This window comes from Salimicrobium album, from assembly GCF_900107115.1.
Classification (GTDB): domain Bacteria; phylum Bacillota; class Bacilli; order Bacillales; family Halobacillaceae; genus Salimicrobium; species Salimicrobium album.
Map to the genome: position 1 here is coordinate 115,343 of NZ_FNOS01000003.1, position 57,671 is coordinate 173,013.

Consider the following 57,671-nt stretch of genomic DNA (forward strand, 5'->3'; position numbering starts at 1 on the left):
CGGAGACGAAAGGAGTCGATATTCATGGCGGGTACGACGTTATGGTCGAATTCATCCGCTCTCTTATCGATGCCGACATCGATGTATATGAGATTTCCCGCTCCTACTGTCCGGGCGACTATGACTTGAGTATAGACGGGCGGAAGTTTGCAGGTATATCCCAGCGCCGTGTAAAAGGCGGATTCGCCGTACAGATCTACCTTGATGTGACAGGAAGCGGACAGCAGCGGGCAGAGCTGATCCGGAACTTTTACGACACAGCGAAAAAAGGGGAGGAGACAAAATTCTCTTTTCCCGATATCGATCCGTCCGTCATGGCTTCGCTCAACGAACTGCTGGAAGAAACGGTTACGATAGAATCGATCACGGAACGGATCAAAGACCGTCTCCGTCATTACAGTGACAGCGTCATTTCCTACCCGCTTACGGACCAAGAAGTAGAGTGGCTCAGTAAACGGACAGAACAGATGGTGTCCAGAAACAAAAGAGTGTAAAAAGACCAGAAATCCTGAGCTGCTAAAAAAGCGCGGTGCCCGCTATCGGCACCACGCTTTTTGTATATTACTCTACAGACTGGGCGGCTGTTATGATGGCAAGCTTGTACACATCATCCGCATTACAGCCTCTCGACAAATCGTTCACAGGCTGATTGAGTCCCTGAAGCACGGGTCCGACAGCATCAAAACCACCGAGACGCTGGGCTATTTTATAGCCGATATTTCCCGCTTCGAGGCTCGGGAAGATGAACGTGTTCGCTTTTCCTTCAAGTGGAGAATCCGGCGCTTTCTTTTCAGCGACGGAAGGAACGAAAGCAGCGTCAAACTGAAATTCCCCGTCAATCAGAAGGTCGCTCCGCTGCTCTTTCACAATCTCGAGAGCTTCTCCCACTTTTTCGGTTTCCGGAGAGACGGCCGAACCTTTCGTGGAGAAACTGAGCATAGCTACACGAGGGTCGATATCGAAAAGGGCGGCAGTGTCTGCGCTGGCCATCGCGATTTCGGCCAGATCCTGACTGTCCGGGGAGATATTGATGGCACAGTCCGCGAAAATGTATTTTTCCTCGTCCCGGACCATGACGAATACTCCGGACGTCTTGTTGATGCCTTCTTTCGTTTTTATAATCTGAAGAGCCGGGCGCACCGTATCTCCTGTGGAGTGTACTGCTCCGCTTACCAGTCCGTCCGCTTCGTTCATATACACGAGCATGGTACCGAAGTAGTTACCGTCTTTCAGAATGTCGCGGGCTTCCTCTTCGCTCGCCTTACCTTTTCGCCGATCCACAAAAAGCCGGACCATATCATCCATATTTCCATAAGTTTCCGGATCCACGATATCCACGCTGCTGAGATCGACTCCGTTCGTTTCCGCCTTCTGTTTCACTTCATCTTCATTTCCGACTAATACAGGACGGACATATCCTTCCGACCCGAGCCTCCCCGCAGCCGTCAGAATTCTTTCATCTCCGGCCTCCGGAAAGACGATTCGCTTTCCTTTGCCTTCTATTTTTCCTTTCAGTGTGTCAAAAAGATCACTCATGTGTACCCCTCCTGTTTTGATGTCTGTATCATATGATAAAACGTGCCAGCTTAAAAGAAAAGCGATACACGTAAACGGCCGTCAGTAACCGCTCTTTATTTTCACTGTTCCCTAATCTTCTTTCGAATATGTGACAGAAATCGGAAAAATCGTTTACAGGAAAGTACTTCACATGCCCCTCCGGCACTCGTATGTTATATTGAATAAGGACATAATTATATCAACCATAAAGGAGCGATTCGACTATGCCAGAACCGGTTATAACAATGGACGGGTGGTACGTCCTTCACGATTTCCGTACGATGGACTGGACTTCCTGGAAGTACGCGAGTGCCGAAGAGCGCCAGCAGGCGATTCAGGAATTTCAGGCGCTGATGGAGACTTTTGAGACGAAAGAAGACAACCGCGAAGGAAGTCACGCTATCTATACGATTGTCGGCCAGAAAGCTGATCTCATGATGATGATTCTGCGCCCGACTATGGAAGAACTCAACGAAATCGAGACGGCTTTCAATAAATCCAAACTGGCGGAATTCATGACGCCGGCCTACTCTTACGTGTCGGTCATCGAACTCTCCAACTACATGGGAGGCGACCAGAATCCGGAAGATCCGGAAATCGAAGGCCGTCTGAAGCCGAAACTTCCGAAATGGGAACACGTCTGCTTCTACCCTATGGATAAGCGTCGTCAGGGGAATGACAACTGGTACGTTCTCGAGAAGGACGAGCGGGCGAAACTGATGTACGAGCACGGCATGACCGGGCGTCAGTACGCCGGTAAAATCCGTCAGTTCATCAGCGGATCGATCGGTTTTGACGACTGGGAATGGGGCGTGACCCTGTTTGCGCACGACGTTCTTCAATTCAAAAAGCTCGTCTATGAGATGCGCTTTGACGAAGTGACTTCCCGTTATGGTGACTTCGGTTCCTTTTTCATCGGCAACCTCCTTACAAAAGAAAAAGCGGAGACGTTCTTCGAAGCATAAAACGTTTTTTTCCGCAAAACAAAACCCCGGCCTGACACTGTCAGTCCGGGATTTTCAATTGCAACATTTTCTGACTACAGAACTTTCATCGCTCCAATACCGAGCAGTACCCATCCGATAAGGAAAGCGACTCCACCGAACGGAGTGATCATGGCAAATGTTTTCACACCGCTTACGGCATATACATAAAGACTTCCGGAAAACAGAAGAATGCCGGCAAAAAACAGCCACCCGGCTCCTGTGAACATTCCGGATGCACCCTTACCGAGCAGCAGCGCCGTTATGAACAGCGCCATCGTGTGGAACATCTGATAGTTCACCGCTTTCTCCCACTGACCGAGGCCTTTTTCGGACACTTTTCCTTCCAGCCCGTGTGCCCCGAACGCTCCGAGTGCCACAGCAAGAAAGCCGTTAATGACTCCCAGCAATAAAAACAGTTTCATTATTCTTCCCCCTTATCAAAAATCAAAGATAGACGAACCGTTCGCTCCGTCGTGATCCAGTTTATCATTTGTGCTTTTCCGCTCCGGCGGGTCTTCCCCCATCATCTTCCTCATTTCTTCCGCCGTCGGCTGCATATCGTTCTTCTTCGCAGTTTCCGGTGCCCCGGCGGACTCCTGCCTTTCCTCTTCGAGCACCAGATCACACAGCAGCCGGACAGCCCGGGCATGTTCCCTGACCCGGACCGGGTCTTCGTGCCTGAGCATAGCTTCCTCTATTTCTTTATTCATTCGCTGCAGTAATTGTTGCATGGAGATGCTCATCAGCTACACATCCTTTCCATCTGTCAGTTTATCACGATTGCCACGGGATTACCTATGACAAAAATTCGATAATATTTTCAAAGGGAACAGGGGATAAAACCGGACAGGCAAAAAAGAACAACACGCAGATCTATCCGTGTTGTTCTTCCTGAAATCAATCATTGTTCATTTGATGAAGATCCGTTTCGCTCCGGACTCATAGGTTACAGAACACTGCTTATAAAAATAATGATGATCATAACGGGTAATAGATACTTCACAAGGCCATACCAGACGTTCCCGATGACATTATCACCGAAGTCCACGGCTTTCAGTGCTGTAGCCTTCGTAAAGTACCAGCCGACAAACAGCGCCATGGAAAGTCCTCCGAGCGGAAGCAGGATATTGGAGGCGATGTAGTCCATCGAGTCGAGGATGTTCCTCTCTCCGATCGGCGTTATCCCGGACCAGATTCCGAAACCGAGGGATACGGAGATGCCGAGAAAGAACATGATTACCCCGACAATGACGCTTGCCTTCGTTCTGCTCCAGCGGAAAAGGCGCATGAAGTAAGCTGTCGGCACTTCGAGTATGGAAATCGCCGAAGAGAGAGCTGCCAGCGACAGAGCGAAGAAAAACAGCAGCCCCGCTATCCCCCCAAGCGGCATCTGTTCAAAGATGGAAGGAAGCGTTATAAACACAAGCGGCGGTCCTGATGATGGATCGATATTAAAGGCGAACACCGCCGGAAAAATGACGATTCCTGAAATGACGGCGAAAAACGTGTCCATCAGACCGATTCCGACGGCAGCCCCCGGCAGCCGTTTATCGTCCGACAGGTAGCTGCCGTACGTAAGCAGCGCCCCCATACCAAGACTCAGGGAGAAAAAGGCCTGACCGAGGGCCTGCACGTAAATCGAAGGCTGGGTCAGCGCCGACCAGTCCGGTCGAAACAGGAAACTCAGTCCTTCCATGGACCCGTCCAGCGAAAGGCTGACCCCTGCAAGGGCCAGAAGCAGCAGGGCAAGCAGCGGCATGAATACTTTATTCGCCGTTTCTATCCCCTTCTTCACTCCACTGAATACGATCACGATGGTCATAGTCATAAATAGAGCGGACCAGAAAAGCGGCTGCCACTCCTGCGTAATGAACCCGCCGAAAGCCCCTTCGTATCCTCCCTCTGCAGGAGCCTGAAAGAAGTCACCTGTGATGTAATGAAACAGGTAGTAGAGCGACCAGCCAGCGACTACTGCATAAAAACTCAAAATCAGAAAAGCGCTGAAGACCCCGAAGAACCCGGTCAGAAACCACGGCGTCCCGGGCGCAAGCTTCTGATACGAGCCGATCACATCACTTTTCGCTTTCCTCCCGATACTGACTTCTGCCAACAGAAGCGGAATTCCGATTAAAAATACAAATACAAGATATAAAAGCAGAAACGCTCCGCCACCGTTGTTTCCGGCTACGAATGAAAAACGCCATATATTTCCGAGACCTACAGCCGAACCCATCGCTGCAAGCATAAACCCGAGTTTCGTCCCCCACTGTTCACGAGCCATAATAAACCTCCTCCACATTGAATATGCACCATCATACCACACATCCCCCCCGGTTACGACACGGGTTACCCCTTTTTCCAACTATTCGGTTTATTCATGTTGATGTATGAATATTATATAAGACAGTAAAAAAGCCGTCTCCCCTTTTTTCCCGGGAATACGGCTCTTCACAGTTTATATTTCTTAGTCATTCTCATTTTCGCGATGAAGCTTCTCCAGACGTTCCACCCGGGCTTCAAGTTTATAGTAGTCTTCTTCCGTAACAAAACCGATTTCCTTCAGCCGGTCTTTCATCATAGTCCGCGTCTGGTTCGTAAAGTCCATGTCGGCGTTCTGACCTTTTTCCATCCATTCATTCATCATCGCTTTCGCTTCTTTCGGGGTCATTTCCCCTTTGTCGACCATGTCCTGCACCATCTTCTCAAATCTTTCCTTGCCGCTTATAGCTGCTCCGACACCGAGGTAAAACCCGCGCTTCATCCATTTGTCCATCATTTTATCACTCCTCCTAGGAAATATTTTTGATCATACTTGCATGTTTCCATGAAAACAGAAAAGTTCCGGCAAAACTCACGCCTGATATTAGATATAACACCCAGATCGGGATCTCCTCCAAACTCGCTGGCAGAAAGAAGGAGGCGACCAGGGTGGTACTCCCGATTAAAAAAGTGACAGCAGCATAGAAAAAATAGAAATGATGCCACAACGTCTGCTGCTGCTTCGTCTGCTGCCATTCCCGCTCCTTATCCCCGTCTTCGAGAAACTCCACGAGTGCCCGGGGCAGGGAAAGGAGAGGCTGGCCCGTCTCTTTTACTATGTTTTTATAAAAACCGAATTTGGACTGATTGCCCGTCATCCATTCATTGATCACCGGCTTGCCCCACGATACGAGATCCATTTGCGGGTATACAGCCGTAAGCACTCCTAAAATCATGGACGCCGCCCTTCCGAGAAAAGCGTAGTCGGCCGGCAGCTGTATCGGCTGGTCTTTCACGAAATCCTGAAGATCTTCCAGAATATCGTTCATGACGGTTGCGTCCATCTTACTCATATCTTCACTCAAATACATCGACACCAGTCGACGCATCATCTTCTTCATCGCTTCCGTATCTGCATCATCGAGAAGAAAATTCATTTCTCTGAGCGACTCCACCACTCTGTCATAATCATCGATAATGAACCCTTCGATCATAGAGCGGATGTGGTCGACGTCTTCCCTTTTCACTTTTCCGACCATACCGAAATCGATAACGACTACGGTACCGTCCTCTTTAATCATTATATTTCCCGCATGCGGGTCCGCATGAAACATTCCGGCATTGACGAACTGTTCCACACAAAGATCGAATATAGTCCGGGCAAGCTTCTCGCGGTCCAGGTCATTTCTTTTGATGAAGGAAATATCCGTTACCCGCGTACCTTCCACCCACTCCATTACAAGCACACGACCGTTGGAAAGATCGGTGAAATATTCCGGTATGTACACGTTGGAATGCTCTTCGAACCTTTTCCGGAAGTAATTCCCGTTCTCAAGCTCCATCGTGAAATCCAGTTCATCGCTCATCACGGCTACGACTTCTTTATAGAGGGAAGGAAGATCCGCTTTCTTCCCGAAAATAGTAAAGCGGTTGAGTATCCCGAACACCACTCTCATCGCCTTGAAATCCGTCTGGAAAATTTCTCTTACGCGATATCGCTGAACTTTGACTGCAACAGGGGTGCCATCATGAAGATAAGCTTTATACACCTCCCCGATTGATGCGGAAGCGATGGGGTCTTCATCGATGGAGGCGATATATTTGTCCATGGACTCCTGCCAGTCCTCTTCTATAATCCCTTTCGAATACTCAAAAGGTACGGGCTGGACACGATCGACCAGACCTTCGAGTTCACGTATGAAAGAAGAAGGGAGTAAGTCACCGCGTGAACTTAAGAACTGGCCGAACTTAATGAGCAGTCCCCCCAGATAAACGGCGCGCTGCCTGTATTCGGTAGCCAGTTCTTTCAGTAGTTTTTCCCACTTTCTTTCCGTTTCCTGATCCCATATTCTGTTCAGTTTCTGGAACCAGAATATTTTCCACAAAAACTTTATGGACATCCAGATAATTATATACATTCTATAAATCCCTATGTACTTCTTCGACTCCAATGCCTTCCCCCCTCTTGCAAGTGTAATGACCCTTTCCCTTTCCAGCTTTCTTTCAACCATAAAAAAACATGAATTTGAGCTTAAAGACTCGTTTATTTACTTTTTTTACCTTTTGACACAACTAAAGAACTAACTTTTTACAATGAAATAATGAGCATACTTCTTCCAAAAGAACAAAAACTGTCACACCTGTACTTTTTTACTATTTTAATTATTTTGAAAATTTTATCATTTATGTGCATAATAGGTTTTGCAATCAAAATCGATACAGGGGGTCTGGAAATGAGGAAATTATCCACCTGGCTGACCGCCGGGGCACTGTCAATGGTACTCGCTGCTCCGACAGTAAGTGCCGAAACATCTTCCACCGAAGACTACACGAACTGGAACAAGGAACGCTACACGGACAAAATGCACATCGACAGCATGCTTAGGCAGAAATCCGAGCAGGAAGGTTTCGATGAGAAAGCTATCGAAACGATCAGAAAAAATGCAGAAAATGTTAATTTTAATGAACAGGAAGGTTCGGAAAACGGAAGTGGAGATTCCGGATTTACATATGATGGAGGAACGAAAAAGTTTCTTGACCGGGATCTCGGATTCCAGGATTTCACTCTCCGCAGTTCGGGCGAGCATGTGGAAATATGGGTAGCGAACGACCTCTCCTTCCCGGAAGGTGACCCGCGTGAAGCTCATAAAATCAATCAGGAACAGGTAGATAAACTTACGAAAGAGTTCGATACGAATATTTATCCGAAAGCTACCGAATTTTTCGGTAAGCAGGATCCGCTCGACGGGACGAATGCCCAGCTGGTGGATCTCGGCGTCGTCCCTGAAGGTTACTACGAGACCGAAGACGATGAGAAAATCACCATTCTCGTGAACAATATCAAAGACGACAACTACAACGACCCGGACTACCCGTTCTTCGTCGCAGGCTTTTTCTGGCAGACGATCGAACAGTATACGGACCGTAATATCGTAACGATCGATTCCCGGGACTGGGGCGAGCGTCTGGAAGAATCTTTTTTCTCGACCACCATCCACGAACTTCAGCACTTGATTCACGCTGATAATGACAGCGACGAAACGTCCTGGGTGAACGAAGGGATGTCCACGTTCTCCGAGTACCTGGGCGGCTACGGCGTAGATGCCGGCTCCATCAATTTCCTGCTCGATCATCCGGAGAACTCTCTTACTGCCTGGGATGAACACGTAGATGCAAAAACGGGGCCGGAAACGATTGCGGACTACGGTCTCGTGCAGCTGTTCACTCTTTACAACTACGAACAGTTCGGTCAGGAATTCATCCGTTCTGTAGCTACAAGCGATATCAACAGCATCGACAGCTACAGAAGAGCATATGAAGAATTCGGTATCAATAAGTCGTTCGAGGAAGTATATCAGGACTTCACTTCCGCACTCGTCATGGACGACAACAAGTTCAAAGGCGGAAAATACGGATTTGAAAACGTGGATCTGCGTGACCTTCCGACAGAAGATGGGACACGCGGAAAAACCGTGAACTTCGAAAAAGCCGAAGACTATGAAAAAGAAGGCGTACCTGCCTGGGGGACCGACTTCAAAGAATTCAATTTTGAACCGGGAGAAAATGTGGAATCCTTCGATTTCAACGGAGTCGACTTTCTTCCTTTCCAATGGACCTCGACAGAAGACCCGCTGAATAAAGGCAACGATGTATATTACAGTACCAAAGGCGATGAAATGGATAACGCGATGATTTTTGAAGCGGATCTTTCAGGACTTAACGAAGCCACTCTTTCTTTTGATCACTACTACCAGATTGAAGAGAACTGGGACTTCGGAATGGTTCAGGTATCCACCGACGGCGGCGATACGTGGACGTCCCTCTCCAACGGGAACACGACGAGTAACGTGACCGACCAGGGGTATCCGAAGATCAAAGAAAACGTTCCAGGTTTCACCGGAAGCAATGGTTCTTTCCAAAACGAAACATTCGACCTCTCTGAATATGCCGGAGAGAACGTACTGATCTCCTTCCGTTACCTTACGGACTGGGGTTCCACCGAAAAAGGCTGGTATCTCGACAACATTGAAGTTCCGGAAGCAGGAGTCTCTTACACCGGGGAGAGTACGGAAGGCTTTACTTCCCAGGCGGAACTGAACGAAAACTACGTGAACTACGGCGTTTCTTTCTTCAAAGAGAAGAATAACGGAAAGTATCAGGTCGTACACGTCGACCCGTTCAATATTACAGACAAGGATGCCCTCGAACTTCAGCAGGTATTCCGTCCCGGCAAAACGTACATGACCACTCATTACGCTGCACCTCAGGACAGCACGGAGTATGTGAATTTCGAATATGAAATTTCCTACAAAGAAAACGGGAATAACGGCAATAAAGGCAATAATGGGAATAATGGTAACAGCGGGAACAACGGAAAAAACAAACAGAAATAAGCAGAATCGGCCCTTTCAGAGGGCCGGTTTTATTTTTTCGTAAAGCCCGGTATGTTCAGCAGATTTTTTATGTCGGACGAAGCTTTTTTTCGTTACGTTCGCCACTCTGTTTTCTCAGTGAACGGCACGTGAAAGGAACGAAAAACTATTCTCCTTTCGCGGGGACGCCCGGATGATTGATTCTACTTTTCATTTGAGGTGATTTTTGCCATGATAGTGGGAGAACGTACTTAGAGAGGACGGGATTTTCCTTGATGATAAAAGAACTGGAAGTGAAAGATTTACGTCCGGTATCCGAATGGCTGCACCGGATGAACGGGGATGATAAACACTTCGTCGCCTGGCTCGCTTCGGATCCGAAAGAGATATTCGAACAGATCTGGGGGCTTACCCAGCTGAACGATCCCTTCGCATTTGTAGCATGGGACGGGGAAGAAATCGTCGGCTTCCTCGGCATACTCCCTTTTTTCGAACAGAGAGTGTGCAGACTTCTCGGCCCATTCGCGACAAAACAGGAAACTCTGATTATCGAGAGGTTATGGCAGAAGGCTTCTCTTACGCTCGAAATGTATTTTGATGCGGCGAAGCTTGCCTGTTTCGATGTGAACACGGAACTTCTCACCTTCGCGGAACACTATGAATTTGAACTTTATAATATAGAGAAGACACTCCGGCTTGATAAAGAATCCTTCACCCAGGAACCGGAGGGTGCTCCAATCGCTCCGCTGGATGAATCCCGGCGCGAAGAGCTCGATTCGATTCATCCGGCCGGGGCCTACTATACGACGGATGAAATGCTCACATTTTCCCGTGAAAACGGCCACCACCTGCTCGGATATTTCGACGGCGATGATCTCGCCGGTTATCTGTATCTGGAAACCATACTCCCCGAAGAAGAAGGGGAAATCTGTTTCGTAAACGTAGCTTCCGAAGAACAGGGAGAGGGCGTCGGCAGTGCCCTGCTCACCTATGCCCTTTCTCTCGGGTTCCGGAGGGAAAACTTTTCCTATATTACGATTTCCGTGCGGGAAGCTAACAGCGGAGCCGAGAATCTGTACAGGCAGTTCGGCTTTTATGAATGGCATACGATCTACGCCTACAACAAAACGATCGAAACACAGCCGCCTCCGAAACTTGTCCACTGATTTCGGCGGAAAAGGAGGGAACGCATGAGCTATCTTGAAGATATTTTAAAATCTACAGGAGACACCACACCGATTATAAAGCAAAAATCGGTAAGCGGCGGAGACATCAATGAAGCTTTTTATGTACGGACGACAGCGCAGGAATATTTTGCGAAAAGAAATAAAGGAGCCTCTTCCCGGTTCTTCCAGACGGAAGCGAGAGGTCTTGAGCTCCTCCGGCAGACCGGCGCGATCGACGTTCCGCGAGTTTATCATCACGGAGGAAACGACGAGGAAGCGTGGCTCGTTCTGGAATATATCCCGGCCGGCACTCCCTCCCCGCTGTCCGAAAGCCGACTCGGGGAGCGGCTTTCCCGTATGCATGCCAGGGAAAACAGTGCCTACGGTTTCGATCAGCCCACGTTCATCGGGGAAATTCTGCAGGAGAATCATATGTATCCGTCCTGGCTGGAGTATTACCGGAGCGAACGGCTTCTTCCACAGATTAAACTGGCAGGAGAAAAAGGGAAACTTCCGCCGGACAGAGAAAAACGTGCCCATCAGCTTCTGGAGCATCTGGACACGTGGATCCCCGAAGACCCCGGAAGTTCCCTTCTCCACGGTGATCTCTGGGGCGGCAACTGGATGACAGGTCCCGAAGACACGCCTTACCTGATAGACCCTTCCGTGCTATACGGAGACAGACTGATGGATCTCGCTTTCACCGAACTGTTCGGAGGATATTCCCGGGATTTTTATGAGGCGTATGCCGCGTACACCCCTCTCCCCGACTATTATCAGGACGTGAAACCTTTATACCAGCTGTTTTATCTGTTCGTTCATCTGAATATGTTCGGGGAGGCCTTCGGAAGCCAGGTGGACCGGATTCTCACTCATTACACAGAAACGAAAGGGTGAGGGTAGAGATAAGCCTGGGATAGTACGTAGTCATCTTCATATTTATGACCGAAATCTTTCAGTAATGCTCTTACTTCATCCAAAGAAATTGCACCATCCACGAACTGCTTCAGTTTTCTCTGAAGCAGTTCTTTTTCTTCTTCGGATAACTGCCGCTTTACGTGTCCCGCAATATGTTCACAGGCATTGACGTGTCTCGCCCGGGTCGGAGGAGTCTCCACCGCTTTCTCGAGAAGCTGGCGATAATCTTCGGCCAGCTCAAAGAACGGGGTCTCTCTTCCCCGGGCCAATAATCGACCCATTTGTTTCTGTATACCCGGGGAGTACGCCATCAGTAAATATTTATGATCCGATTGAAAATCGAACAGCCGCCGTTTTGATTCCTGCTCGAACACTTTTCTCAGGCGATGCAGCGTAAACATTTTCGTCCAGAAGTCATCGAGATCTTCAGGGCTCGCATGAATCAGAAAAGAAGCGGAGCTGCTCCCGTCGGCATGGCGATTCCCGGTAATATTTACGTATTCCTCCAGTCGATGTAAGTACTCCCTGCTGATGTCCACGTCTCTTTCAATATATATAGCAGGCTTCTGTTTATAGTCCACGTCACTCTCTCCCTTTTTACGAAAGATTCTGTCTACGAAGAAGGATTCCCCGTCATAGCCGTCGAATAACATAAAAGCAGTCATAAAATACTTGGCAATATGACGTTTATGTATTAAAATCTATTTTATTGCATAATTATACTCAGTTAGGAGCGCTCTCATGAATAAACACACTTTCCCCTTATCTGCTCATTTAAAATTCATCATACCTTCTCTTATCGGTGTGATTCTGTTTATGGTGCCCACCCCCTCCGGTGAATCCCTCACCATACTTGTCGCTATTTTCGCCGGATGGCTTGAAGAGGCACTGGCAGGTTATTTATCTTTAATAATGACGTTCATCATTTCTCTTACGGCTGTACTTACCGTCTGGGTAAAAGCAGGAGGGCGTAAAAACGTTAAGTCCTCTCCTTTCTTCACTTCACTGCTGGACGTCACCCCTTTCTGGACAGGAGTTCGGGTTCTCGGAATGATTTTTGCCCTGATGGTGTATTTCCAGATCGGCCCGGAAGCGATCATTTCGGAAAATACCGGTGGCATGCTTCTCGATTCCCTTCTTCACGTGCTGTTTACAGTATTCCTCTTTGCCGGACTGTTCCTGCCCCTGCTATTGAATTACGGGCTGCTGGAACTCTTCGGAGTGCTGCTGACGAAAATTATGCGTCCGCTCTTCACACTTCCGGGGCGTTCCTCGATCGATTCACTTGCTTCCTGGCTTGGTGACGGGACGATCGGTGTGCTTCTCACGAGTAAGCAATACGAGGAAGGATACTACACGAAACGTGAAGCTGCCGTCATCGGTACCACCTTTTCCGTCGTATCGATAACGTTTACGATCGTCGTCATCGAAGAACTCGGACTCGGCCACATGTTTCTCCCTCTTTACGGAACGATAGTTGTCGCCGGGGTAGTGGCAGCACTTATTATGCCGCGTATACCTCCGCTTTCCCGAAAACCGGACACGTTCGTTACGGAAGAACCTCAGGGGAACGGCGATGATGTTCCAAAATCGGAGAACGCCTTCGCCTACGGTTATAAGCAGGCGGTCAAACAGGGGAACCAGTCCCCGGGGGTCACCGGATTCCTTAAAAACGGAGCGCAGAACATCCTCGATATGTGGATGGGCGTGGCTCCCATCGTTATGGCTCTCGGCACGGTAGCTCTGGTACTGGCGGAGTTCACACCGCTGTTTTCATGGCTCGGTGTACCGTTCATCCCGATTCTTGAACTGCTGCAGATTCCGTCGGCCCAGGCTGCATCCGAAACCATTCTGATCGGGTTCGCGGATATGTTCCTGCCGGCACTGATCGGTGCTTCCATTGAAAGTGAAATGACCCGCTTCGTCATTGCCGCCCTGTCCGTCACACAACTGATTTACATGTCGGAAGTCGGAGGGCTTCTCCTCGGATCGAAAGTACCCGTGGGTATCAAAGATCTGTTCATCATTTATCTGGAGAGGACGATTATCACCCTGCCGGTAATTGCACTGATCGCCCATCTGATATTTTAAATAAAAGCAGAGATGACAGTCGGACCGGCTGTCGTCTCTGCTTATTTTCATAATAAAGATATATCTTCCTGTTACAGCTCTTTTACGTTCTGCTAACATTGTTTTTTTACTTATACACAAACTCCCCGGTAAGTAGTACGATATAAATAACACTAATGCTTATAGAAAAGGCGGGAGACGCACATGGAACGCGATGCTTTTTTCGATAATGCGAAACTGTTTCTGATCGTACTCGTTGTATTCGGACACGCGATACAGCCGATGACGAATGATTCCGTCTTTGTATATAATCTCTACACATTCATCTATATCTTCCACATGCCTGCCTTCATTCTTCTTGCAGGCTTTTTTGCCAAAGGGTCGAGGGACAAAAAATATATACTGCAAATGATGAAGAAACTGCTGCTTCCCTATTTTCTTTTTCAGGCCGTGTACAGCGGCTATTACTACGCTCTCGGGGACGAGGGGTGGTACAACGGGTTCTTTCATCCGCACTGGTCTCTCTGGTTCCTGATCAGTCTGTTCTGCTGGCATATTCTGCTCATCGGGTTCAAAAAGCTGCCGCCACTTCTCGGTATACTTATTTCGCTTGAGCTCGGTCTGATCATCGGATATTTCAGCGACATCGGCCATACGTACAGTCTGTCGCGCACCTTCGTGTTCTTCCCGTTTTTTCTTGCGGGATACTGGCTTACTACCCGGCAGGTGAAAATATGGCAGAGCACTTCCGTGCGTGCCGGTTCACTCGTGACCATGGGGATTATAGGTACGCTGATCGTTCTTTTTCCGGAATTCAGTTCCGACTGGCTGCTCGGTTCCAAATCCTATGCCACTCTCGGCAGTCCTGAATCCGGAGGCTGGGTCCGTCTCGGAGTCTACGTACTTGCTGCTGCCATGACAGTATCCGTGCTGGCCTGGGTTCCGAGTCGCCATTTCTCTTTCACGAAACTCGGTCAGCGGACGCTTTACGTATATTTACTGCACGGATTCGTCATCCAGTTTTTCCGGGAAACAGAATTTTTCACATATACTCACTGGCTGGACGTATTCGGAGTCTTTTTCGTATCGCTCGGAATCGTCTATCTCTTCTCTTCCACTTTCATGATGAAAGCGGCGTCGCCTCTGATTGAAGCGAAACTTCCCCGGAGACGAAAGATCCGTACGTTTCAATAAAGTCATAAATACGAAAAAGTCCCCTGCAACAAGATGTTGTCAGGGGGCTTTTACAATGACTTACACGTTCGATTCCGGTGCCGTTTTTACTTCCTGAAATCCCCGGCCCAGCTGCCGTTGCGGAACACCGGTTCAAACGTACCGTCCTCTTTCTCTCCGTCAATATCGAGTTCAGCCGAACCGATCATGAAGTCTTCGTGCACGAGACTGTCGTTCACTCCGTTTTTATCCCGCTCCTCTGCGCTCATCTCCGAGCCTTTCTCCACGTTGGTCGGATAAGCTTTTCCGAGAGCAATATGACAGGAGGCATTCTCGTCGAACAGCGTGTTGTAGAAGACGTGACCGGACTCGGAAATCGGTGATTCGACAGGGACGAGAGCAACTTCGCCGAGACGTTTCGCTCCTTCATCCGTTTCAAGAAGATATTTCAGGGACTCTTCCCCGGATTCCGCCTTATAATCTACGACCTTCCCTTCTTCGAATGTAAGCGAGAAGTTCTCGATCAGGTTCCCGTCGTAATTAAACGGCATCGTGCTCCGTACCGTTCCGTTCACTCCGTATTTATGAGGCATCGTAAATACCTCTTCTGTCGGCATGTTAGGGTTGAACTTCACGCCTTTCACAGATTCGGCAGCGCCGCCGGCCCAAATATGATTTTTCGGAAGCTCAATCGTAAGTTCCGTCCCAGGCGCTTTATAGTGAAGCTTTTTGAACTGTTTATCATTCAGCAGCTCTCTCGCTTTACGCAGGTTCTCATTGTGCTCATCCCAGGCTTTCATCGGGTCTTCTTTATCAATCCGGGTAATATGGAAAATCTGTTCCCACAGTTTATCCTGAGCTGATGCCACCGGCTCATTCGGAAAAAGTTTCTTTGCCCAGTCCGGATGAGGGAAAGCTACGATCGTCCAGGTTATTTTATCTTCCATAATATAATCCCTGTAGGTGGTGAGCGCTTCGGCACTCGCTTTATTGGCTTTCGCTACTCTTTCCGAGTCCACATCTTTTAAAAGGTCCGGATCAGGTCCGTAGACGTTCACTACCGAATATCCGTCTTTCGCCATTTCTTCAAGACCCTCGGCCCGCCAGCGCGGGAAGTTCTCAAGCACTTCGTCTGCTGCATGTTTCATTTTCATATAAGTGAGGACGTTATCGCCCCACTGGACGTGTACGTCTTTCGCACCGCGTCCGTACGCCTTTGCGCTCAGTATATGCACAAAATCGGCAGCTTCTATCGGGGCGTTGATAATGATCCCCTGGCCTTCCTGTATGTTGACCCCTTTTTGCAATGCAACATCTGCATACTGCTCAAGCTTTTTCTGAAATGTACTCATGCTCATCCTCCTACGACATCCACTTCGGTGGTGTGTTTTTATCCCAGTATATTTCTCCCAACGGGTGGTGGTTTTCATACCCGTCTTCTTTCACATGATAATGGAAATTAAACCAGTACCCTTCCCCCGGACGCAGGTCCCGCCTGACGTGGAAGCGCGCCAGCTCTTCACCGGAACGGGTATTTGTCAGGTTGAAAATTTTTTCTCCATAACCTCCAGCCGGGCTCTCCGAAATTTCATAGACAGGTACATCTCCGACATCCACACAGGACTCGATTACTGCTTCAATTTCCGGAAAGATAATCTCGACCATGTCTTCTTCCACTTTCTCCTTGATGCGCGGCCCCAGTTTCGTGAACGTCTGTTCTTTCGCTTTGTCCGTCAGGTCTTCCACGGTAAGCTGCTGCGACAGCTCCTTCGAAAGGCCCATCTCTTCCCTGAACGTTTCCGTCCCCGAGGCCTCGGCTTCCGGGGGATCCTGCGGTATGTACAGCCCGAGTGTCATAACAGCCACGAGGGATACAAACAGTTTTCTCAGCCATATCTTCATGTTTTTCATCCTTTTATCGATAAAAGTCGGGACCTTTTCCACTTATCATTGTCCTCACAAAACACCCCTATGCCCGCGCATAGAGGTGTGAGCCGATTCCTACTCCGTGAGTACGAAAGTCTCCAGTTTCAGTGTGACATCGACCTTTTTCATCCGCCCCTGAACGGTATAGTGATTGGTTTCATGCCGGAAAAATTCCCGTGCTCCGTTGTAGGTGGTAAACCATTTGTTGCCAATTACGGAAAATTCGCCTTTTTCCCTGTCCGTAACCTCAATCGGGTGATACGTCCTGCCGAGATGCCCGTCTTCTCTTTCCATTATCCCGACGCGATGCCTGGCATCCATCCATACTTGAGTCATGATTTTCAAGAGATCACTCCTTATATCACGGAAAACCGCATTTAATTGTGTGACAATTTGTAAGTTGAGTCAATTATCGCAAAATTCTCACACAATTTCAACACTTTACCGTTAAAAAGCAGAGAAGGACTATTTTTCTCTTTGCATGTCACTGATGAATTTATAGCGATCGCTTCGATAAATGGATGTGTTCCGCTCAAATGGAACGCCGGCACTCAGGTAACCGAGACGCTCTATCCGCAGAATCGCATCTCCTTCTTCGATGGAAAGAGGTTCGGCTTCTTCGAAAACAGCTGTCCCCGCCTCGATTGTCTGCCTGGCCCGTTCAATCGAAAGCTCCGTTTTCGTTTCGATGTATTCGTAAAAGGAGACGCCTTCCAGTCTGTCGGCATCGAGCTCCGGAAACAGATGGACCGGTATGAAAGTCTCTTCGATAGCCATCGGTTCCTCGTCCGCGTAACGGATCCGTTTCAGGTAATAGACTTCCTCGTCTTTCAGTTGAAGGATATCTTTTGTCGTTTCGTCCGGTTCCTGTTTTTCGAATATAAGCAGTTCGTTGTGAGGCGTGAGTCCGCGCCGTTTCATATCCTCACTGAAGCTTGTGACCCCCTGAAGAGGCTGTTCGAATTTTTCTTCGGCTACGAACGTGCCCCGCCCCTTTTCCCTGTAAAGGATACGATTCCGGACCATATTCGAAATCGCCTGACGGACGGTCATGCGACTCACTTCATAGGTTTCGGACAGCTCTCTTTCGGACGGGATAGCCTCTCCATAGTTATAAATACCGGACTCGATCTTCCGTTTCAGATCCTCTTCTATCTGGTAGTACATCGGCAGAGGAGATTCTTTATTCAGCACTGGTGTCCACGTCCTTCCCGTAAGCTTCTTCGTCTACAATCAATGTAACATGTTTATGATTGTAGAGAGCCGAAGCGGGAAACATTTCGTCCATCTCTCCTTTCAGCAGCCGCCGGATAGCCTCCTGTTTATTCGCTCCTGAAGCCAGCAGGAGGATTTCCTCACTTTTCAGAATAGAAGCGATTCCCATCGTGACCGCTTCCGTCGGTACTGATTCAAGAGAAGGGAAAAACCTTGCGTTCGCCTCCCGCGTAACCTGATCCAGCTTTTCCACGTGCGTCCCGGCTTCAAAGGAAGCTCCCGGCTCGTTAAACCCTATGTGACCGTTACTCCCTATCCCGAGCAGCTGAATGTTTGCAGGACCTTCTTTATCAAGAAGTGCTTCATACTCTCTGCACTCTTTGTCCAGATCTTCTGCTTCCCCGTTCGGAATGTACGTATTTAAAAAAGGGATGTGCGAGAAGAGTTGTTCCTGCATAAACGTATGATAGCTCTGACTGTGATCTCTCGGCAGACCCACGTACTCATCAAGGTTGAACGTCGTAACCCCGGAATAGTCGATTCCGCGTGACCTGTGTCCCTCTATGAGCTGTTCGTACGTACCGAGCGGCGTTCCTCCGGTAGCCAGTCCGAGAACGCAGTCAGGCTCAGCATTCACTTTTTCCTCTATAACAGAGGCTGCTTTCCGGCTCATTTCCTCATAATTTTTCACAACGATAACTTCCATTCCTATTCCTTCCTTTCATATACCAGTTCTCCCCGGCACCATGTCGCATGTACGTTGAATTCATCATCAACGACTACGAGATCGGCATCTTTTCCGGGTGCAATACCACCTTTCCTGTGTCCCACTCCAAGTTCGCCGGCTGCGTTTCCGGAAGTGATGGCCAGCAATTCCTGATCCGACAGATGAAGATGTTTTTTCATAAGAGACGCCGCTTTTGAAAGAGTAAGTATACTCCCGGCAAGCGTCCCGTCTTCAAGAATCGCCTTCTGATTTTTAACAGTTACATCCTGACCTCCAAGGTCATAAGTACCTTCCGGCAGACATTTGGCACGCATTGCATCCGTAATGAGCAACGTCCGCTTATCTGTAAGCTGTCTGTAGGCAATCCCGACAGCTTCCTTACGTGAATGGATATGATCAACAATCAGTTCCACCATAAGACGCGGGTCCGTGAAGGCCGCTCCGGTCACGCCCGGATCTCTGTGATGCAGCCCGCTCATCTGGTTGTATAAATGCGTCACGTGACTTACTCCCGCTTCAACAGCGGCTTCCGCTTCATCGAACGTTGCATCTGTATGACCCATCGAAGCGATGATGCCTCTTGCTTTCAGATGACGAATCAGCTCCTCCCCACCCTTTTCTTCGGGGGCGAGCGTCACGAGCCTGATCGTGTCATTACTTGCTTTACGGTAGGTTTCGAACTTAGTGACGGAGGGCTCACGGATATAATCGACGGGCTGGGCACCGGCTTTCTTCCCGGATATGAACGGCCCTTCCAGATGTACTCCGAGCATTTCGGCCCCCTTTACGTTTTCTCCCGTAAAAGAGCCCACGTTGTGAAGAGCACGCTCTATGTTTTCCGGGGACTGGGTCATCGTAGTAGCAAGAAACGATGTAGTCCCCTCTTCCGGGAGAATCTCCGCTATACCTTGCAGGGCTTCGGGGGTGGCATCCATTACGTCGTGACCGTTCGCTCCGTGGATATGCACGTCGATGAACCCGGGGAACAGGGAAAGCCCTTCCCCGTCGATGACCGTATCTCCCCGGTTGAGAGGGGAGTCACTCACATTGCGGATTTCACCTTCTTCAAAGAGTACGCTTCCCTTTTCAATGGTACGATCCGTCTGTACAATACGCACGTTTTGATACTCGACACTCATCCCGTGCACCTCCTCTTATTTGTCCTTCATCTGTTTTTTGATAGCTTCTGCGAGGAACTCGACACTTGTGCCTACAACTACGTGGACGTTTTTCGAACCAATGTTGATGACACCCCGTGCCCCTTCACGTTTCAGCTTCTTGTCGTCCACTTTCTCTCTGTCTTCCATCGTAAGTCTGAGTCTTGTCGTACAGTATTCCAGCGTGTCGATATTCTCTTCGCCACCGAGTGCCTGAAGATAAGCGACCGCTTTTTCGTCATAGTCGGATGTTCCGCTTGACGCTTCTTCGGCATCTTCTTCATCGTCATCCTCACGTCCAGGTGTTTTCAGGTCCAGTTTCGTAATGAGGAAGTAGAAAACGACGAAATACAAAGCTCCCATGACGAGCCCGAGCACCAGAAGCATAAGCGGATTTTGTGCAATGTTGAAGTTCAGTAAATAGTCGATCAGTCCGGCCGAAAATCCGAATCCGTGCCGCACATCAAGCATATAAGCCGCGATCATCGATACTCCGGTCAACACGGCATGGACCACATATAGAAGCGGTGCGAGGAACATGAAAGAAAACTCGATTGGTTCCGTAACACCCGTAAGGAAGGAAGTAAGAGCGATACTTCCGAGCATCCCGCCGACAATTGCCTTCTTCTCTTTTTTGGCAGCCGCATACATGGCAAGACATGCACCGGGCAGACCGAACATCATAATCGGGAAGAAACCTGCAAGGAAGTACCCGGCCTCAGGGTCCCCTTTAAGGAAACGGTTGATCTCCCCGTTCACTGTCTCCCCTGCAGCCGTCGTAAAGCTTCCGAAATCGAACCAGATCAGTGTATTCATGACGTGGTGAAGCCCGACCGGTATCAGCAGGCGGTTCAGGAATCCGTAAAGACCGACGCCTGCTTCCCCGGAAGAAAGAATCCACTGGGCTGTCGCATCAAGAGCATACTGCGGATAAACCCATAAATACCCCATGATGAAAGACATGACTACCATGGCAGCAGACGTCACAATCGGTACGAATCGCTTTCCTCCGAAGAAAGATAAATATTCCGGAAGTTTAATATCGTAGAAGCGGTTGTACAACATACCGGCCGAAATGCCGGCAATGATACCGGCGAATACGCCCATGGATATGTTTTCGTTAATGGCTTCGACTCCCGCCTGTAAGACGAGAACCCCGATAGCCCCGGACAGAGCTGCACCTCCACCTCCATCTTTCGCAAATCCCATCGCGATACCTATCCCGAATATGAGCGGAAGGTTATCAAGAATACTGCCTCCTGCAGCTTCGATAAAGTCGATATCAAGCATATCATCCATGCCGAGACGCAGAAGCAGGGCCGCAGCCGGAAGTGTGGCAATGGGAAACATCAGTGATTTCCCGATTCGTTGAAAAAATGCTAACACGATTAAAACTCCTCTCTTTATTTGAAAACGCTTTATATAAATTCTACCACTCACGTATATAGTTGTCTATACCAATTTATCGGAAGAAGAAATTGATTTGGCTCGGGTACGGCTATCGTTCCCTTCACGGGAATGTTCAGGTGCTGAAGGTAACGATTCTACCGTTTTCCTTCCCTTCGCGGAGGATATTCTTCTTTGAACGTCACGATTCAGGCGAAAACGTTACCTTCGGAAGCTTCAAGTGCGCCTGAAGGTAACGAAAAAAGCAGTCCCCTGTCCTCCCACAGGTCAGGGAGCCTCTGGAAAGTTACTCACAAAAAAAGACTGACCTCCGTCAGTCCTTCTTCTGCTTATAGATTTCTATCGCTCTCTCACGCATCCGCTTGTGATCCACCATCGGCTCCGGGTAATCTTCCCCGATGGTACATCCTGCTTCCTTCTGCTCATCTTCCGACATTTTATGAGGTTCGTGGATGTACTTCTCCGGCACATTCCGAAGCTCCGGAAGCCATTCTTTTATATAGTCCCCATGCTTATCGAACCGTTCGGACTGACGGACGGGGTTGAAGACACGGAAATAAGGGACCGCATCCGTTCCTGTCGAGGCTGCCCATTGCCAGCCGCCGATGTTCGAAGCCGCTTCATAATCGGCCAATTTCCGGTTGAAGTACCTCTCCCCTTTTCTCCAATCGATAAGAAGATCTTTCGTCAGAAAAGAGGCGACCGCCATTCTCGCGCGGTTATGCATCCAGCCGCTTTCGTTCATCTGTGCCATGGCAGCATCAATAAACGGGAACCCGGTCCGCGCTTCTTTCCACCGTTCAAAGATTTCCTCGTCCTCGTTCCATGGGATTCCGCGGAATTTTTCTGTAAGTTCCTTATCATCCGCCTCCGGATGGTTGTAATACACCATGTGGTAAAAGTCGCGGAAAGCCAGTTCCCGGACAAAGCTCTCCACTCCGTCCTGACGCTTCCGGCCGTCCGTTTCCTGCAGAACTCTGTGATATACCGTGCGCGGGGAAATTGCTCCCGTGCGCAAGTAGCGGCTCATCAGGCTGGTTCCGTCTTTCGAGGGGATGTCCCGGTCTTCGTCGTAATAATAGATCGGTTCATCCAGAAACCGGGTGAGGCGCTGCTCAGCTGCTTCCTCACCGACCTCCTCCCACTTCCGGAGCGGGGCTTTCGTAAGTTCCCGGTACTTTTCCTCTCCGTCTGTAAAATCCCCGGAGCGATCTGTCAGATGCTGCTTCATTTTATCCGTATCCAATTTCACCACCGGGGGTTTGGTAAGCTTCTGCCACTGCTTGAAATAAGGGGAGAACACCTGATAGAGCCCGCCGTCTTTCTTCGTCACTTCCTCCGCTCCGTGGAGAGGGTGGTCGATATAGGTATGCGTACGTACCCCCCGCTCTTCGAAGACAGGCAGCACCCGTTCGTCCCGTTCTTTGCCGAATCCGGTTTCTGCTTTGTTGAAATAAATGTCCTCAGCATCCGTCACCGTATCGAAAAAGGATCGGAATGCCTCCTCTTCCTCCCCGAAGATGAAATGGAGGGGTCCCGATGATTCATGGAACTTTCGGACGGTCTGAAAAAAATAGTCCTCCTGCAGATCAAATTCCCGGATAAGCTCGGGATGGATATGGAAGAGAAGCAGTAGCTCATCCTCTTCCCCGAGGTTTTTCACCGCTTCCGCCAGAGCAATATTATCGTTCAGACGCAGGTCGTTGCGAATCCATACGACAGAAGTACTCATATTACAGCTGTTTCATCAGATTGGCCATCTCGACAGCAGCTACAGCAGCCTCTGATCCTTTGTTTCCGGCTTTCGTTCCTGCACGTTCGATCGCCTGTTCGATCGTGTCGGTCGTGATGACACCGAAAATGACCGGCAGACTGTTCTTCACGGAAGCCTGGGATACCCCTTTCGCCGCTTCCCCGCACACGTAGTCGAAGTGAGGGGTCGACCCCCGGATGACTGCCCCGAGAGTGATGACAGCGTCATACTTCCCGGATGATGCCATGCGATCTGCCGCAAGCGGGACTTCAAAAGCTCCCGGCACCCACGCTGCATCAATATTCGCTTCATCCACACCGTGCTGTTTCAAAGCTCCGACAGCGCCTTCGTAAAGCCGTTCTGTGATAAATTCGTTGAATCGTCCCGTCACGATACCTATTTTAAGATCTGTTCCTACCAGATTACCTTCAAGTCTGTTCACCATGCTTGATACTCCCCTTTATAAATGAAATAAGTGTCCCATTTTCGAACGTTTCGTTTCCATGTAGCGCGCGTTCTCTTCCCGGGAAGGCATTTCAATCGGTATGCGGTCGGTAACTTCGAGACCGTAGCCGCCGAGCCCGGAGATTTTTTTCGGATTGTTCGTCAAAAGGTTGAGCTTCGTAATCCCGAGGTCCTTCAGAATTTGTGCTCCCACCCCGTAGTCGCGCAAATCCGGAGCAAATCCGAGTTTCTCATTGGCTTCCACCGTGTCGTAGCCTTCTTCCTGGAGTTTATAGGCATACAGTTTGTTCATGAGCCCGATTCCGCGTCCTTCCTGACGCATGTAGACGAGCACCCCGCTGCCATTTTCTTCGATCTGTCTCAGAGCGTTGTGAAGCTGCGGCCCACAGTCACAGCGCCAGGAGCCGAACACGTCCCCGGTCAGGCACTCCGAGTGGACCCGTACGAGCACCGGTTCCTCCGGGTTGATTTCTCCCTTCACAAGAGCAATATGATCCTTGTAGTCGATATCGTTCGTAAAGCCGATCGCCCTGAAATCTCCGTATTCAGTCGGGAGCTTGATTTCCACTTCCCGTTTGACGTGTTCTTCATGGTTGTACCGATACTGGATCAGATCTGCGATCGTAATCATAGGTATGTCGAATTCCTCGGACATCTTCTTGAGATCCGGCACTCTCGCCATCGTCCCGTCATCCTTGATGATTTCACAAATGACACCGGCGGACTTCGCACCTGCCAGTTCTGCCAGGTCAATGGACGCTTCCGTGTGACCGGCACGACGGAGAACTCCCCCTTTTTTACCGACGAGCGGAAAAATATGTCCCGGCCGGTTGAAATCAGAGGCCGTTGCCTGTGGTCTCAACATCTCCCGAATCGTGAGGGCCCGTTCCTCTGCGGAAATACCGGTCGTCGTATCGCGGTGGTCGATACTTACGGTGAAGGCCGTTTTGTTCGGATCGGTGTTTTCCCCGACCATCGGCATCAGCTCGAGACTCTCCGCTATTTCTCCGGAAACAGGAGCACATACGAGGCCGCGCCCGTGGGTGATCATAAAATTGATCATTTCGGAAGTTGCGTATTCCGCCACCCCAACGAGATCCCCCTCATTCTCTCTGTCCTCATCATCACATACTATTACCATCTTCCCCTGTTTCAGGCGTTCGATTGCGTATTCGATAGTATCAAACATAATATCCCCCTGTCCTCTAAACGTAGCCGTTTTCTTTAAGAAAATCGGAGCTGACTTCTTCTCCGCTATTTTTGTTCTTCATGAAATGAGCAATATATTTACCGATCATATCACACTCCACGTTAACCTCATCTCCCGGTTCTTTGTTCCCGAGAACGGTGTGTTCCATAGTGTGCGGGATGAGGGAGACGAGAATCGTATTCCCCTTCACTCCGAACACGGTCAGGCTTGTACCGTCTACAGCAATCGATCCTTTATGAATAAAATACTGTATCAGGTCTTCCGGAAGTTCAATTTCATAATATACCGCATTTGCTTCCGGCGTTTTCCCGGTTATCTTTCCGGTGCCGTCAATATGTCCGGAAACGATGTGGCCGCCGAATCGTCCTCCCGCTGCAAGAGCACGTTCAAGATTCACGTTGCTTCCTTCGGTGAGGTCTTTGAAGTTCGTGGCCCGGAATGTCTCCGGCATTACGTCAAAAGACGCCGTCGTTTCCGTGAATGCCGTGACTGTTAAACAGACGCCGTTAATGGAAATGCTGTCTCCTTCTTCCACGTCCTGTAAAATGACGGAAGCTTTGATCCTCACATCCATCGCTTCCTCTTTCTGCTCAATCGAACTGATGGTTCCGATTTCTTCTACGATTCCTGTAAACATCTCATTCGCCTTCTTTCCTTGAAACGATTTTAATGTCTTCCCCTAAACGGTCCTGATGAACTACGGAGAAACTCATTGCGTCATGCAAATGCTCAATACCTGCCCCTGAAACGGGTGTCAGCGCTTTTTTTCCGCCTATCAGTTTCGGGGCGATATAGGTAATGACTTCGTCGACGTTTCTGGAGCGGACAAAACTGTCAGCCACTGTTCCTCCGCCTTCTACGAGCAAAGAGGAGATCTTTCTCTCCGCAAGCTCCTTCAGAAAAACATCAATGTCCACAGTTTCTTCGGACTGACGCAGAATTTCCACGTGTGACGGGGCCGAGAATTCTTTCAACTGCTTATTAGTCACCGTTTTACCGGCCACGATCCACACCGGTGAAGTGTCGTCCTGCATAAGTTTCGCGTTCCTCGGCATCCGCAGATGGTTGTCGAGAACGATACGCACCGGGTGGCTTCCGCCTTCCTCAAGTCTTGCCGTCAGCATAGGATCATCCGTAAGCACCGTATTTATCCCTACGAGAATAGCTCCCGAGCGGTGCCGATACCAGTGTCCGTCTTTCCGTGCACTCTCCCCGGTAATCCACTGGCTTTCTCCGGTGGACGTCGCAATTTTACCGTCCAGGCTCATCGCCGACTTCAGCCGCACGTACGGTTTCCCCTTCGAAATATAGTGGAAAAAAGGCCGATTAATGGCATCCGCTTCTTCGCGGCAGACGTCCGTGACGACTTCCACACCGCCGTCCTTCATTTTTTTCATGCCTTTTCCGGCCACCTCAGGATTCGGATCGAACGAGGCGATCACAGCCCGCTTAACCCCTGCAGCTACAATCGCATCGGCGCAGGGCGGCGTTCTGCCGTAATGGCTGCACGGTTCAAGAGTGACGTATATTTCTGCATCTTCGGCGTGGGTCCCGGCCATATTCAGCGCGTGGACTTCGGCATGAGGCTCCCCTACTTTGACGTGAACCCCGGTGCCGACGATCTGGTTATTTTTAACTACTACTGCGGCGACGGCCGGATTTGGGTCCGTCTGGCCCATCGTTTTCTGTGCCATCTCCACAGCAAGTTCCATATAGTAACGGTCTCTGTTCATGTGCTTTCCTCCGAACTTCTTCTCTTTACGGGAGACAGGCTTATTGTCGGTTCGGACGCAGTAAGCGCTCTGTCTGAATGGTCTTTTTTCATAAAAAATGCCCTGAAGAACAATTGTCCTTCAGGGCATAAAGATACTTAAAAAAAGGTACACGTGTACCAGGATTAGAATAATCTTTCTCCCATCCAGACTTTAACTGTCGGCTTTGGAATTTCACCAAATCAGGGGGAATACGCTCTTCCCCGTCGCGGGCTGAGGACGTTACTCCATTACCGCCGGCTAGGAATTTCACCTGACCCCGAAAGATACTGTATTGAATTACTTCTTACTATATAGGATGAGAGGAAAATCTGCAATCCTTTTGCTTCACAGCCTTTTCACAAAAAGGAAACGGTTGCAAAATCACACCCTTTCCGATATGCTATGCTTAGTTTGCGAAAACGATTGCACAATTTTGATGTGAGGCAAGCAGGTGATGATCCATCCGGATAAAATCGCAGTTTTTGAAATGAGAAGAGGAGTGAGTGAGTATGGAACGTAAATGGTGGAAAGAGGCCGTCGGCTACCAGGTGTATCCGCGGAGTTTCCAGGACTCCGACGGGGACGGTATCGGAGATCTGCAGGGAATGATCAGCCGTCTCGACTATTTGAAGGACCTGGGCATTGATTTTATCTGGATCTGTCCGATGTACAAATCGCCGCTTGACGATAACGGCTATGATATTTCGGATTATAAGGATATTCTTCAGTACTTCGGTACGATGGAGGACTTCGATCAGCTTCTCGAAGAAGTACATAACCGCGACATGCGCCTGATCATCGACCTCGTTCTGAATCACACGAGCGATGAACATCCGTGGTTCCTTGAATCGAAATCTTCGAAACAGAGCCCCAAACGCGACTGGTATATATGGAGAGACGGACGCGACGGCGGACCACCGAACAACTGGGAAAGTATATTCGACGGGTCGGCCTGGAAGTATGATGAAGCGACGGAACAGTACTTCCTCCATATCTTCTCGGAACGCCAGCCCGATTTGAACTGGGAAAACGGCGAAGTGCGCCGCGAACTTTACGACACTGTCAACTGGTGGCTGGAGAAAGGAATCGACGGTTTCCGCATTGACGCAATCAGTCATATCAAGAAGCGTCCCGGTCTTCCCGATATGCCGAACCCCGAGCACAAACAGTATGTATCGAGCTTTGATATGCACATGAATCAGGAGGGCATCCACGAGTTCCTTCAGGAATTCAAAGAAGAAACATACGGAAAGTACGACGCGGTTTCTGTCGGGGAAGCCAACGGAGTGAGCGCGGATGAAGCACATCTCTGGGTCGGGGATGAGGGGAAAATGGACATGATTTTCCAGTTTGAACATCTTGATCTCTGGGACCAGGAAGGCGGTACGGGGCTTGATGTGCCGGCGTTGAAACACGTCCTTACGAAATGGCAGAAAGGACTCGAAGGAGACGGCTGGAACGCTCTGTTCATCGAAAATCACGACAAAGCACGTGCTGTGTCCACGTGGGGAGACGACGGGGAGTTTTGGAAAGAAAGTGCCACGTCGCTTGCCACCATGTATTTCCTGATGCAGGGTACTCCCTTCATTTATCAGGGACAGGAAATCGGTATGACAAACGCCGGATTCACTTCCATCGACGACTATGACGATGTGGCGGCGAAGAACTTCTATACTGCCAAAAAGGCACAGGGATGGAAAGAAGAGGAGATACTTCAAAACCTCAGGGAAACTTCCCGGGACAACAGCCGGACGCCGATGCAGTGGGAGAACAGCCGCAATGCCGGATTCACTTCAGGCCGCCCCTGGATAAAAATCAACCCGGATTATAAGCAGGTGAACGTGGAAGATCAGCAGGAGGACGCAACATCGATTCTGAACTACTATCGACAGCTGATCCGGCTGAAAAAGTCGTATGATTTATTCACATACGGAAGATATGATCTGCTGGAGGAAACCGATCCCGCTCTTTACGCTTATACGAGAACGCTCGGTGATCACCAGGCAGTGATTATCGCAAACCTCTCCGACACCTGTTCCTCCCTTCCGCCGGAAGCAGGTGTAAGAGGAGAAGATCTCCTTCTGCATAATTACCGTTATCTCTCTGATGAATCCATTATCCGTCCTTTTGAAGCACGGGTATATAAAAGAGAATGGTGACTAATATTTCCGCGAGTAAGAAAGGCCTCCACGAATCCTGAGCGGTTTCGTAGAGGCCTTCTGATTTCTTTTTCCTGTTTTAGAGGCTTTTAGTAAGGACACAAAAAGCGAATTTCGGCAAAGCGAGCTGGCGTTTGATCCGTTTCGGATCGGAAACCAGCCGGTACAGCCATTCCACATTCAAATCCCGGTACAGTTTCGGAGCCTTCTTCTCTTTGCCGGCCCACACATCGAAACTTCCTCCGACGCCCTGAAATACTTTCACCCCGAGCTTTTCTTTGTTGCGACGAATCCAGAGCTCCTGCTTCGGACTTCCGAGTGCTACAAACAGAACGTCAGCCTGACAATCCTGAATTTGCTGCACTACCTGGTCTTCGTCCCCGTCAAAACCGTTTTCATATCCTGCCACGGTAATGTCGGGATGGTGTTTTTCAATGTTGTCCCTCGCTTTTGATACAACATCTTCTTCCGCCCCGTATAGAAACACGCGCAAGTTTTTCTGTTCGGCAAAGTGCAGGAGGTAACTCATCATGTCTATACCGGTCACCCGTTCACTTATCTTCCCGCCTCTCCATTTGGAGGCCCATACGATTCCTATTCCATCAGGAATCTGTAAAGTGGAGGAATTGATAAGCTCACGCACGTTTTCGTCCTTACAGGCTTCCATTACTTTCTCCGGATTGACAGCGACGATGGTCGACTGCTCCCCCGAAACGATATTCCTTGATATTTCACTGATCACCCGTTTATAGGTGACAGGCGCCACGTCGACGCCCAAAAAAGTTTCCTTCATCATTCTCCGAGAACCTCCAGTCCGCTCAGGTCCCCGATCGGATAGATTCTCGTATCGCCTTTCGCTTCCGGAAGGCAATTCCGCATATCGAGAACGACCGGGGTCTTCATGCGGTCTTCAAAGATAGAGGTATCCATCTTTTTGTATTCACTGTGATCGACCAGCACGAGGGCCACGTCTGCTTTTTCCAGAGACTCCTCGAGAGGGTGGATCCGCAGCGGAACCTGGTCTTCCGTGACGTAAGGGTCGTGACAGAAGACTTTATAGTTCTTCTTATTGTTCACCAGTTTAAAGACGACATCAATCGCCGGGCTTCCGCGTACATCGTCCACGTCGCCTTTGTAGCTGAGTCCGAAAACAGCTATTTTCGGGTTGGATATGTTCTTTGTGAGTTTTTCGATCTGGGAGAGGACGAATTCAGGCATCGAGTTATTGATTTCTCTCGCTGTCTGCATCAGAGGCGAAACATCTTTCGCTTTTTCTATAACGAAATAAGGATCGACCGGAATACAGTGCCCTCCGACGCCGGGACCAGGTTCATGCAGTTCCACTCTCGGGTGCACGTTGGCAAGGCGGATCACTTCGTGAGCGTTGACATCGAGCTCCGCCGAAATTTTGGCCAGCTCATTGGCCAGCGCTATATTTACATCCCGGTACGTATTTTCCATAAGCTTGGACATCTCAGCAGTAATCGCCGTCGTCTCTATAATTTCCCCTTCAAGAAAGAGTTTATATACTTCCGCTACCTTTGCCGCCGCCTCTTTTGTATAGCCGCCGATAATAAGCGTGTTTTCTTTTATCTCTTTCATGACACTCCCCGGAATCACCCGCTCGGGACAGTGGGCCAGGTATATTTCATTGGCAGCCACGTCCCAGCCGGCTTCTTCAAGCACAGGAGCCACTTTATCCTGTATCGTGCGCGGCGGGACGGTGGATTCGACAATGACTGCGTTCCCTTTATTCAAATACGGAAGGATGCTCTTCACTGCCTGTTCAACGTAAGTGATATTCGCCGATTCATCATCATAAACAGGAGTCGGGACAGCCACGATGAATACATCCGCCTCTTGGGGCTCTCCACCTGCAGTTAAACGGCCGGAACTGACCACGCCGCTGACCAGATCCCCCAGGCCCGGCTCCTCAATAAGGATGCTGCCTCCCTGAAGATTATCGATCACTTTTTCGTCTATATCAACTCCGTGTACGTTCATACCGGCCTCGGCAAGCACTCCCGAAATCGGGAGCCCGATGTGACCGAGTCCCACTACACATATGTTTTTCATCATTCACTCCTCCGGATTCCTTATTATCTCCTCGTAACCATTGACAGCAATTATTACTTACTACGGTACTTATCCTCTTCCCCTGTGACAAAGAAACACCCGGATATTCCGGAAACATCGTAAAACTATGACCCCCGGTTATTTCGATACCGTAAGGTCAGGCTCCAGCGTAAGTTTCACGTTCCCCGCAATCGCTCTTGAAATCATACAGGAGGATTCCGCTTTGTGGGCCAGCTTACGCAGCTTTTCAAGTTCAGACTCGGAGGCCCCCTTTTCAAGGGCGACTCTCGGACGGTGAATGATCTCTTCATAAGTTATAACACCGTTCGTAACGCTTACAACACCTTCCGAGTCCATATCCATTTCTTTAACCGGAAGCTCAGCCCGTTCCATCATAGCTGCTAACGTTATTATATAGCACGTAGATGCCGCTCCAAGCAGCATCTCGTCAGGATTTGTCCCCTGACCCGGTCCGTCCATTTCTTCCGGAATGGAAATTTCCGTCTTCAGCTTATCGGCTTCGATTGTTCCGACCGACCCCCGTCCTCCGGGCCACGTCGATTTCATATGAAAATGATGCTTTGTCATTATTGTTCCTCCTTCCGGTCTTTTTGAAACCTGAGCACTTTCCCATTGAGGCTTTGGATCATAAGTTCCACCTGTTCGAGATCCTCTTCGTCTACAGGACTGTCCATGGACTGGACTACGTCGTTCAGCATGGACACCCTGTTTTTAATGTAGTAAAACTGTTCGTCTTTACCTTCGAGCGCTTTACCCATTCTATTTCCTCTCCTTACTGACTATTCCCGCTTTTCTTTCTCCCGGACAAAAACCAGCCGGCTGCCGCAATACCTACGAGCACGGTATAAAACGTGATTTTCCAAAGTGCCGAGTGCGCAAAGCTTTCGTTAAGAATCTGAATGTTCGGATGGGCAAGAGTGGATATGACCAATTTTACACCGACCCACCCTACAATAACAAAAGCTGCGATTTCAAGGCCGGGACGGTCATGCAGAATTCTGACGAATACGTTGGCCGCGAATCTCATGATGATAATACCGATCATCCCGCCTGCAAGGATAACGGCGAACTGTCCTCCGTCGAGACTCCCGACCGTCGGGAGCTCCGTTTCGGGAAGGGTTACGGCAAGTGCGACAGCGGCGAGGATGGAGTCGACCGCAAAGGCGAGATCGGCGAACTCCACTTTCACTACCGTAATCCAGAAGCCTTTCCCTTTCGATGTTTCATCGTACGCGGGTTCTTCGTCCTCCTCTTCTCCGTTTCCTTTCGCTTTCCATTTATCATAAAGGTTCTTTCCTGCAATAAATAACAGATAGGCTGCGCCGAGAGCCTGGACCTGCCAGACGTCCACAAGAAAAGAAATGACGAACAGCGATGCAAAACGAAGAATGAACGCGCCGACCAGGCCGTAAAATAAAGCTTTCTTTCTTTTCTCGGGCGGCAGATGTTTCACCATGATTGCCAGCACGAGCGCGTTGTCGGCCGCCAGTATCCCCTCGAGTCCTACGAGTACAATCAGTACCCAGCCATATTCAATCAGTAATTGTGCTTCCATAACATTCCGCTCTCCTTATTAATCGATTCCCGGTAAAGAGCAGAGCATAAAAAAGAGACCTCTGCCCTTCCCGGACAAAGGTCTCGCAAACAACGGTCGTTGCCGATAAAACCGGAGATTTCTCTCGTATTGACGATTTTATCGAACAGCTACTCCCCTTCTTTTTTTATCATACCATTTATCCCTTTGAAGTCAACGCTGGAGCGTAAAAAACCTCCCTTCTGAAAGCATCTTTCAATTAAAGTCTCCAACAAAACATTTCTTTCCTTACATCTTTCCAGTAAAATGTATTCATGTGATGCTGTAACCCTGCATTTCTCCCGGCACGTCACTTAAAATCATTTCAGGAAAGGCGGAATATGAAATGCTCCAAAAAAAATGGTTCCAGACAATTATCGCCCTGATAGCAATCTGCTTATTAATATTATTACTGAATAAAATCCAGTTTTTCTTCCAGCCGATTCTCACCTACATTAGCGCTATCGCCCTTCCGCTTATCGGCGGAGGCGTTCTCTATTATATTTCAAGACCGCTCGTGGAATGGCTGACACGCGTGAAAGTGCCAAGAGTCCCCGCTATCCTGTTCGTCTTCATTCTTTTTATCGCTGCCGGCTATCTGGTCGTTCAGTTCATTGCACCAATCGCCCAGCAGCAGTACACGAAATTAATGAACAACATTCCGGAAATGGTCCAGACGGTCGAACAGGGAGTCGGCTACTGGCAGCAGAATCAGGACATTCTTCCTGAGAGGGTAACGGATACTATCCAGAACTTCACGGATAACCTTGAGTCCTACATACAGGAAGCCTCTGCGGCTTTCTTCAACATACTTACGAACGTCGTCAGCTTTCTTTTTTCACTTATTCTTGTGCCGTTTTTCCTCTTTTTCATGCTGAAAGACGGACATCGTCTGCTCCCGTTTCTGAGCGGTTACATGAGAGAGAAGAGCCCTTCTTTCGCAGACAGCTTTGTGCGATGGGCCCGTTCCGTCGACCGTACACTTTACACATTCATCCTCGGTCAGCTTACGGTCAGTGTAGCTGTGGGCTTACTTCTTCTGATCGGCTACCTGGCCATAGGTCTGCAGTACTCACTCACGCTGTCCCTGTTCGCCATGATAATGAACGTCATCCCTTTCATCGGACCTTTTCTCGCAGTCATCCCGGCTCTGATCGTCGCTCTCTTCCAGGATCCGATCATGGTCATCTGGGTAGCTATCATTACGATAATCGCCCAGCAGGTCGAAGGGAATCTCATTTCACCGAATATAATGGGGAAAGCACTGCATATCCATCCGCTTACGATCATCACTGTCATACTCGCTGCCGGAAGTCTCGCAGGTTTTCTCGGTTTATTGTTTGCCATACCGACGTACGCACTCATAAAAGCTACCGTTGCGCACTTATACGAAGAATGGAAGTCTCCCACTGTTTAGTGACTGAACTGCAATATATGAAAAAGAAGCTGCCGAGGCCCGGCAGCTTCTTCTATTCTGTATATAATTGGTTACAGGAATTATTCTTCAGAACCGGAACTGTCACCCGTTTCTTCGCCGGAAATTTCACTTATTTCTTTCTCCAGCTTATCGAGAATTTCCCCGTCGACCGTGGAAACTTCCTCTCTGTAGAAGTCACGGACGCCCATCGCTTCTTTGCGGAACGCCTCACGCTGTTCTTCCGTCAGTTCTATAACTTCCGTAGCGTTCTCTTCGTCTTCTTTAATGGTCTTCAGCCATTCCTCGTTCTGGGCTTCCTGTTCCTCATATACCCACTCCTGCATTTCCTGCACAGTCTCGTCTATTGTCTTCTGCATTTCTTCATCAAGACCGTCGTACCAGTCGGAGTTCACGGTAGTCATCGCTACATAGTTGTTGTGATTAGAGAGAGTCATGTAATCCTGAACTTCGTGGAACGAAGCATCTCCGATGAAAAAGATAGGGTTCTCCTGACCTTCAACGGTACCGCGGTCAAGCGCCGTGTAGAGCTCTCCCCAGCTCATCGACTGCGGGTCGGCGCCGTAGGCTTTGTAGGATTCCAGAATCAGTGGAGATGTCTGGGTACGCATTTTCAACCCTTCAAAATCTGCAGGTTTTTCGACCTTTTTATTGAAAGTCCACTGCATCGCCCCTTCAGTCCAGAACGCGAGCGGAGTGATACCATGCTCTTCATATTTGGAACGAAGGTCTTTATTCAGAGCTTCACTCTTGTTCAGGACTTCCTGGGTTTTCTTCACACTGTCAGGAAACAGGAAATGCAGAGCGAACAACTGCCCTTCTTTTACCATGTTCCCTGTGAAACCCGGGGACATGACAGCCATCTCGACAGCTCCTGTTTCAAGCTGTTCCACCTGGTCTGATTCATTACCCAGACCTCCGAATTCATAAGGTTCTATCGTGATTTGACCATCGGTTTTCTCATTGATACGTTTCCCGAATTCTTCCGCATACTCGTACTGTACCTGGCCATCCACTTCTTCCGTCACCATTCTCCAGGTTTCTGAACCGCCTCCTGAAGATTCTCCTCCGTCTCCTGAACTTTCTCCGTCACCACCGCCGCCACATGCAGCAAGAAATCCCGACAACGATAAAGCCATGACCCCAGTCAATAAACTCTTTTTGTTAATAATGGTGAAAACCTCCCCAGTTTTTTTGGTATACTTTCATATGCTTATAAAAGCATAAGTGACAACTCTTCGAAGTAAATCAGTAAAAATGCTACTGCTACCATAATCGCTATATACGGCGGCGTTCCTTTAATCACTTCCAGATAAGGTTTATTGAAAACGGCGCTGGCAGTGAAGATGTCGACGCCGAACGGCGGAGTGGCTGAGCCAAGCGCCGCCTGGAAAGTGATAACGACACCCAGGTGGATCGGATCTACTCCGGCCCCCATAGCCGCCGGGTAGAAAATCGGTGTAAGTACAAGAATGACCACAATCGGATCGACGAACATACAGCCGACGAAGAAAAACAGAGATACCATCAGCAGTACGAATATCGCGGATGGTTCTGGACCGAGCACGGCATCTGTTATCATCTGCGGAATGCGCGCAAACGATATGACCCAGGTAAATGCCTGACCTCCTGCTACGAGTACAAACACGGCTGAGGTGACGATACCGGTAGAGCGGGCGATACTCGGCAGTCTTTTAATATGAATAGATCTGTATATAAGTACTTCCAGTATGAACGCATATAGCACGGAAACACCTGCTGCTTCCGTAGGGCTGAACAGCCCGGAGTAGATACCTCCGATGACGATTACGGGGAATCCGATAGGCAGCAGAGCTTTTTTAGTCATGTGCAGTCGTTCTTTCCACGTTGCTTTGTTTGCAAGCGGTATGTCTTTGACGATAGCGTAAATGACGCTGTAAATAGTAAAAGCGAGAAAAACGATGATGCCGGGGATGATACCTGCGATGAACAAGTCTCCTACTGAAGTTCCGGAGACAAGTCCGTACATGATCATTCCGATACTCGGAGGAACGAGCAGAGCTACGTCGCTCGAATTGATGATAAGTGCGATAGCGGTCGGATCTTTATAACCGATTTTGAGGAGTCGCTCCCGCATCGGGGTACCGATGGCTACGACGGTAGCCTGGGTCGATCCGGAAATTGCGCCGAAAAGGGTACAGGCGGCAGCTGTAGTAACGGCGTAGCCTCCCCGGATATGTCCGATGAAGGAACCGATGAAATCAAGCAGTCTGTTCGAAGTTTTTCCGGTGGTCATAATATCGGCTGCGAATATGAAGAGGGGAACAGCCAGCAGTACGTAAGCCTCGATCCCCGTCGAGAACTGCTGCATCATGATTACCGGGTCTAAATTCGGAAAATAGATAAAAATGACAATTAGAGGAGCAACCATTAAAGGAACCAGCATCGGAAAGTTCAGCAATAATAGAATGACCATAATTGTTAACATTGTCGCCAGCATATTGTTATCCTCTCTTGTTCGAAGTAGTTACTATAAGTGTCCGGTTTCTTCCACTTTCTCATTTTCCATGTCATTATAGTCCAGGGCTTCCGTACCGATGTATACATTTTCTTTGTCTCTGATGTTCACCCACATGTTACGCAGGAACTGCACGCCCCCCAGGAAAAATCCTATCGGGATAAACATATAAAGGATGTACATCGGCATCTGCAGAGCTGCTGTGACACGGCCGGAGTCTTTAATATCCAGAACATAGAGCGTGGAGTAATAGGCCAGTACGAATAAAATGACAGCCGTCAAAGCCGGGATGAATATAGATAAGACTTTTCTCACCTTAAACGGAGAGAGATCGTAAAAAGCGGACATACTGATATGCCTTCCTTTTCGGGCTGCGTAGCTGATTCCCATGAACGTAGCGACGGTCACTGATATCTGGCTGACCTCATCCGCAAATGGAAGCGTATAGCCGAGCAGCGTCCGGGTAATCGGCTTGCTGATCACCATCAGTGCAATCAGAATGATGGCATAGCTCAGGATGAATTCTTCCAGTTTTAAAATTCCTCGATCTAAAGCTCGAAACAGTTTCAAGTTATGCTATACCCCCTCGGTTATACGCAGGTAATTTGGACATCACTTATTTTACATAAGGCTGAAAGTCCCTACAAACCTGCTTATTTTGCAAATACCCCCCTCTCCTCTCTTTAGAGCGGCTTTTCCTGTGTTATATAAAGAATATCATAAACATAATAAGAAAAGCAGAAGGATTTTACATTTTTCTAAAAATTCAGTCAATTAATCTTACACGTAAACACTTGGGAGGAAAGTCATGGTTTTGCATCTTTTCTGTGCATTTTATATAATGAATTATACCATAACATTAAAAGAAGGAGTACATACATATGTCTAAACAGGAGATTGAAGCCCGTATTGCCGAACTGAAATCCGACTATATCCGTGTCCAGGGAGATATGGACAAATTGGAAGCGAACGGGGGAAATGTGGAACGTGCCGAAGCGCAGCTCGAAAAGATTGAAAGTGAACTTTCCGAGCTGAAGAAAGAATTACGTCAAAAATAAGCAGCCGGGTTCAGCCCTGCTGCTTATTTTTTCGTTTCGTCTCCAGTTTTTCCTGAATTTTCTCGAATTCTTTACTCGGAGGGGTAAGGGAAACTACGATATCCCCAGTCTCCGGAGCCAGCTCTCCGTATTCCGTAAAGAAATAAAGCATTCCTGTCGCTTTCTTCTTCACGAATAACTGAACTGCCTGATCATCGAGATTATTCAAATAATCGCTGTACGTATATTTCTCCGTTATGGTCGTTTTTCTTAAAACATACCCGTTCTCCACCATATCATTCAAAGGCTCCCACGTTACATCTTTTCTGAACAGAATCCGCCCGCTGATGGTGTGGTTGAGTCCCTCGATATTATCTCCCCGCTGGTCACTCAGGTTCAGCTGAAACGTGTTGTTTCTCCCAAATTCCGGCACGAACGTAGTACATATGAGAGCGTTATAAGAATCCATTTCCGTCGCAGTTACGAGATAGTCGTACGGAGTCATATCAATGGAATAGTCGGTCTGCTCACTGAGCATTTCCCCGTGGAACGTTTTCACTCCTTCAGATCTAGCTCTCGTAAGTTTTCTCCAGGAAGAATCGACTACTACTACCGGTACGTCGAGACTCTTAAGAGTAGAGGCAAGCTTGGTCGTGAAGGGATTCCCGCCGACGATCAGCACTCCCGGCGGACCTTCCTGCGAAAGATCGAGCTTTTTCGAAAGCCATCTCATCGAGAACCCGTGAGCCACGACCGTGGTGAACACCAGGGCAAACGTCAGGGAAACGAGTATCTCCGCATCCTCGAATCCGGCATCGGAAAGCGCGCCGGCGAAATAACTCGCTACAGTAAGAGCTACTATCCCGCGAGGAGCAATCCATCCTACGAGTAATTTCTCCGAGTTGTTGAGATCCGTGCCGATAGTCGAAATGAATATAGAAAGGGGCCGTACGACAAAAAGCATAATCAGTACGAAAGCGATGATTTCGGGCTGAAATATTTCCACGAGTGTTTCTCTCGTCAACGAGGCCGTCAGCATAACGAAAATCGCCGAAATCAGGAGCAGGGACATATTCTCCTTAAAGTGCCTCATGTCATTTATCGAGGAAATTCTCATATTCGCAAGCGTCATCCCCATAGCCGTCACTGATAAAAGACCCGTCTCGTGCATAATTTCATCGGCTGCCGTAAAACAGACGATTACAGCTCCGAATACGAAAGCCGATTTCAGAAATTCCGGCACGTAGCCGTTTTCGAACATATATCCGACTCCCCTGCCGAGGCCGTATCCTATTCCTACCGCAAAGACTGCCGCAAGAAAGAAAGTGACCAGAGCAGAAGGTGCGAGCGGATCTCCCATGAGAAAGACGATGATTTCGAAAGTGAATACAGCAAGGAGAGCTCCGATAGGATCTACGATAATCCCTTCCCACTTCAATATTTTGGCAGGCCTCGGTTTAAGTTTGGCCTGACGGAGCAGCGGCAGAATAACGGTTGGTCCCGTCACAATCAGAAGTCCGCCGATAACGAAAGACACTGCGACACTCAGACCGGCAATGTAGTGAGCGGCGAGAGACCCGAGAATCCAGGCGATAAAGGCGCCCAGGGTGACGATCCGGAACACCGGTCTCCCGAGCCCTCTCACCTCTTTAAAATCAAGGTTCAGACTGCCTTCGAACAGGATAATGGCAACGGCGAGACTGATTACCGGAGAGTACAGATCACCGTAACTTTCGGAAGGGTTCATCAGACCGAGTACGGGACCTGCCATGAGTCCGGCCAGGGACATCACTACGATGGCAGGAAGCCTGTATCTCCAGGCGATCCACTGAGATCCTACTCCCAGCAGACCAATGAGCGTTATTTGTAACAATAATGAATCTATGATCATATAGGTAATCTCCTCATTTTAGAAAAAAGTCTTTTCTCAAAAAAGCATAGCTTTATTCTATATGTAACTTCTTCCCGTGTAAACAAATACAGACGCCGTGAATCCCTCTGTAGGAGCGTTTCAGAATGTAAACCTTTTCATTATTGACTCGCCGGGATCCTGAGCTTTGACATTAAATAGATTGACATAGCATTTGGAGGTTGATAACATAAAGTTCGGTTTTGATTTAATTTTATTTTCTAAAAATTAATATTTTTTAAAAGGCATACTTCCTATTAAGAAGCTGCCTGATACATTGGAGGCGCATCGGTTGAAAAACTCAAGAACTATAGCAGTAGGATTTATGTTGTTCGCCATGTTTTTCGGAGCGGGTAACCTCATTTACCCGGCTTCCCTCGGCATGGGGGCCGGAGAGAACTATCTTCCGGCTATCATAGGTTTCATCCTTACAGGGGTAGGACTCCCTATTACGGCTGTAATAGCTCTTTCTCTTTCCAAAAACGGAGCTACGGAGATTGCCGGAAGAGTGCACCCGGCTTTTGCTATTACTTTTGTTTCACTCATTTATCTCGCGATCGGTCCCTTTTTCGGTATCCCGAGAGCGGCCAACGTCGCCTATGAGATGGGAACGGCTCCATTAACCGGAGGCTTAAGTTCCCCCATTCTCTTTGTGTTTTCTCTCATCTTTTTCACCATCGTCTTTCTCATAAGCCGGAACCCTTCGAAACTCGTCGATATAATCGGACAGTGGCTCACTCCGCTTCTTTTCCTGTCTATCGCAGCCCTGGCGGCAGGAGCCCTGTTTCTTCCTTCTTCCGGTTCCGTCGCCCCGGGAGAAAAATACGGGACCACTCCCTTTTTCAGCGGTTTCGTCGAAGGTTACCTGACGATGGATGCTATCGCCGGGCTTGCGTTCGGAATCATCGTCATCACTTCCATCCAGCAGCAGGGAGTCACTGACCAAAAACAACTTACCAGACAGACGATTAAAGCAGGCGCTGTCACTGCCATCGGCCTCAGCCTCGTTTACGCTGCGATCGGCTGGGTAGGAGTGAAAATGGCCCCATCCGGAGATTTCGCCAGCGGAAGTCTTCTCCTGTCCAGTGCCGCCGAAACGATGTTCGGATCTACAGGAACCATTATATTGGGGCTCCTTGTAACGCTCGCCTGTTTTACGACTTGTGTAGGTCTCACCGTAACCTGCGGGCAGTACTTTTCGAAGCGTATCCCGAAGCTTACTTATCTACAGGTCATTACCGTCGTGACCATCCTCAGCCTCGGAATTACAAATCTCGGACTGAACCAGATCATCAAGTATTCGGTACCGGTACTGACATTTCTTTATCCCATCACTATCGTTCTCGTTATTCTTGCGTTTATCGGCAAGTATTTCCGGCACTCGCGCTACGTCTATCGGGGAGCAGTCGCTTTTACCGCAATAATCAGTCTTTATGAAGGGCTTCAGGTGCTGGAGATCAGCATAGAACCACTGACAGCCTTCGTAGAAATGTTGCCGTTCGTAACGATCGGGCTCGCCTGGGCCCTCCCCGCTTTCGCAGGGGGCGTACTCGGAGCGATCATACATGTGCTGATGCCATCCTCTTCAAAACGAAGAAGAGAGAAATACGCATTATCCCGAAGTAAATGATGGGAGAGATGCAAAAAAGAGTTCCTGCCATTTTCGGCGGAACTCTTTTTTTGCATCTTTCTATTCTACATCGTCATAATCAGTTTCCCGTTCTTTATGACGCTTTTGACAGGCTTTGCAAAGCTTCACTTCTTCTTCTTTTTTCGTCTGAAGCAGTTTACCGCAGTTGTTGCATTTACTGAATTCGTTAGGGTTCCCCTGGAACCCTGCAAGTTCGTGTTCCGGTCCCGGCATAAGATTCACTCCTTCTTTTCGGTTGTGAAAATCTTATACCCTTCCCGACCCGTTATTAATCTTCATTGAAGTCGAGAGACCAGCTGCCATTTCTCATTACAGCTTCTTCTTTACCGTCTTCAAGAACTCCGTCTATATCCATTTCGCCGGAGCCCATCATGAAGTCTACGTGTACAAGACTGTGGTTGACCCCGTTCTCATCAAGCTCTTTCTCACTCATGTCAGAACCGCCTTCCACGTTGTTCGGATACGCTTTTCCGAAAGCCAGGTGGCAGGAAGCGTTCTCGTCGTACAGGGTATTGTAGAATATGAGGCCTGACTGCGAGATCGGAGACTCGTGAGGGACGAGCGCCAGTTCACCGAGGTGGGAAGCTCCGTCATCCGTATCAAGCAGCTGCTCCAGTGTTTCCTCTCCCTGCTCGGCAGAAAAGTCGACGACCTCTCCGTCTTTAAAGGTAAGTGTAAAGTTATCGATCACACTGCCCCCGTAATTCAGAGGTTTCGTACTCGAAACGATTCCGTCCACTCCGTATTTGTGAGGAGCCGTAAAAACTTCCTCCGTCGGCATGTTCGGATTGAACGGCACACCGTCTTCCGTCCGGCTAGCTCCGCCTTTCCATATGTGCCCCTTCGGAAGAGCAACGGTAAGGTTCGTACCGGGTCCCTGGTAGACGAGCTCTTTATACTGCTTTCTGTTCAGGAACTGCCGTGCGTTTTCAAGCATTTCATTATGCTCATCCCACGCTTTGACCGGGTCCTCCTGGTCGATGCGGACGATAGAGAAAATCTCCTCCCACAGCTTCTCTTTCGCTGTTTCTGCGTCTGCTTCCGGAAATATTTTCTGCGCCCAGGCGGTGATCGGGATACTGACAATCGACCACTGAATCCGGTCGTTCATCGTGTAGTTACGAAATTCGGCCATGGCTTCACTGCGGGATTTCTGCGCTGCAGCAATCTTTTTTGCGTCAATTCCCTGCAGAAGGTCGGGATCTGTTGCACGTACGGAAAGAATGGCCATCCCTTCTTCGCCGAACGATTTGAACATATCCTGCTGCCATTCTGGAACTTCTTTCAATGTCTCTGTATCTGCGTATTCATAGCGCAGGCGGGTAATGTCATCGTCTCCCCAATTGATATGTACGTCTTTTGCCCCCAGTTCAAAAGCTTTCTTTACGATTACCCGCGTAAAGTCCGCTCCCTCTACCGTAGAATTAATGACCAGTTTCTGATCTTTCTGCAGATTGACTCCGGTTCTCAGCGCCAGATCTGCGTACTTATCAAGCATATGTTGGTGCATAACACTCATCACCTTTCCAAGGAATTTTTCGCTTTCTATTATTTCACAATTGCCCCTTCAATACAAAAAAGGGACCTTCATGAAGGCCCCCGGCTTTCTTCCATCAGTTTTCTTCCATCAGTTCGGACAATTCTTCCCACCGTTCCATTTTCTGTTCAAGTTCTTCTTCTTTTCTCTGCTGTTCTTTGTACAGTTCTTCCGCTTTATCGAAATCACTTCCGGTTTCACTGATTTCTGTTTTGATCTCTTCGATCCGTTCTTCTACAGCCGAGATATCGTCTTCAATCGTCTTCCATTCCTGCTGATCCTGATAGGACAGTTTCTTTTTCCGCTTCGTACGCGACTCTTTTTTCTGAGCAGGTGCAGCGTCCTGTTTCTTCTCCTCTTTCTTTTTCTCCAGGAATTCACTGTAGGCTCCCTGAAACTTCTCGAAATTCCCATCAGTTTCAAGAGCAATCAGCCGATCGGCGATTCTGTCGAGGAAGTAACGGTCGTGGCTGACAGTAATGACGACACCCGGAAAGCTGTCGATATAATCCTCAAGCACGCTCAGCGTTTCCGTATCAAGGTCGTTCGTCGGCTCATCGAGAAACAGGACGTTCGGTTCCTCCATCAGCACCTTCAGAAGATACAGTCTGCGGCGTTCGCCCCCTGATAACCTTCTTATATACGTCCACTGGTGGCTGCGGGAGAATAAAAACCGCTCAAGCATCTGCTCGGCTGTCACCTGATGCTTATCTTTCGTCGAGATGACTTCGGCCGTCTCTTTAATGTACCCGATGACAGTCTGATCGCCATCCAGCTCTTCGTGGTCCTGTTTATAGTATCCGATTTTCACAGTCGGTCCGATGTGTACGGCGCCTTCCGACGGTTCTCTCCGCCCTGCCATTATATTGAGCAGCGTCGTCTTTCCGGTCCCGTTCGGTCCGATGATGCCGATACGTTCTCCCGGTACAATCAGATCACTGATATGACGGAACAGATAGTCCTCTTCAAATTTATGGCCGATATCCTCGAGTTCCATCACCTGTTTTCCGAGGCGGGTGGAGGCCGTAGCGATATCAGCTTCTTCCTTATCCGTTTCGAACGTCTTCTCCTTCATCGCTTCCACACGCTGCTTTCTGGCTTTCTGTTTCGTACCTCGGGCTTTCACTCCACGCTTCAGCCATGCAAGTTCCTGTTTCAGCACGTTCTGATGCTTCGCTTCTCTCCGTTTTTCGAGTTCTTCCCGTTCCGCTTTTTTCTCAAGGAAAACTTCGTAGTTACCTTCGTACTCATAAAGCTGTCCTCTTTCCAGTTCAAATATTTTATTCGTTACCCGGTTCAGAAAATAGCGGTCGTGGGTGACAAGCATAAGTGCCCCTTTGTACTGACTCAAATACTCCTCGAGCCATTCGATCGTTTCATTATCAAGGTGGTTGGTCGGCTCATCCAGAAGCAGAAGATCCGCCGGCTGCAGCAGGGCTTTCGCAATCGCCACGCGCTTCTTCTGGCCCCCGGACAGCTCCTTCACCTTATGGTTATACGCTTCGATGCCAAGCTGGGAGAGGACTTTTTTCGCCTCCGTACTCGCTTCCCATGCTCCCGCATCTTCCATTTTTTCCTGTGCTTCCATCAATTCGTTCTGGACCTTTTCGTCCTCCGGCTTTTCCATCGTCTGCTGAAGAGCTTTCTCGTATCTCCGCAACACTTTCATAATGTCCGAGTCCCCGTAGTAAATCTGTTCAAAAACCGTGTCTTCTTCTTCAAGTTCAGGCTCCTGGGACAAATATTCCACGTGGAAATCCTTGGCGTGATGAACGTTACCTGCATCCTTCGATTCGATATCTGCGAGGATTTTCAGTAACGAGGATTTCCCGGTCCCGTTTACGCCTATAAGACCGATTCTTTCCCTATCTTCCACCGTAAATGAAAGTTCATCGAACAGTATTTTATCTCCGTACCCTTTAGCGAGATTTTCTGCGATCAGTATACTCATAGCTACCATCCTTTTTCGTTCAGATCATGATTGTATTTTAGCACAGAGACGAAGGAATACGAAAAAAACCGCTGCGGGAGCGGTTTCAGCTTGTAGAGGAATCTGTTTTTCTCTGCAAGTTTTGTGGAGTTCTCGCGCGGGGGGTGAATCCCGTTCGCCCTTCATTGAAAAACAAAAAAAAAAAAGCTGCCGAGATTTTCTCGACAGCCTGACATCCAATGTGGATACGTTTTTTCGTTTATTTCTTATCGTTTCTGACAGGGTCCGTGCGTTTCCAGTAATCCATACCCTTCACACCGGGCAGATGGTCCTGATAAAAGACCGGGTCTTTCCCCTGTCTGCGCTGATTCAAATAGTCTTTCAGCGCCGCGTAAGCGATCTTCGATAACAGGAAGATGGCGTACAGGTTTATCAGTGCCATAATTCCCATCGTCATGTCCGCAAGCGACCACACGAGACCGAATTCGGCAACGGCCCCGAACATCACCATGAGCAGTACACTCGCACGGTAAATGAGTTTCAGCCTTCCGCTCGTCCGGATGAATTCAAGGTTCGTTTCCCCATAATAGTAGTTACCGATGATAGAACTGAAAGCGAATAGGAAGATGGCGACCGCAATAAAGATGGAGGCCCACTGTCCTATCTCATTCTCAAAAGCCATCTGGGTGATCTGAATCCCTTCTGCGCCTCCCGGATTCTTATATTCTCCGGAAAAGAGGATAATAGTTGCCGTAGCACTACAGATGATCAGCGTATCGATAAATACCCCAAGCGTCTGGATAAGTCCCTGTTTCACCGGGTGCGTCACTTCCGAGGTAGCAGCTGCGTTCGGCGCACTACCCATACCGGCTTCGTTCGAGAACAGACCACGCTGCACACCGATCATGATCATACCTCCGATAGTACCGCCTGCAAATTCACGGAAACCGAAAGCACTGGAAAAAATAAGACCGATCATATCCGGAACCTGCCCAAGGTTGAGAAACAGGACGTACAGAGCCAAAGCCACGTAGAAAAATGCCATGATCGGGATAATGAACTGCGTCACCTGAGCAATCCTTCTCAGACCTCCGAAGATGATGGACGCTACGATAGCCGTTAAAATCAGCCCGAGCACCCAGCCGTCGAGAGAGAAAGAACGTTCAAAAGCGGAAGAGATCGTATTCGACTGCACGGAACTGAAAACAAGCCCATATGTAAACGTGATGGTGATAGCGAATATGATTCCGAGAGTACGGTTGTTCAGTCCTTTTTCCATGTAATAGGCAGGACCTCCGCGATACTGATTGTATTCCGGTGTTTTGAATATTTGAGCCAGCGTACTTTCGATAAAACTCGATGCTCCGCCAAGGATGGCCACAAGCCACATCCAGAATACGGCTCCCGGGCCGCCGGTGGAAACGGCTGCTGCGACACCTGCAAGGTTCCCTGTCCCTACACGGGATGCGGTACTTATAGCAAATGCCTGAAACGCAGATGTTCCTTTCTTGCCTTCTGCTGTAATCGATCTTTTATCGAAAAGCACCCGGAACATTTCCGGTATGAGACGGAACTGGGCGAATTTCAGCTTTATGGAAAACCATAACCCCAGTCCGAGAAGTACGACGATGAGAACATAGCCCCACAATATATCATTGAAAAAACTTATAACACTTTCCGCTAACCCCATATTCTTTTCCTCCTTAGAATTAAAACAACCAATTCTTCTCCTTCTTTCACTTTACCAATAAATGAAAACAATTAAAATTCTTTTCCCGAACTGTTTGACATTTTTTCAAGTATCTCTACAATGAGTACCCAATTCATCGAAAGGAGAAAACATTTTATGAAACAGGCCATTTGTACAGTGCTTACGATAATAGGACTCGCCCTGGCCCTCTTTTTCACTTCGGATTACACGGGAACCAATGATAATTACCACATTGATATAGTCGATACTGTCGAGGAAATTGAACATCAGACCCCTGCCACTGTAACGGAGACAAAGATTTCGGAACCGGAGGACGGCTTTATGGTCCGCCTCGGGAGAGAAGGCCAGGTTGCAGGCACAGACCTGTTGCTGCCAATGGACGCCGGACTGCTGGATCGCCCTTTACAGGGAGGATTTATACAGCCTGTCACTGAACAGACAGAGGAAGCGCATGCCGCTTTCTCCGTCTAATTCAAAAATATCCGAAATTTCTATTGACTATTTTTCGCAATGTTATAAAATAAAGACTGCAAATGATAACCATTTTCATTTGAACTACATAAAAAAGCCGGGACTATGAAAAAAGTATTTATTTCAACCCTGTTCCTTGCTTTTCTCCTGCTTCTCGCAGCGTGCGGAAACAACTCGGGAGAAGAAGAAAGCTCCGGAAACGGAGAGAAAGCTGAGAAAGAAGAAACTTCTTCAGAAGAAGCCTCCTCTTCCGAAGAAAGAGGCGGAGAAGTTGAAATGCTGGATCTTGTCCGGATGGATGAGTATAAAAACCGGTATCCTCATGAGTTGAGCGGAGGACAGCAGCAGAGGATCGCCCTTGCCAGAGCTCTTGCTCCCTCCCCTTCCCTGCTTCTTCTTGATGAACCATTCAGCAGTCTCGAGGCCGACCTTCAGGTTACTATTCGTAACGAGTTGTATGACATTCTGAAGAAAACGGGAACGACGACTGTTTTCGTCACTCATGACCGGGAAGATGCAAAAGCTGTTGCCGACCGTATCGTTACGATGCGCGACGGTGCCGCTCATGACTGGGACTCCCTGTGTACGACCCTGCCCGAGGCAGAAACGCCTCCTGAAGTTATACACCACTCCTCCCGGTGACCGATAAAAAGCGCGCAACCCCTGAGCAGTATTCAGGGGTTGCGCGCTTTTTTCTTTGTTTCTGAACGGGTGGGTCCGCCTTTGTTGTCCAGCTGCAACTTCCAGAAGCTCCTGTTGTAAGCAGTAACCTTATTTTCGGGAGAGAGCACCCGAAAAGTAAGCCTCCTGCTTACACCTGCGCTTCTAATCGGAAGTTTCCGCTTTTCTATTTCATCCAGCTTCGCCATTCAGAAGTCCGTAAGATAAGCTGCCCCTCCTGTTTCGGGACAAAACACCCGAAGCCCGGAGAGTCTGCTTATCTTAGACCTTCTAATCGAATGGCTACGCTTTTGTTTTTACCACGGGAGGCCCGTTCCGTATATTTCCGCCAGTTCTTTCGATTCTTTTCTTCTTTCTTTTCGCTGGTCATGACGGGCAGAAGCTCCCGCATGGAGACGTTTTTCCTGATCGGTTTCCGGGTAAACGGCCGGAATCGGTACAGGTTTATTTTCTTCGTTTACGGCTACCATCGATACAAACGCCGTGGTACATACTTTCCGATCTCCACTCAGCAAGTCTTCCGTTATCGCCTTAACGAATACTTCCATCGAAGTATTGTGAGTCCAGGTCACGAAAGCTTCAAGACATATCGCGTGCCCTTCGAACACAGGATGGAGAAAGTCCACGGAATCGATGGATGCAGTGACTACCGGCTGCCTGCAGTGCCGGACTGCAGCGATTGCCGCAATATCATCGATATACGCCATCAGCTTGCCTCCGAATAACGTCCCGTGACTGTTCGTATCCGGGGGGAGGACGTGAGAATTTTTAACTGTAAAGGATTCTCTGGCTTTTTTCGCTTCCATGTCATCTATCACCTTTCTGATTCTATTCTATAATATAATTTCCTATCTTATTATAGCACGTGCTGCAAGTCGCTCACCCCGAGACCGGGAGTCTTATTTCGAAGACGGCTCCGGAACCTTCCAGATTATAGGCTGAAATCGTTCCGCCGCTTCTCTCGATGATCGCTCTTGAGATCGCCAGGCCAAGACCCGTTTCCCCGTCTTTTCCTTTTTGGAAGCGTTCGAATAAGTGCGGCATAACTTCTTCTCCGATGCCTTCCCCGTCATCCTGTATGCGGATAAGGAAGTCCCCGTTTCTTTCCACCGTAATCGAAAGTCGGGATGACGCATGACGCACTCCGTTTCGCCCTATATTCATAAGAGCCTGCAGGAAACGTTCCGGGTCAGCACTGATGAACCCGTCGCCTTCTATATGCACGTCCACTTCTATATTTTTCTCTTCCGCCAGCGGCAGCAGCCTGTCCGCCGCACGACCTGTCCATTCACTTAATTTCAGGTCTTCCGGCCGATAAATATCTTCGTTACTGTCGAGTTTGGCCAGCAGAATCATTTCATTTACGATTTTTTTCAGGCGGTCGATTTCTTCCACCATCACCGTAAGACCACGATCTCTTTTCTCTCCTTCAAACACACCGTCCCTTATACCTTCCGCATATCCCTGGATGGACATGAGAGGAGTTTTGAGCTCGTGGGAGGCGTTTTGGAAAAACTGCTGCTGTGTACGGATGTATCTTTCAAGTTCTCCGGCCATCTGTCTTACACTCTGGTCCACTTCTTTTATTTCTCCGGTCGCTTGTACGGGCTGTACTTCATTGAATTTACGCTTTTCAATCTTTTTGACCTCCTGTTTCAACCGTTCAAGAGGAGTGACGAGCTTTCTTGTGAACAGATAACTGACAACTGCTGCAAGAAGCAGGCCAAGAACAAAGATGAGCATTATTCTCCAGACGAAATTCATCTGGATGGCGGCCAGGTCCCCGATAGGCGTAGCCATCACCAGTACCTGGTCCCCACTCAGTTCATGATCCGAGACGACGTACTGGCCGTACCCGCTGTCCCACGTGTCACTTCCCGCAAGCTCTTCTTCGTAACGTTCCACCCAGTCTGACGCTGCCTCTTCCGGGAGAGTGTGAAACAACAGCTCTCCGGTGGACTTATCAAACAGGAGAAGGGGGTAGTTCTGATCCTGAATCAGACTCGAGACTTCCGGAGACTGGAGAAGACGATCCGGATCGTTCAAAATGTCGACGAGCAGCTCCGCACGCATTTCCAGCTGCCTTTTTTCATCCATAATAAAAATATCCATAACGAGGGAGTACAGTACGATTGCCGTAATCGTCATTACGACGAGAATGAGTCCCGTAAAGGCGGTGTTCAGCTGATGGAGCAGTCTCATGAGCCCGGAGACCTCAATCTGTACCCGTATCCCCACACCGTTTCAAGATCGAGATCGGGGAATTTCTTTCTGAGTCGTTTCATCAGATCGTCAACAGCTCTGTCACTCCCGAAGTAATCCATACCCCATACGGACTCGAGAAGCGTCTCCCGGGAAAAAGCTTTATTCTCGTGTTCGGCAAGCACACGGAGCATCTCGAACTCTTTCTGGGTCGTCTCCACTTCCTCCCCTGCATAAAAAGCAAGACGTTCCGTTAAGTTCAGCTCAAGGTTCCCGGAAAGAATCGTCTCCTCCCCGTCGGCTCCTCTCCCCTTCTGCATCTGTTTCCAGCGTTTCACATGCCTCTTGACGCGGGCAACAAGCTCGCGCGGGCTGAACGGCTTAGTCAGGTAATCATCACCTCCGAGCTCCAGCCCCAGTATTTTATCCACCTCTTCGTCTTTGGCTGAAATAATAATGATCGGAACTTCCGAATGCGTGCGTACCTTTTTACAAAATTCATAACCATCCATTCCGGGCAGCATAATATCCAGGACCCACAGATCAGGTTTTGCGGACTTATTGAATAATTCCCATGCCTGTTCCGCCGAATCCACATCCTCCACCCGGTACCCTTCTTTCTCCAGGTACGTTTTCACGATTTCCCGGATGTTATCATCATCTTCCACGAGTCCTATATAAGTGTCCATTCCATTACCTCCTGTATTTACATATTTATTCCGTAAATAATCCATATGCATCCCATATCTCTTTTTTATAATAAGTTATACAACATCTTCTCACAGATTTATTCATATTGTATCAGAAAGGAGCGGTTTCCGAACGATGAAACTATTTCAGCGCAACGGAGACGGTAAACGGGTCTCCAAACGAAACGGATTCGCCTTCGGGGTCTTCGGAGCCATCGTAGCCGTTTTTATCGTAACGGCACTATTCCAGTCCCAGGGGATTCAGATAAATATAGAAACAAACCCTGAAAAAGCTCAGGCGAACCCGCTTACTGTCGAAAACACCGAAAAAAATAATATTAAAGCTATTCAGGCCGCACAGGAAGCGGTCGTAGGCGTAAGTGCCGTGAAAGAAGGAGCACGCGGAGAAAAAAGTGCCGGTACAGGTTCAGGAGTCATATATAAAAAGGATGGAGACAAGGCCCTTGTTGTGACGAATCACCACGTCATCGAACAGGCTTCCGACCTGGAGGTCACTTTAAGTGACGGCACCAAAACGGATGCCGAACTCCAGGGAAGTGACCCCTTTACGGACCTGGCAGTTCTGGAAATAGACGCTGAGCACGTTTCCAAAGTAGCAGATTTTGCGAAGAGTGAAGATGTAGAGGTCGGTCAGACGGCTTTCGCCATCGGTAACCCGTTAGGTATGGACTTCGCCGGTTCCGTGACCAAAGGAATCGTAAGCGGTCTGGACAGAAACGTACCCGTCGATTTGAACGGGGATTCAGAACCGGATTGGCATACTACCGTTTTCCAGACCGATGCTGCCATCAACCCGGGTAACAGCGGCGGGGCTCTGATTAATCAGAACGGAAAAGTGATCGGTATCAATTCGATGAAGATAGCGAAAGCGGAAGTAGAAGGCATCGGATTCGCCATCCCGGCAGAGACGGTCACTTCCATCACCTCGGAACTCGAATCGAAAGGAGAAGTGGAACGCCCTTATATCGGGGTCTCTCTCTATGATTTATCTCAACTGCCGGCACGCGCTGTTCAGGGGGAACTGAATCTTCCTGAAAACGTAGAAGGCGGCGCAGTAGTCGGTAAAACCGCAACAGGCACACCTGCAGCAGAAGCAGGACTGAAGCAAAATGATGTGATTACAGCAATTAACGGAGAAACGGTCGCCTCCACCCTCGACCTGCGCAAGTATCTGTATGAGGATGCAAAAGCAGGAGACGAAGCGACGCTGACCGTTTACAGAAACGGCCAGCAACAGCAAATAACCCTGACACTGAGTGAGCAATAAACAAAAGCGGAACCACCCGTTCAGAAGTTCCGGACTAAGCAGAAAGTTCGCTTTTCAGACGGTCTTTCCTGAAAAAAGAAGCTGCTGCTTAGAACGCGGACTTCTGGGTGGTGCAGCTGGAGAAACAAAAGCGGAAACTTCCGGTTAGAAGCGCTGGCGTAAGCAGGGGAATTACTTTTCGGGTGCCTTTCCCGAAAATAAGGGTACTGCTTACGACAGGAGCTTCTGGAAGTTGGAGCTGGATGAGGAAAAAAAGCGGAACCACCCGTTTTTCAAATACCGCGTGGAGGCGGAATTCCCTCCACGTCACCGGCAGAACGCCGGTGAAGGGCTCCCCTCTTTGCCCTGGTATATCCCAATATGACGACGGGATACGATAAAGAATTTCCGAAAGACCCGAACTCTCTGGTAGTACACCAGAAAACCTGACCTCTCTTCGGACGGAGTACACTTCAAGTGTGCTCCGTTCGTTTTCGTTCATTTATAAACGGGAATCCTTATTCTATAACACTTATTCAGAAAGGAGTCTCTCCATGCAGAAGCGAAGTGTCATTCTTGCCTACATTCTCTGGCTGTTCCTCGGCCAGCTGGGCATTCATAGATTTTATACAGGACGCACAGGCTCCGGAATCATCCAGCTGATTCTCGGCGCAGCCGGCTGGGCTACTACAGGTATACTGATTGGCTGGTTCCCTCTTTTCGTACTCTGGATCTGGCTGGTTATCGATATTTTCCTTATTCCGGGCATGTGCCGCAACCCTGAATAATACAAAAAAGAGTTCAACCCCTGAGATTGGGAGTTGAACTCTTTTTTCATTTATAAAACCGGAGAAAGCAGCCGGGCGATCGCTTCTTTAAAGCGGATCCACACCGAGCGCTGCTCGTACAGGGAGTGGGTCAGCTCAGTAGTGAGCTCACTGTCCTCCATGAACCTGTCCGTCAGTTCACCGGCAAGTTTCGTATCATAAACAAACGCATTCACTTCAAAATTAAGACGGAAACTCCGTACGTCGATGTTCGCTGTACCTACCGAGGAGACCACGCCGTCAGCTACAATCGTCTTCGCATGCAGAAAACCGTTCTGATAAATGTAGACTTTGGCACCTGCCCACAGCAGATCTCCGACGTTTGAATACGTCGCCCAGTATACAAAAGGGTGATCCGGTTTGTTAGGAATCATCACTCGCACATCCACCCCGGAAAGAGAAGCGACGCGCAGGGCATCAAGCAGACTGTCGTCCGGAATGAAGTAGGGCGTCTGGATGTATACATACTCTTTCGCTGAAAGAATCGTCTTGATGTATCCGTGCTTGATCTGTTCCCATTCGGAATCGGGGCCGCTTGAGACGATCTGTACTGCCGAATCCCCGGGCTCCGACTCAAAGAGGGGATAGAATCGCTCGTCATACAGAATGTCGCGTTTGGAAGCCTGGTTCCAGTCCAGAATAAACCGTGTCTGTAAATTGTGGACGGCACTCCCTCTGACACGCAGGTGCGTATCTCTCCAATACCCGAATTTCTTATCTTTGCCGAGATATTCATCCCCGATATTGAACCCGCCGATGTATCCGATCGTTCCATCAATGATTGCCAGTTTCCGGTGATTCCTGTAGTTGATTTTCATGTTCAGTTTAGGAATGAGTGGAGGGAAGAAAGATTCCATCTCCACACCGGCACGCTTCATTTCTTTTATGTAGGAGCGGCTCAACAGCCGGGACCCCATGTCGTCATACAACAGTTTCACAGAGACCCCTTCTTCGGCCTTTTTTCTCAGAACCGTTCCGAGCCTCCTCCCCAGGTTATCGTGACGCAATATGTAATAAAGGAGGTGAACATGGTCCTGAGCTTTCTCAATATCCTGCATCAGTGCCTGGAATTTCTCCTCTCCGTCCGTATAGAGATCCAGTTTATTATCCTGGCTAAGTAGTGCATCATTGTTTTTCAAATGCATATAAATCTGGTCTTCGTGAGGAGCGACTTCCGGATGTTTCAATTCAAACTCGTCATTATCGATTGCACGCAGCTGTTCCTGTACAGCCGCTAACAGGCCGAGGCGTGCTTTCTTATCCCACGTGAATATTTCTTTTCTGCTTAACCGGCGGCCGAACATCAGATAAATAATGAAACCGGCTACAGGAACAAACATCAATACCATCAGCCACGCCCATGTGGCACTGGCGTCCCTGCGTTCCAGGAATATAATCGTAAACCCGAGCAGAACGTTTAAAAAGATGATCACCGTTACAAAATAAGGTATAAATTCCACGTCTGCCACTTCCCTTTCTCGAAATTCCTTCTCTGTTCACTATATCATAGGGGTTTTGATAGAAGAAAGATATACCGAAGCTTGTGTGTGGCATACCGCGCTTCTTTCTTATACAAAAGAAGCAGGAATACTGTCTCCTGTTTCTTACTCTACGAGGAAGCCTCTTCCGCCCAGTTCCCGTAGCGCCTCATGGAGAGCTCCCTCCCTCTCGGACGCTATCTCATGAGTGTGGACACCTCCGGTCAATTCCAGAAGATAAGAAGCATTCGAGGAATGGACCTGTTCTACGAAACGTTCCACATCACGGCGGTTTTCGAGATGGAGCTCGGCTTTCATGTCTCCATAAACCGGGTGTTCCACCACTACACTCTTTACATGTACCCCGTGATCGACAAGAATGTCGAGTTCCTCCTTCGTCTCGGAAGGGCTGTGGCAGCATACGATCGTCTTCCTGTAGTGAAAATCCTGCTTTTCGTCTTTCATGTAAAGATAGCCCTGACTGGTAGCTATAATCGGCTCACCTCCGGCTTTTAGCAGTGAAACGTCAGCCACGATCACCTGTCTTGTCACCTTCATTTCTTCTGCCAGCAGTTTACCGGTAACAGCAGCACCCCGTATTTTCAGTCGTTGCAAAATAGCTTCCCGGCGCTCGGAGGCTCTCAGTTTCTTTCCGTAAGTCATAGGTGCACCCCTCTTTCTCCTTATATGATTCACGTAACATCAAAAGCTTCCCTGTTTCTATTCCTGTTTCGGGGAAATCGGGAGACCTGCCCGGAGCTCGAACAGATCCGCTCACTCCCTACGCATAGGATGTGATTTCTACAGGAGCAAGCTCCCACATCTTCACTCCGAACGTGGAAGTTCCAAGAGAAGTGAATGCAAGATCGGACAATGCAGCATCCGCAAAGATACGTGATGTGAATACTTCTTCCCCGCCGTTTACGAAGATTTCAAGCGACGAACGATCGATAAACAGATGCAGATTGCGAAGAGGGCCGTCCAGCTGTACATGCCTGAATTCGGTCTTCTCCGGTTCTTCGGGGTGAGGACGGGAGAGGGTGAGAAGATTTTCGGATCTTTTATAGGAAAACGATGCTTCACGGAACAGTTCCACTGCCCACATGTCCTCCAGTGATTCAAACTCGATCTCAAGCTCTGCTGCCCTGCCGTTCACACCTTCCAACTCCTGCTGATCGTTGGTAATCTCGGCTTTCTTCTCAACGGGTTCCCTGCTTTTTCTCCATTGGCGAGCCTCGGGGAAAGGACGCTGAATAATTTTGTCCCCGTCCCATGAAAGTTCTCTCGGAATAGTCCAGGTATGTGTCCATCCGCTGTTTACCGTCGGATGTGACTCTTCATACTGTCCGGGTACTCCCATCCAGGCGATCATCAATCGGCGTCCGCCCGTTTCGAACGTCTGCGGTGCGTAAAATTCGAAACCCCGATCCAGCTCCCTGAAATCTTCCTTTCGCCATCTCTTCCCTTCTGTCACTCCGGAAATATATCCGGCCTGGGAGGCATTCCGGAAATGGATATCCTCTGAGGTTAATCCGCGGGCGCTGAAGAAAAGAATGTCTTCCCCATCCAGAGTGAAGTAATCCGGATTCTCCCACATTTCTCCCTCCCGATTTCCCGCTTCCGCCAGACGTTTAACGACTTCCCATTCTTTCAGGTCGGGGGACGTATACAGGAGAATCACCCCTCTGTCCCCCTCTGTTTGCGAACCGGCCGCCATGAACCACTGATCCCCTTCTCTCCACACGTTGGGGGAGCGGAAAGAAGAGGTGACGTTTTCCGGCAAATCGAGGAGCACTTCCTGTTTCTCGAAGCTGTGACCGTTCTCCGAAACCGCTACGGCCGGATACTCCCGTATTTGTCCATCCTTATCTTTTGCATACCCAGTATAGAACAAGTGAAGGACACCGTCTTTGATGACGGCGCTCCCTGCAGAACAGCCCTCGGCATCGTACCACTCACCCGGTACGAGAGCCGGTTCTTCAAGAGTGTAATGGAGGAAATCGACTGTACGGTAATGTCCCCGTATTTTCATACTGTGCCCGGTGTCGAACGGGTTCCATTGAAAGAACAAATGATACTCTCCGTCCCATTCCACAAGCCCGGCAGGTTCGCCCATCAGCCCCACCGGAGCCATAAGATGATAGCTCTGCCGATGCGGATCTGCTTCCACTTCATTTCTGTTTTTATGTATCTCTTTTTTTACGGATTTCTTGAATTCTTCCTCTTTCATGAATGCTCACTCCTTCACCCGTGTATTTCTTCCTTCGAAAAAAAAGCCCGGAAAGACGTGCTTCCGGGCCGGAGTTCCTTAATTTACTTTGCTGTCACCGAAGCAATGACCGTTTCACCGGCGGTTGCGTTCTCCGTTTGATGGACTTCAAAAGACTCGACAGCATCATCATAGTTTGTAATTACTACGGGAGTGACGACCGCCTTGGCTTTTTCGGCAACAAGGTCTTTATCGAAGGTGACAAGAGGGTCTCCTGTCTTCACTTTGTCTCCCTGGCTTACATGACCTTCAAAACCTTCTCCTTCCATGGATACGGTTTCCAGACCTATATGGACAAGGATTTCCAGACCATTGGAAGTTTTGACACCGACAGCGTGGTTAGTCGGGAATATTTGAACGATCTCTCCGTCCACCGGACTTACCACCTTTCCGTCTGACGGTTCGATAGCCATGCCATCTCCCATCATGCGCTGGCTGAATACGGGATCCGGCACCTCATCGAGTGCTACTACTTTACCATTCACCGGTGCTACAATCGAAATGTTTTTATCTTCTTTACCAAATAATTTTTTGAACATGTCGTGGTCCATCCTTTCTATTCGTTATCTTTTATCCGTTTTCCCTCGACCATTATATTTAAACCTCACGGGACTGTACACTCTTTTTGTGTTTCCCGCGCTGAAATCTTCCGTGCAGCAGTATGTAAACACCGACAATAAGTACGATGAAAATGGAGCTGTTCACGTAAAGACTGCGAAAGCCTACGGATTCTGCAACAATCCCTACAAGAAAAGATCCGGAGCCGATGCCGATATCAAAAATAGTGAAAAAGGTCGCCGTTGCCGCTCCGGCGCGTTTCGGAACCTTTTGCAGAGCGATGGTCTGCATGCTCGGTACAAGTGTGCCGTAGCCCAGTCCGATCAGACCACCGGCTGCCAGCAGGACGAAAGCCGTCTGTGCTGATCCGAGCAGATACATCCCTATACTGAAGATGAAAATCGCCGGAATAACGATAATGTTTTCGCCATACTGATCAAACCACTTTCCGGTAAACGGCCGTGACAAAAGCAGTACTACGGCATAAACGACGAAGAAGTAGCTTGCCGCTTCTTCCAGCCCGATGTTTTTAGCATGTACGGAAACAAACGACAATACACTCGAGTAGGCCAGAGCGATGAACGCCCCGGTCAGAGCCACCGGAAGCACCGACTTTTCGAGAAGACCGTTCACCCCCGGCATAAGACTTTGTGGTCTGTCCGCCTCAGGGAGTTTCGGGACGCGGATAAATAACCCGGTGGCGAATGCCAGACCGGCGAATAACGTGCAGACTGCAAAAAGCGTCGTATACGTGTACGACTGGATAAGGGTGAGTCCGACAAAGGGACCGGCCACCATAGCCAAATTCATGGACATAGCGAAATACCCCATTCCTTCACCCTTACGCGAATCAGGGACGACATCAGCGGCCAGCGCCCCCATAACAGTCGTACCCATACCGAATCCTATCCCCTGGATAAACCGGATAAGAAGAAGCCAGCCGAAGGATTCCGCAAAAAAGTAGAATCCGCTGCTTACGAAGAAAATGGTGACAGCCGTTATCAGCATCGGCATCCTTCCTATAGCATCCACCCAGTGACCCGAAAGGGGGCGTATAATAATAGCCGAAAGGAGAAAGACAGTGACTACGAGCCCGGCTCTGCTCTCAGGCACCTGCAGCTGTTCGATGGAAAAAATCGGCATCGTTACAAACAGTATGTAAAACACGAGAAATATGAAAAAGTTACTGGTACATACGTTCAAAAAACTTTTCGTCCACAAAGGTTGTTTCATCGTTCTCCGTCCTTTTTTTCTAACAGTTGAAGTTACACTAATTTGTAAGCACGCCCACCATTATAACAATATCCAAAAGGTGGTGTCTATTTATCCCTCCGGCCATTCTTCATCCGGAGCCCGGT

The 57,671-nt window shown here is 48.9% G+C and carries 54 protein-coding genes, 1 pseudogene and 1 riboswitch (1 of these 56 cut by a window edge); of the genes and pseudogenes, 15 read left to right on the forward strand and 40 right to left on the reverse strand.

From position 1 onward, the window contains the following. Positions 1-494, forward strand: the 3' portion of a protein-coding gene (locus tag BLU03_RS06670) for a lipoate--protein ligase family protein (RefSeq protein WP_008591536.1). Its footprint begins 319 nt before the window's first position; 494 of the gene's 813 nt are visible here — the last part of the coding sequence; its start codon lies beyond the left edge, outside the window; its stop codon occupies positions 492-494. Positions 495-561: 67 nt separating this feature from the next. Here BLU03_RS06670 and pta read toward each other — a convergent pair whose 3' ends face one another. Then, positions 562-1,536: a phosphate acetyltransferase gene (gene pta, locus BLU03_RS06675; RefSeq protein ID WP_093106565.1), complete on the reverse strand. Its 975-nt coding sequence runs from the start codon at positions 1,534-1,536 to the stop codon at positions 562-564. A gap of 245 nt (positions 1,537-1,781) precedes the next feature. Between pta and hemQ the strand changes: the two genes are divergently transcribed. Continuing rightward, positions 1,782-2,522 carry a hydrogen peroxide-dependent heme synthase gene (gene hemQ / locus BLU03_RS06680; RefSeq protein WP_008591533.1) on the forward strand — a complete coding sequence of 247 codons (741 nt, stop codon included), beginning with the start codon at positions 1,782-1,784 and terminating at the stop codon, positions 2,520-2,522. A 74-nt stretch (positions 2,523-2,596) separates the two neighbouring features. Here the strand turns inward: hemQ and BLU03_RS06685 are convergent, their stop codons facing one another. From BLU03_RS06685 to BLU03_RS06705, 5 genes are all read right to left on the reverse strand, one after another. Next, positions 2,597-2,965, reverse strand: coding sequence for a DUF423 domain-containing protein (locus BLU03_RS06685; protein WP_008591531.1), 369 nt, complete (start codon positions 2,963-2,965; stop codon positions 2,597-2,599). A 15-nt stretch (positions 2,966-2,980) separates the two neighbouring features. Continuing rightward, a complete protein-coding gene (locus BLU03_RS06690) occupies positions 2,981-3,286 on the reverse strand; it encodes a YwdI family protein (protein ID WP_008591528.1) in 306 nt (101 codons plus the stop codon). A gap of 203 nt (positions 3,287-3,489) precedes the next feature. Continuing rightward, a complete protein-coding gene (locus BLU03_RS06695) occupies positions 3,490-4,824 on the reverse strand; it encodes a sodium-dependent transporter (protein WP_076571645.1) in 1,335 nt (444 codons plus the stop codon). Between the two features lie 183 nt (positions 4,825-5,007). Then, complete coding sequence (locus tag BLU03_RS06700; protein WP_093106567.1) at positions 5,008-5,319, reverse strand: phasin family protein; 312 nt, start codon at positions 5,317-5,319, stop codon at positions 5,008-5,010. Between the two features lie 13 nt (positions 5,320-5,332). Further along, entirely contained in the window at positions 5,333-6,973 is a 1,641-nt protein-coding gene (locus BLU03_RS06705) for an ABC1 kinase family protein (protein WP_093106570.1), read from the reverse strand. Positions 6,974-7,255: 282 nt separating this feature from the next. Between BLU03_RS06705 and BLU03_RS06710 the strand changes: the two genes are divergently transcribed. The 3 genes from BLU03_RS06710 (at position 7,256) to BLU03_RS06720 (ending at position 11,457) form a co-directional block, all read left to right on the forward strand. Further along, positions 7,256-9,415, forward strand: coding sequence for an immune inhibitor A domain-containing protein (locus tag BLU03_RS06710; RefSeq protein ID WP_093106572.1), 2,160 nt, complete (start codon positions 7,256-7,258; stop codon positions 9,413-9,415). 254 nt (positions 9,416-9,669) lie between these two features. Continuing rightward, entirely contained in the window at positions 9,670-10,560 is an 891-nt protein-coding gene (locus BLU03_RS06715; protein ID WP_093106575.1) for a GNAT family N-acetyltransferase, read from the forward strand. 24 nt (positions 10,561-10,584) lie between these two features. Next, on the forward strand, positions 10,585-11,457 hold the full coding sequence (locus tag BLU03_RS06720) for a fructosamine kinase family protein (RefSeq protein ID WP_093106578.1): 873 nt from the start codon (positions 10,585-10,587) through the stop codon (positions 11,455-11,457). Here the strand turns inward: BLU03_RS06720 and BLU03_RS06725 are convergent. Next, complete coding sequence (locus tag BLU03_RS06725) at positions 11,436-12,059, reverse strand: DUF1722 domain-containing protein (protein WP_176765431.1); 624 nt, start codon at positions 12,057-12,059, stop codon at positions 11,436-11,438. The genes BLU03_RS06720 and BLU03_RS06725 overlap by 22 nt on opposite strands. A gap of 160 nt (positions 12,060-12,219) precedes the next feature. Here BLU03_RS06725 and BLU03_RS06730 point away from each other — a divergent pair, with 160 nt between their 5' ends. Further along, the gene (locus BLU03_RS06730; RefSeq protein WP_076571631.1) at positions 12,220-13,569 is read left to right on the forward strand and encodes a YjiH family protein; all 1,350 of its coding nucleotides are present in this window, start codon (positions 12,220-12,222) and stop codon (positions 13,567-13,569) included. 183 nt (positions 13,570-13,752) lie between these two features. Then, on the forward strand, positions 13,753-14,742 hold the full coding sequence (locus tag BLU03_RS06735; RefSeq protein ID WP_093106583.1) for an acyltransferase family protein: 990 nt from the start codon (positions 13,753-13,755) through the stop codon (positions 14,740-14,742). A gap of 86 nt (positions 14,743-14,828) precedes the next feature. Here BLU03_RS06735 and BLU03_RS06740 read toward each other — a convergent pair whose 3' ends face one another. The 12 genes and pseudogenes from BLU03_RS06740 to ribD form a co-directional block, all read right to left on the reverse strand. After that, positions 14,829-16,073, reverse strand: coding sequence for an aminopeptidase (locus tag BLU03_RS06740; protein ID WP_093106586.1), 1,245 nt, complete (start codon positions 16,071-16,073; stop codon positions 14,829-14,831). Positions 16,074-16,083: 10 nt separating this feature from the next. Further along, positions 16,084-16,623, reverse strand: coding sequence for a YpjP family protein (locus tag BLU03_RS06745; RefSeq protein WP_093106588.1), 540 nt, complete (start codon positions 16,621-16,623; stop codon positions 16,084-16,086). A 99-nt stretch (positions 16,624-16,722) separates the two neighbouring features. Further along, complete coding sequence (locus tag BLU03_RS06750; RefSeq protein ID WP_237757040.1) at positions 16,723-16,983, reverse strand: hypothetical protein; 261 nt, start codon at positions 16,981-16,983, stop codon at positions 16,723-16,725. A gap of 129 nt (positions 16,984-17,112) precedes the next feature. Further along, entirely contained in the window at positions 17,113-17,841 is a 729-nt protein-coding gene (locus BLU03_RS06755; RefSeq protein ID WP_093106590.1) for a GntR family transcriptional regulator, read from the reverse strand. Further along, positions 17,831-18,568 (reverse strand): glucosamine-6-phosphate deaminase, encoded by a 738-nt coding sequence (gene nagB / locus BLU03_RS06760; RefSeq protein WP_093106593.1) that lies wholly within the window; start codon positions 18,566-18,568, stop codon positions 17,831-17,833. The genes BLU03_RS06755 and nagB overlap by 11 nt, the downstream gene beginning before the upstream one ends. 2 nt (positions 18,569-18,570) lie before the next feature. After that, the gene (gene nagA, locus BLU03_RS06765) at positions 18,571-19,728 is read right to left on the reverse strand and encodes an N-acetylglucosamine-6-phosphate deacetylase (protein WP_093106595.1); all 1,158 of its coding nucleotides are present in this window, start codon (positions 19,726-19,728) and stop codon (positions 18,571-18,573) included. A gap of 24 nt (positions 19,729-19,752) precedes the next feature. Beyond that, a pseudogene (gene nagE, locus BLU03_RS06770) lies at positions 19,753-21,132 on the reverse strand (N-acetylglucosamine-specific PTS transporter subunit IIBC); the annotation flags it as partial. A 334-nt stretch (positions 21,133-21,466) separates the two neighbouring features. Next, a complete protein-coding gene (locus BLU03_RS06775) occupies positions 21,467-22,885 on the reverse strand; it encodes a cryptochrome/photolyase family protein (RefSeq protein ID WP_093106597.1) in 1,419 nt (472 codons plus the stop codon). Between the two features lies 1 nt (position 22,886). After that, positions 22,887-23,351 carry a 6,7-dimethyl-8-ribityllumazine synthase gene (ribH, locus tag BLU03_RS06780; protein ID WP_040609268.1) on the reverse strand — a complete coding sequence of 155 codons (465 nt, stop codon included), beginning with the start codon at positions 23,349-23,351 and terminating at the stop codon, positions 22,887-22,889. 15 nt (positions 23,352-23,366) lie between these two features. Continuing rightward, positions 23,367-24,560, reverse strand: coding sequence for a bifunctional 3,4-dihydroxy-2-butanone-4-phosphate synthase/GTP cyclohydrolase II (locus BLU03_RS06785; protein WP_076571612.1), 1,194 nt, complete (start codon positions 24,558-24,560; stop codon positions 23,367-23,369). A 16-nt stretch (positions 24,561-24,576) separates the two neighbouring features. Continuing rightward, on the reverse strand, positions 24,577-25,218 hold the full coding sequence (ribE, locus tag BLU03_RS06790; RefSeq protein WP_093106599.1) for a riboflavin synthase: 642 nt from the start codon (positions 25,216-25,218) through the stop codon (positions 24,577-24,579). 1 nt (position 25,219) lies between these two features. Further along, entirely contained in the window at positions 25,220-26,314 is a 1,095-nt protein-coding gene (gene ribD, locus BLU03_RS06795) for a bifunctional diaminohydroxyphosphoribosylaminopyrimidine deaminase/5-amino-6-(5-phosphoribosylamino)uracil reductase RibD (RefSeq protein WP_093106602.1), read from the reverse strand. A 169-nt stretch (positions 26,315-26,483) separates the two neighbouring features. Continuing rightward, positions 26,484-26,624: riboswitch (FMN riboswitch) on the reverse strand. Between the two features lie 220 nt (positions 26,625-26,844). Here ribD and BLU03_RS06800 point away from each other — a divergent pair. Next, the gene (locus BLU03_RS06800; protein ID WP_093106605.1) at positions 26,845-28,494 is read left to right on the forward strand and encodes an alpha-glucosidase; all 1,650 of its coding nucleotides are present in this window, start codon (positions 26,845-26,847) and stop codon (positions 28,492-28,494) included. 79 nt (positions 28,495-28,573) lie between these two features. On the opposite strand, the gene BLU03_RS06805 is transcribed toward BLU03_RS06800, so the two are convergent. From BLU03_RS06805 to BLU03_RS06825, 5 genes are all read right to left on the reverse strand, one after another. Continuing rightward, on the reverse strand, positions 28,574-29,290 hold the full coding sequence (locus BLU03_RS06805) for a WecB/TagA/CpsF family glycosyltransferase (RefSeq protein ID WP_076571604.1): 717 nt from the start codon (positions 29,288-29,290) through the stop codon (positions 28,574-28,576). After that, positions 29,287-30,570, reverse strand: a complete 1,284-nt coding sequence (locus BLU03_RS06810; protein ID WP_093106608.1) for a nucleotide sugar dehydrogenase — start codon at positions 30,568-30,570, stop codon at positions 29,287-29,289. Before BLU03_RS06810 ends, BLU03_RS06805 begins: the two co-directional genes overlap by 4 nt. A gap of 138 nt (positions 30,571-30,708) precedes the next feature. After that, positions 30,709-31,158: an OsmC family protein gene (locus BLU03_RS06815; RefSeq protein ID WP_076571600.1), complete on the reverse strand. Its 450-nt coding sequence runs from the start codon at positions 31,156-31,158 to the stop codon at positions 30,709-30,711. Beyond that, on the reverse strand, positions 31,158-31,349 hold the full coding sequence (locus tag BLU03_RS06820; protein WP_076571598.1) for an SE1561 family protein: 192 nt from the start codon (positions 31,347-31,349) through the stop codon (positions 31,158-31,160). The genes BLU03_RS06815 and BLU03_RS06820 overlap by 1 nt, the downstream gene beginning before the upstream one ends. 14 nt (positions 31,350-31,363) lie before the next feature. Next, positions 31,364-32,146 (reverse strand): TerC family protein, encoded by a 783-nt coding sequence (locus tag BLU03_RS06825; RefSeq protein WP_093106611.1) that lies wholly within the window; start codon positions 32,144-32,146, stop codon positions 31,364-31,366. A gap of 364 nt (positions 32,147-32,510) precedes the next feature. Here BLU03_RS06825 and BLU03_RS06830 point away from each other — a divergent pair, with 364 nt between their 5' ends. Next, positions 32,511-33,581, forward strand: coding sequence for an AI-2E family transporter (locus BLU03_RS06830; RefSeq protein WP_093106613.1), 1,071 nt, complete (start codon positions 32,511-32,513; stop codon positions 33,579-33,581). An 80-nt stretch (positions 33,582-33,661) separates the two neighbouring features. Here the strand turns inward: BLU03_RS06830 and BLU03_RS06835 are convergent, their stop codons facing one another. The 3 genes from BLU03_RS06835 to BLU03_RS06845 all read right to left on the reverse strand — a co-directional run bounded on the left by BLU03_RS06835 (position 33,662) and on the right by BLU03_RS06845 (position 36,666). Beyond that, complete coding sequence (locus tag BLU03_RS06835) at positions 33,662-34,738, reverse strand: DctP family TRAP transporter solute-binding subunit (protein ID WP_076571593.1); 1,077 nt, start codon at positions 34,736-34,738, stop codon at positions 33,662-33,664. Positions 34,739-34,812: 74 nt separating this feature from the next. Further along, positions 34,813-36,078 carry a TRAP transporter large permease gene (locus tag BLU03_RS06840; RefSeq protein WP_076571591.1) on the reverse strand — a complete coding sequence of 422 codons (1,266 nt, stop codon included), beginning with the start codon at positions 36,076-36,078 and terminating at the stop codon, positions 34,813-34,815. Positions 36,079-36,108: 30 nt separating this feature from the next. Beyond that, positions 36,109-36,666, reverse strand: coding sequence for a TRAP transporter small permease (locus tag BLU03_RS06845; RefSeq protein ID WP_093106616.1), 558 nt, complete (start codon positions 36,664-36,666; stop codon positions 36,109-36,111). 311 nt (positions 36,667-36,977) lie between these two features. Here BLU03_RS06845 and BLU03_RS13660 point away from each other — a divergent pair, with 311 nt between their 5' ends. After that, the gene (locus BLU03_RS13660; RefSeq protein WP_176765432.1) at positions 36,978-37,154 is read left to right on the forward strand and encodes an SE1832 family protein; all 177 of its coding nucleotides are present in this window, start codon (positions 36,978-36,980) and stop codon (positions 37,152-37,154) included. A 10-nt stretch (positions 37,155-37,164) separates the two neighbouring features. Here BLU03_RS13660 and BLU03_RS06850 read toward each other — a convergent pair whose 3' ends face one another. Beyond that, positions 37,165-39,024, reverse strand: a complete 1,860-nt coding sequence (locus BLU03_RS06850) for a cation:proton antiporter (protein ID WP_093106619.1) — start codon at positions 39,022-39,024, stop codon at positions 37,165-37,167. Positions 39,025-39,334: 310 nt separating this feature from the next. On the opposite strand from BLU03_RS06850, the gene brnQ reads away from it, so the two are divergent. Then, on the forward strand, positions 39,335-40,672 hold the full coding sequence (gene brnQ, locus BLU03_RS06855) for a branched-chain amino acid transport system II carrier protein (RefSeq protein WP_093106622.1): 1,338 nt from the start codon (positions 39,335-39,337) through the stop codon (positions 40,670-40,672). A 60-nt stretch (positions 40,673-40,732) separates the two neighbouring features. Here the strand turns inward: brnQ and BLU03_RS13535 are convergent, their stop codons facing one another. From BLU03_RS13535 to BLU03_RS06870, 4 genes are all read right to left on the reverse strand, one after another. After that, positions 40,733-40,906 carry a hypothetical protein gene (locus BLU03_RS13535; protein ID WP_008589388.1) on the reverse strand — a complete coding sequence of 58 codons (174 nt, stop codon included), beginning with the start codon at positions 40,904-40,906 and terminating at the stop codon, positions 40,733-40,735. Between the two features lie 55 nt (positions 40,907-40,961). Beyond that, complete coding sequence (locus BLU03_RS06860; protein WP_093106625.1) at positions 40,962-42,203, reverse strand: aminopeptidase; 1,242 nt, start codon at positions 42,201-42,203, stop codon at positions 40,962-40,964. Positions 42,204-42,306: 103 nt separating this feature from the next. Next, positions 42,307-44,181 (reverse strand): ABC-F family ATP-binding cassette domain-containing protein, encoded by a 1,875-nt coding sequence (locus BLU03_RS06865; protein ID WP_093106628.1) that lies wholly within the window; start codon positions 44,179-44,181, stop codon positions 42,307-42,309. Between the two features lie 238 nt (positions 44,182-44,419). After that, entirely contained in the window at positions 44,420-45,850 is a 1,431-nt protein-coding gene (locus BLU03_RS06870; protein ID WP_093106631.1) for an alanine/glycine:cation symporter family protein, read from the reverse strand. Positions 45,851-46,006: 156 nt separating this feature from the next. On the opposite strand from BLU03_RS06870, the gene BLU03_RS06875 reads away from it, so the two are divergent. Both BLU03_RS06875 and BLU03_RS06880 read left to right on the forward strand, forming a co-directional pair. Further along, on the forward strand, positions 46,007-46,342 hold the full coding sequence (locus BLU03_RS06875) for a hypothetical protein (RefSeq protein WP_093106634.1): 336 nt from the start codon (positions 46,007-46,009) through the stop codon (positions 46,340-46,342). A 105-nt stretch (positions 46,343-46,447) separates the two neighbouring features. Continuing rightward, the gene (locus tag BLU03_RS06880) at positions 46,448-46,984 is read left to right on the forward strand and encodes an ATP-binding cassette domain-containing protein (RefSeq protein ID WP_093106638.1); all 537 of its coding nucleotides are present in this window, start codon (positions 46,448-46,450) and stop codon (positions 46,982-46,984) included. A gap of 335 nt (positions 46,985-47,319) precedes the next feature. On the opposite strand, the gene BLU03_RS06890 is transcribed toward BLU03_RS06880, so the two are convergent. From BLU03_RS06890 to BLU03_RS06900, 3 genes are all read right to left on the reverse strand, one after another. Then, positions 47,320-47,829 carry an acyl-CoA thioesterase gene (locus BLU03_RS06890; RefSeq protein WP_076571579.1) on the reverse strand — a complete coding sequence of 170 codons (510 nt, stop codon included), beginning with the start codon at positions 47,827-47,829 and terminating at the stop codon, positions 47,320-47,322. 73 nt (positions 47,830-47,902) lie between these two features. Beyond that, a complete protein-coding gene (locus BLU03_RS06895) occupies positions 47,903-49,225 on the reverse strand; it encodes a sensor histidine kinase (protein ID WP_093106644.1) in 1,323 nt (440 codons plus the stop codon). After that, positions 49,222-49,914: a response regulator transcription factor gene (locus BLU03_RS06900; protein ID WP_008589375.1), complete on the reverse strand. Its 693-nt coding sequence runs from the start codon at positions 49,912-49,914 to the stop codon at positions 49,222-49,224. Before BLU03_RS06900 ends, BLU03_RS06895 begins: the two co-directional genes overlap by 4 nt. 136 nt (positions 49,915-50,050) lie before the next feature. Here BLU03_RS06900 and BLU03_RS06905 point away from each other — a divergent pair, with 136 nt between their 5' ends. Together BLU03_RS06905 and BLU03_RS06910 are read left to right on the forward strand one after the other, a co-directional pair. Next, a complete protein-coding gene (locus tag BLU03_RS06905; RefSeq protein WP_093106647.1) occupies positions 50,051-51,202 on the forward strand; it encodes a S1C family serine protease in 1,152 nt (383 codons plus the stop codon). A gap of 533 nt (positions 51,203-51,735) precedes the next feature. Then, a complete protein-coding gene (locus tag BLU03_RS06910; RefSeq protein WP_008589371.1) occupies positions 51,736-51,969 on the forward strand; it encodes a TM2 domain-containing protein in 234 nt (77 codons plus the stop codon). A 50-nt stretch (positions 51,970-52,019) separates the two neighbouring features. On the opposite strand, the gene cls is transcribed toward BLU03_RS06910, so the two are convergent. From cls to BLU03_RS06935, 5 genes are all read right to left on the reverse strand, one after another. Continuing rightward, positions 52,020-53,468 (reverse strand): cardiolipin synthase, encoded by a 1,449-nt coding sequence (cls, locus tag BLU03_RS06915; RefSeq protein WP_093106651.1) that lies wholly within the window; start codon positions 53,466-53,468, stop codon positions 52,020-52,022. Between the two features lie 144 nt (positions 53,469-53,612). Then, complete coding sequence (locus BLU03_RS06920; RefSeq protein ID WP_093106654.1) at positions 53,613-54,149, reverse strand: transcription repressor NadR; 537 nt, start codon at positions 54,147-54,149, stop codon at positions 53,613-53,615. Positions 54,150-54,267: 118 nt separating this feature from the next. Further along, complete coding sequence (locus BLU03_RS06925; RefSeq protein ID WP_093106657.1) at positions 54,268-55,716, reverse strand: glycoside hydrolase family 32 protein; 1,449 nt, start codon at positions 55,714-55,716, stop codon at positions 54,268-54,270. An 83-nt stretch (positions 55,717-55,799) separates the two neighbouring features. Next, the gene (locus tag BLU03_RS06930) at positions 55,800-56,294 is read right to left on the reverse strand and encodes a PTS sugar transporter subunit IIA (protein ID WP_008589367.1); all 495 of its coding nucleotides are present in this window, start codon (positions 56,292-56,294) and stop codon (positions 55,800-55,802) included. A 58-nt stretch (positions 56,295-56,352) separates the two neighbouring features. Then, positions 56,353-57,546 (reverse strand): MFS transporter, encoded by a 1,194-nt coding sequence (locus tag BLU03_RS06935; RefSeq protein WP_093106660.1) that lies wholly within the window; start codon positions 57,544-57,546, stop codon positions 56,353-56,355. Between the last annotated feature and the right edge of the window lie 125 nt (positions 57,547-57,671).

Coding starts and splice junctions, on each gene's coding strand:
- pta (WP_093106565.1), bottom strand. CDS start 1,536: ATGAGTGATCTTTTTGACACACTGAAAGGAAAAATAGAAGGCAAAGGA.
- hemQ (WP_008591533.1), top strand. CDS start 1,782: ATGCCAGAACCGGTTATAACAATGGACGGGTGGTACGTCCTTCACGAT.
- BLU03_RS06685 (WP_008591531.1), bottom strand. CDS start 2,965: ATGAAACTGTTTTTATTGCTGGGAGTCATTAACGGCTTTCTTGCTGTG.
- BLU03_RS06690 (WP_008591528.1), bottom strand. CDS start 3,286: ATGAGCATCTCCATGCAACAATTACTGCAGCGAATGAATAAAGAAATA.
- BLU03_RS06695 (WP_076571645.1), bottom strand. CDS start 4,824: ATGGCTCGTGAACAGTGGGGGACGAAACTCGGGTTTATGCTTGCAGCG.
- BLU03_RS06700 (WP_093106567.1), bottom strand. CDS start 5,319: ATGATGGACAAATGGATGAAGCGCGGGTTTTACCTCGGTGTCGGAGCA.
- BLU03_RS06710 (WP_093106572.1), top strand. CDS start 7,256: ATGAGGAAATTATCCACCTGGCTGACCGCCGGGGCACTGTCAATGGTA.
- BLU03_RS06715 (WP_093106575.1), top strand. CDS start 9,670: ATGATAAAAGAACTGGAAGTGAAAGATTTACGTCCGGTATCCGAATGG.
- BLU03_RS06720 (WP_093106578.1), top strand. CDS start 10,585: ATGAGCTATCTTGAAGATATTTTAAAATCTACAGGAGACACCACACCG.
- BLU03_RS06730 (WP_076571631.1), top strand. CDS start 12,220: ATGAATAAACACACTTTCCCCTTATCTGCTCATTTAAAATTCATCATA.
- BLU03_RS06735 (WP_093106583.1), top strand. CDS start 13,753: ATGGAACGCGATGCTTTTTTCGATAATGCGAAACTGTTTCTGATCGTA.
- BLU03_RS06740 (WP_093106586.1), bottom strand. CDS start 16,073: ATGAGTACATTTCAGAAAAAGCTTGAGCAGTATGCAGATGTTGCATTG.
- BLU03_RS06745 (WP_093106588.1), bottom strand. CDS start 16,623: ATGAAGATATGGCTGAGAAAACTGTTTGTATCCCTCGTGGCTGTTATG.
- BLU03_RS06750 (WP_237757040.1), bottom strand. CDS start 16,983: ATGACTCAAGTATGGATGGATGCCAGGCATCGCGTCGGGATAATGGAA.
- nagB (WP_093106593.1), bottom strand. CDS start 18,568: ATGGAAGTTATCGTTGTGAAAAATTATGAGGAAATGAGCCGGAAAGCA.
- nagA (WP_093106595.1), bottom strand. CDS start 19,728: ATGAGTGTCGAGTATCAAAACGTGCGTATTGTACAGACGGATCGTACC.
- BLU03_RS06775 (WP_093106597.1), bottom strand. CDS start 22,885: ATGAGTACTTCTGTCGTATGGATTCGCAACGACCTGCGTCTGAACGAT.
- ribH (WP_040609268.1), bottom strand. CDS start 23,351: ATGGTGAACAGACTTGAAGGTAATCTGGTAGGAACAGATCTTAAAATA.
- BLU03_RS06785 (WP_076571612.1), bottom strand. CDS start 24,560: ATGTTTGATACTATCGAATACGCAATCGAACGCCTGAAACAGGGGAAG.
- ribE (WP_093106599.1), bottom strand. CDS start 25,218: ATGTTTACAGGAATCGTAGAAGAAATCGGAACCATCAGTTCGATTGAG.
- ribD (WP_093106602.1), bottom strand. CDS start 26,314: ATGAACAGAGACCGTTACTATATGGAACTTGCTGTGGAGATGGCACAG.
- BLU03_RS06800 (WP_093106605.1), top strand. CDS start 26,845: ATGGAACGTAAATGGTGGAAAGAGGCCGTCGGCTACCAGGTGTATCCG.
- BLU03_RS06805 (WP_076571604.1), bottom strand. CDS start 29,290: ATGATGAAGGAAACTTTTTTGGGCGTCGACGTGGCGCCTGTCACCTAT.
- BLU03_RS06810 (WP_093106608.1), bottom strand. CDS start 30,570: ATGAAAAACATATGTGTAGTGGGACTCGGTCACATCGGGCTCCCGATT.
- BLU03_RS06815 (WP_076571600.1), bottom strand. CDS start 31,158: ATGACAAAGCATCATTTTCATATGAAATCGACGTGGCCCGGAGGACGG.
- BLU03_RS06820 (WP_076571598.1), bottom strand. CDS start 31,349: ATGGGTAAAGCGCTCGAAGGTAAAGACGAACAGTTTTACTACATTAAA.
- BLU03_RS06825 (WP_093106611.1), bottom strand. CDS start 32,146: ATGGAAGCACAATTACTGATTGAATATGGCTGGGTACTGATTGTACTC.
- BLU03_RS06830 (WP_093106613.1), top strand. CDS start 32,511: ATGCTCCAAAAAAAATGGTTCCAGACAATTATCGCCCTGATAGCAATC.
- BLU03_RS06835 (WP_076571593.1), bottom strand. CDS start 34,738: ATGGCTTTATCGTTGTCGGGATTTCTTGCTGCATGTGGCGGCGGTGGT.
- BLU03_RS06840 (WP_076571591.1), bottom strand. CDS start 36,078: ATGCTGGCGACAATGTTAACAATTATGGTCATTCTATTATTGCTGAAC.
- BLU03_RS13660 (WP_176765432.1), top strand. CDS start 36,978: ATGTCTAAACAGGAGATTGAAGCCCGTATTGCCGAACTGAAATCCGAC.
- BLU03_RS06850 (WP_093106619.1), bottom strand. CDS start 39,024: ATGATCATAGATTCATTATTGTTACAAATAACGCTCATTGGTCTGCTG.
- BLU03_RS13535 (WP_008589388.1), bottom strand. CDS start 40,906: ATGCCGGGACCGGAACACGAACTTGCAGGGTTCCAGGGGAACCCTAAC.
- BLU03_RS06860 (WP_093106625.1), bottom strand. CDS start 42,203: ATGCACCAACATATGCTTGATAAGTACGCAGATCTGGCGCTGAGAACC.
- BLU03_RS06865 (WP_093106628.1), bottom strand. CDS start 44,181: ATGAGTATACTGATCGCAGAAAATCTCGCTAAAGGGTACGGAGATAAA.
- BLU03_RS06870 (WP_093106631.1), bottom strand. CDS start 45,850: ATGGGGTTAGCGGAAAGTGTTATAAGTTTTTTCAATGATATATTGTGG.
- BLU03_RS06875 (WP_093106634.1), top strand. CDS start 46,007: ATGAAACAGGCCATTTGTACAGTGCTTACGATAATAGGACTCGCCCTG.
- BLU03_RS06880 (WP_093106638.1), top strand. CDS start 46,448: ATGAAAAAAGTATTTATTTCAACCCTGTTCCTTGCTTTTCTCCTGCTT.
- BLU03_RS06890 (WP_076571579.1), bottom strand. CDS start 47,829: ATGGAAGCGAAAAAAGCCAGAGAATCCTTTACAGTTAAAAATTCTCAC.
- BLU03_RS06895 (WP_093106644.1), bottom strand. CDS start 49,225: ATGAGACTGCTCCATCAGCTGAACACCGCCTTTACGGGACTCATTCTC.
- BLU03_RS06900 (WP_008589375.1), bottom strand. CDS start 49,914: ATGGACACTTATATAGGACTCGTGGAAGATGATGATAACATCCGGGAA.
- BLU03_RS06905 (WP_093106647.1), top strand. CDS start 50,051: ATGAAACTATTTCAGCGCAACGGAGACGGTAAACGGGTCTCCAAACGA.
- BLU03_RS06910 (WP_008589371.1), top strand. CDS start 51,736: ATGCAGAAGCGAAGTGTCATTCTTGCCTACATTCTCTGGCTGTTCCTC.
- BLU03_RS06920 (WP_093106654.1), bottom strand. CDS start 54,149: ATGACTTACGGAAAGAAACTGAGAGCCTCCGAGCGCCGGGAAGCTATT.
- BLU03_RS06925 (WP_093106657.1), bottom strand. CDS start 55,716: ATGAAAGAGGAAGAATTCAAGAAATCCGTAAAAAAAGAGATACATAAA.
- BLU03_RS06930 (WP_008589367.1), bottom strand. CDS start 56,294: ATGTTCAAAAAATTATTTGGTAAAGAAGATAAAAACATTTCGATTGTA.
- BLU03_RS06935 (WP_093106660.1), bottom strand. CDS start 57,546: ATGAAACAACCTTTGTGGACGAAAAGTTTTTTGAACGTATGTACCAGT.